This window comes from Streptomyces sp. NPDC001796 (assembly GCF_042892355.1).
Classification (GTDB): domain Bacteria; phylum Actinomycetota; class Actinomycetes; order Streptomycetales; family Streptomycetaceae; genus Streptomyces.
The window spans coordinates 56,833-114,503 of the sequence record NZ_JBIAUC010000002.1; the positions used below are offsets into that span (position 1 = coordinate 56,833).

Here is a 57,671-nt window from a genome sequence, read left to right on the forward strand (position 1 = left end):
CCTGGCCGTGAGCCACCGTGTTCCCCAGGGGAAACGCCCGACGAAACTTTCTGCCCGTGCCGTCGGCGCGCGCCCTCGTGGCCGACGCTGTCAGTGCTCGCAGGTAGATTCGTTCGAGGCCGGTGTACCGTCCGCACCCGGTGAGAATCGGCCGCTACCGACGATTGCAGGAGTGATTCGCGTGGATCGTGTCGCGCTGCGCGGCCTGAAGGCCTGCGGGCACCACGGCGTGTTCCCCAAGGAGCGCGAGGAGGGCCAGACCTTCATCGTCGATCTCGTCCTGGGCGTGGACACCCGGCCGGCCGCGAGCGCCGACGACCTGTCGAAGACGGTGCACTACGGCGTCGTGGCCGAGGAGGTCGTCGCCCTGGTCGAGGGGGAGCCCGTGAACCTCATCGAGACGCTCGCGGAGCGCATCGCCCTGTCCTGCCTCAAGCACGCCCCGGTCCAGGAGGTCGAGGTCTGCGTCCACAAGCCGGACGCCCCGATCACGGTCCCCTTCGACGACGTGACCGTCACCATCACCCGGAGCCGAGTATGACCGCCTTCTTCGCCGGGGGTCAGAGCGACCCGACCGTCCAGCCGGTGCCCGCCTCCGTCGTGGAGAAAGTGGACGCCGCCGACACCACGCTGCAGAACCCGAAACGGGCCGTGATCTCCATCGGCTCGAACCTGGGCAACCGCCTGGAGAACCTCCAGGGCGCGATAGACGCCCTGGAGGACACGCCGGGCGTCCGCGTCAAGGCGGTCTCGCCGGTGTACGAGACCGAGCCGTGGGGTGTGGCGCCGGGCAGCCAGCCGGCGTACTTCAACGCGGTGGTCGTCGTGAAGACCACCCTGCCCCCCTCCTCCCTGCTGGAGCGGGCGCACGCAGTGGAGGAGGCCTTCCACCGGGTGCGTGACGAGCGCTGGGGGGCCCGCACGCTGGATGTGGACATCGTCGCGTACGCCGACGTGGTCTCCGACGACCCGGTGCTCACGCTGCCCCACCCGCGCGCCCACGAGCGGGCCTTCGTCCTCGCGCCCTGGCACGACCTGGACCCCGAGGCCCAGTTGCCCGGCCGCGGCCCGGTGGCACACCTGCTCGCCGCCCTCACCCGCCACGGCGTCACGCCCCGTGGCGACCTGGAACTCCGGCTGCCCGAGTAGTCGTTAAGGTCTACCGGGCCGGGGCCTCCCGGATCACCGCCCCGCGCGATCGACGGCCGGGCCGACGAAGGGACATCGTGAGAGAGCTGCGCATCAGGACACTGGTGGCGGTGTTCGTGGTGGCCGGAGTGCTGTCCTGGGCGGGCGCCCGCCTGTGGGACGCCGTGGGCACGCTGCCCCGGGTCCCGCTGGCCGCGCCCGTCGTCCTCGCCCTGATCGCCGTGGTCCTGCTGGCCACGGCGCTCTCCCTGCGCTCCCGTCTCAAGGCCCAGCGGGAGCGCCAACAGGACGCGAAGGGCGTCGACCCGCTGATGGCGGCCCGCGCGGTCGTCTTCGGCCAGGCCAGCGCCCTGGTCGCGGCCCTGGTCGCCGGGATGTACGGAGGCACTGGCGTCTTCCTGCTGGGTTCCCTGGACCTGCCCTCCCGTCGCGACCAGGCCATCTACGCCGGCTTCTCGGTCGTCGCGGGCATCGCGGTCATAGCGGCCGCCCTGTTCCTTGAGCGGGTCTGCAAGCTCCCTGAGGACGACGACCACGACGGCAACACGGCACCCGTCTCCTGACGGGGCGGCGCTGAGGGCGCTGAGGGCGGTCAGCGCGCCAGTATCAGGCTCATCGCCTCGGCGCGCGTCGTGGCGTCCCGCAGCTGGCCGCGCACGGCCGACGTAGTCGTCTTGGCGCCCGGCTTGCGGATGCCGCGCACGGACATGCACATGTGCTCGGCCTCGATGACGACGATGGCGCCCCGCGCCTCGAGGATGCGCATGAGCGAGTCGGCGATCTGCGTGGTGAGTCGTTCCTGCACCTGCGGCCGACGTGCGAACACCTCGACGAGACGCGCCAGCTTCGACAGGCCGGTGATCTTTCCGCTCTCGGCCGGGATGTAGCCGATATGGGCGACACCGTGGAACGGCAGCAGGTGGTGCTCGCAGAGGGAGACGATCTCGATGTCCTTGACCAGGACCATCTCGTCGTGGCCCAGATCGAACGTCGTCGTCAGTACGTCCTCGGGCTCCTGCCTGAGCCCGGCCAGGAGCTCCCGGTAGGCCCGCGCCACCCTGCCCGGCGTCTCTCGCAGCCCCTCCCGGTCCGGGTCCTCCCCGACCGCGATGAGCAGTTCCCTCACGGCGTTCTCCGCACGCTTCTCGTCGAACTCGCCGATCGTGCTCTCGCCGTTCAGCGTCACCGGGTCGGTCATGTGGTGCCTCGTTCCTGCGCCTGTGACGCGCACGGGTCGCGCGTCTCATCTGCGGCCCCACCAAAACCGGCCGCGCCCCCCAGGCTAGAACCCTGGGGGGCGCGGCCGAAATTCCGGGACCGGTGGGACCCGTGTTCAGTTCTCGCGGCGGTCCTCCGGAGACGCCTCCGTGGAGACGGACTCCGCGGCGTTCGCGATCGCCGGGGTGGCGCCGTTCGACCCGTTCGTCAGTGCGAGCTCCTTGGGGGAGAGCACCGGCGGGCGGGTGGACGGCGTGCGGCGCGAGGAGCCGGTCCAGGCGGGCCGCGGCGGGCGCTTCACGATCGGGGCGAAGATCTCGGCGATCTCCTCCTTGCCCAGGGTCTCCTTCTCCAGCAGCTGGAGCACCAGGTTGTCGAGGACGTCGCGGTTCTCGACCAGGATCTCCCAGGCCTCGTTGTGCGCCGTCTCGATGAGCTTCTTGACTTCCTCGTCCACCAGCGCGGCGACCTCTTCCGAGTAGTCGCGCTGGTGAGACATCTCACGGCCGAGGAACGGCTCGCTGCCGTCGCTGCCGAACTTGATCGCACCGAGGCGCTCGGTCATGCCGTACTGCGTGACCATCGCGCGGGCCAGGTTGGTGGCCTTCTCGATGTCGTTCGCGGCACCGGTGGTCGGGTCGTGGAAGACGAGCTCCTCGGCCGCGCGGCCGCCCAGCATGTAGGCCAGCTGGTCCAGCATCTCGTTGCGGGTCGTGGAGTACTTGTCCTCGTCCGGGAGGACCATCGTGTAGCCGAGGGCGCGGCCGCGGGACAGGATCGTGATCTTGTGGACCGGATCGGAGTTCGGCGAGGCCGCCGCGACCAGGGCGTGGCCGCCCTCGTGGTACGCGGTGATCTTCTTCTCCTTGTCCGACATGATCCGGGTCCGCTTCTGCGGGCCCGCGACCACGCGGTCGATCGCCTCGTCCAGCATCCGGTTGTCGATCAGCTTCCTGTCGCTGCGGGCCGTGAGCAGGGCCGCCTCGTTCAGGACGTTGGCGAGGTCGGCGCCGGTCATGCCGGGGGTGCGGCGGGCGACGGCCGACAGGTCGACGTCCGGGGCGACCGGCTTGCCCTTCTGGTGGACCTTGAGGATCTCCAGACGGCCCTGCATGTCCGGGCGGTCGACCGCGATCTGACGGTCGAAGCGGCCGGGACGCAGGAGGGCCGGGTCGAGGATGTCGGGGCGGTTCGTGGCCGCGATGAGGATCACGCCGCCCTTGACGTCGAAGCCGTCCATCTCGACGAGCAGCTGGTTCAGGGTCTGCTCGCGCTCGTCGTGACCGCCGCCGAGGCCGGCGCCGCGGTGGCGGCCGACCGCGTCGATCTCGTCGACGAAGACGATCGCCGGGGCGTTCGCCTTGGCCTGCTCGAACAGGTCACGGACCCGGGAGGCACCGACACCGACGAACATCTCGACGAAGTCGGAACCCGAGATCGAGTAGAACGGGACACCCGCCTCACCGGCGACGGCACGCGCGAGCAGCGTCTTACCGGTACCGGGCGGGCCGTAGAGCAGGACGCCCTTCGGGATCTTCGCGCCGACCGCCTGGAACTTGGCCGGCTCCTGCAGGAACTCCTTGATCTCCTGGAGCTCCTCGACCGCCTCGTCCGCACCCGCGACGTCCGAGAACGTCGTCTTCGGGGTGTCCTTCGTGATGAGCTTCGCCTTCGACTTGCCGAAGTTCATCACCCGGGAGCCGCCGCCCTGCATCTGATTCATCAGGAACAGGAAGACGACCACGATCAGGACGAAGGGCAGCAGGGAGAGCAGGATGCCGACGAAGGGGTTCTGCTTGGACGGCGAGACCGTGTAGCCCTTCGGGATCTGCTTGTTCTGGTACTTGTCCTGCAGGGTGTTCGCCAGGGTCACGCCCTGGTCGCCGATGTAGCTCGCCTGGATCTTGGAGCTGCCGTCGACCTTGACGCCGTCCTTGAGCGAGACCTTGATGACCTGCTCGTCGCCGGTGGTCAGCTTGGCCGAGTCGACCCTGTTGTCGTTGATCGCCTGGACGACCTTGCCGGTGTCCACCGTTTTGTAGCCGCCTGAAGAGCCGACGACCTGCATCAACACGACCACGGCAAGGACGGCCAGCACGATCCACATGACCGGCCCACGGAAGTATCGCTTCACGTCCATCCATACGGAGCGGTGCCGCCCCGTCCCTCCTGCCATAGTGAGTTTGATAAAAACAGTTCTTCCGACGGTACCCCAGGATCGCCACCCTCAGCCGCAGGGGACTGCCGGCAATACCGCCCACGCATCTCCAACGGCGCGAAACCCGTTGTGGTTCCCGAACGTCTTACAAAGACCGCAATCCGGGGTCCGGCCGCCACGCGGGCGGCCGGAAGTGCCGGGGCCGCGGCGGGTTCAGCCGCCGTAGACGTGGGGCGCGAGAGTACCGACGAACGGGAGGTTGCGGTACTTCTCCGCGTAGTCCAGGCCGTAGCCCACGACGAATTCGTTCGGGATGTCGAATCCGACCCATTCGACGTCGATGGCGACCTTGGCGGCGTCCGGCTTGCGCAGCAGCGTGCACACCTTCAGCGACTCGGGCTCGCGGGAGCCGAGGTTGGAGATCAGCCAGGACAGGGTCAGCCCCGAGTCGATGATGTCCTCGACGATCAGGACGTGCTTGCCCTTGATGTCGGTGTCGAGGTCCTTGAGGATCCGCACGACGCCGGAGGACTGCGTTCCCGCGCCGTAGGAGGACACGGCCATCCAGTCCATCGTGACGGGGGTGGACAGCGCCCGGGCGAGGTCGGCCATGACCATGACCGCGCCCTTGAGAACGCCGACGATCAGCAGGTCCTTGCCCGCGTACTCCGCGTCGATCTTCGCGGCCAGCTCGGCCAGCTTCGCGTCGATCTCTTCCTTGGTGATGAGCACCTGCTTGAGGTCGGCACCCATGTCTTTCGCGTCCACCCGCATCACTTTCGGTCGTCCCGCCGCTTCGATTGCTGGCGCGCGTCCGGGGACGCCGTGCCGCCGTTGAGGGCCGACCGCGGCCGGTTCACCCGCGCGGCGGCAGCCGCACGGCGACTACAGCCCTCGCGGCGTGCCCGCGCTCTTCCTCGCGACAGCGGCGCGGCCCCTTGGCCCGCTCGCCTGGCTGACCGACCCCCCGAGGGGCGGCCGGGCGCCTCCCGCAGGGGGCGTGTTCTCAGCCTTGCCGAATCACCAGTCTGCCACCCTGCCGCTGGGCGACGACTTTGCCCGGGAGATTGATGGCCCCCTGGCCCCGCCAGCCGGTGATCAGCCGGTCGACCTCCTCGATGTGCCGGGCGAAGAGGGACCCGGCCGGGGCGCCCGCCTCGATGGCGGCGCGGCGCAGGATGCGGCGGCGGACGGCGGGGGGCAGCGCGTAGAGCTTGGCGCACTCCAGGAGCCCGGAGGCGTCGCGGACGGAGGCCTCGGCCTGGCTGGCCCAGGCGTCCAGGGCGTCGGCGTCGTCGCGGGAGAGCTGCGCCGTGCGGGCGAGGGCTTCGACGACGCCTTTGCCGAGCGCCTTCTCCAGGGCGGGCAGGCCCTCGTGGCGGAGCCGGGAGCGGGTGTAGGCGGGGTCGGTGTTGTGGGGGTCGTCCCAGACGGGCAGCGACTGGGTCATGCAGGCCTTGCGGGCGGTCTGCCGGTCGATGTGGAGGAAGGGGCGGCGATAGCGCCCTCCGGCCCCCGAGACCGCGGCCATCCCGGACAGGGAGCGGATGCCGGAACCGCGGGCGAGGCCCAGCAGGACGGTCTCGGCCTGGTCGTCGCGGGTGTGCCCGAGGAGGATCGCGGCCGCACCGAGGCGGTCTGCGGCGGCGTCCAGGGCGGCGTAGCGCGCGTCGCGGGCGGCGGCTTCGGGTCCTCCGTCACGGCCGACGGTGACGGCGACGGACTCGACGGGGTCCAGGCCCAGCTCGCGCAGGCGCAGGACGACCTCGGCGGCGCGCAGGTCGGAGCCGGGCTGCAGGCCGTGGTCGACGGTGATGCCGCCGGCGCAGATGCCGAGCTTGGGTGCTTCGAAGGCGAGGGCGGAGGCGAGCGCCACGGAGTCGGCGCCGCCCGAGCACGCCACGAGCACGAGCGGCGCGGACGGGCGCTCGTGGGGCCGGCGGCCGACGGTCACGTGCTCTCTCGGCCGCTCGGCGGTCTGCTCGGTCAGGATGTCGTGGAGGACGCGGCGGACCGCCAGGCGTATCGCCGCGACCGCGGGATGGGGACCCATGTCCGGTTCCCTTCATGAAGTTGTGTCGGGGGGTGAGCCCGAGACCGGTCACACAGAGTGTGTAGATGGTGACAGAAACGGGCCGTTCCCCGAGCATTGCACGCCAGTCCCAGGCTCACGGTCCCTCGGAAGGGTGATTGGCGGAGCGTTGACCTGCCGACGGCCGGATTACTTCACTCCGGATTCATGGCTCTCACTCCGGGTTCACGATTCCGCCCTGCGGTGCACCCGTGCGACCCAGTCCGCCGGTTTGGCGATCTCCGCCTTGGTCGGGAGGGTGTTGGGGGAGGTCCACACACGGTTGAAGCCGTCCATGCCGACCTGCTCGACGACCGCCCGCACGAACCGCTCGCCGTCGCGGTACTGCCTGAGCTTGGCGTCCAGGCCCAGCAGCTTGCGCAGGGCCAGGTCCAGGCGGGAGGCGCCCCTGGCACGGCGCTGCTGGAACTTCTCGCGGATCTCGGCGACGCTCGGGACGACCTCGGGTCCGACGCCGTCCATCACGAAGTCGGCGTGTCCCTCCAGGAGCGACATCACCGCGGTGAGCCGGCCGAGGATCTCCCGCTGGGCGGGGGTCTGCACGAGTTCCACGAGGGAGTGACCGTCGTCGCCCTCCTCACCCTCCGGGCGCCCCCCGGCGAGCGACTGCACGGCCTCCCTGATGCGCTCCAGGATGGTCATGGGATCGATCTCGGTCTCCCCCAGGAACGACTGGATCTCGCCCTCCAGGTGGTCGCGCAGCCAGGGCACCGCGGTGAACTGCGTGCGGTGCGTCTCCTCGTGCAGACAGACCCAAAGACGGAAGTCGTGCGGCTCCACGTCCAGCTCCCGCTCGACGTGGACGATGTTCGGCGCGACCAGCAGCAGGCGGCCACCGCCGTTCTCACCGGCGGGCAGCTCGCGGGTGGGCGGGGCGAAGGTCTCGTACTGGCCGAGCACCCGGCTGGACAGGAACGACAGCAGCATCCCCACTTCCACGCCGGTGACCTTGCCGCCGACGGCGCCGAGGACGGCACCGCCGGGAGTGCTGCCGCGGCGCTGCGACATCTTGTCGAGGAGGGGCTTGAGGATCTCCCGGAACCCGGCGACGTTCGCCCGGACCCAGCCGGGGCGGTCCACGACGAGTACCGGGGTGTCGTGCACACCCTCTTCACCCATACGAGTAAAGCCCCGGACATGTTCCTCCGAGGCCTTCGCGTGGCGGCGCAGCTCTGCGACGACGGCCCGGGCCTCGTCGCGGCTCACTTCGGGGCCCGGCCGCACGAGCCGGGTCGCGGTCGCCACCGCGAGATTCCAGTCGACCATCCCAGGAGATCCGGCACCACCGATGCTCGTCATGTGTCAACGGTACGTGAGCACTGCCGCTGGGGGCAGGGTCGAAAGAGCTCGGCCGGGGCTGAGCCCCGGTCGGGCTGTGCCCGGTGGTGTGGGCTTGGCCGCCCTCCCCCGAGGTCGTCAGCCGCAGCCGCAGGACGCCAGGGTCGCTGCCGTGTGGTCCAGGGCCGTTCTCGCAGTCGTCTGGTCCATCGAGCCTTCCGTCAGGAACGCGAACGCCAGGAGGTGGCCGTCCGCGTCGACGACCGTTCCGGCGAGCGTGTTGACGCCGGTCAGGGAGCCCGTCTTGGCGCGGACGAGGCCGACGCCGGAGTGTTCGGCGGCGTCCGCGTAGCGGTCGCTGAGGGTGCCCGTGAAACCGGCCACCGGCAGACCCGTGAGGACGGCGCGCAGCTCGGGGTGGGACGGGGAGGCGGCGGTCGCCAGCAGGGTCGTCAGCAGGTCCGCGGTGAGCTTGTCGTCGCGGTCGAGGCCGCTGCCGTCGTCGAACTGCGAGCCGCCGACCGGGAGGCCCAGCTTCTTCAACTGGGCGGAGATCGCCGCCGCGCCCCCCTCGAAGCTCGGGCGGCCGCCGGTGGCGAGGGCGGTCTGGCGGGCGAGGGCCTCGGCGATGTCGTTGTCGCTGTTGGTGAGCATCCGCTCGACGACGGCGGACAGAGGCGGTGACTGGACGGAGGCCAGCGCCTCGGCGCGCGCCGTGGCCTTCGCCGGAGCGGGCTGCGAGGCCCTGATGCCGCGGCCCTGGAGCAGTCGGGCGAACGTGCGGGCCGCGTCGGCCGCCGGGTCCGTGCCGCGCGGGGCCGGTCCGCTGGAGGTGTCGTCCGTACGGCCCTCGTCGGCCATCAGGGCGGTGACCGGGGCCAGGTTGTCGTTGACACCGATGGGGTGCAGGGCCGGGCCCGTGAACAGGGAGGTGTCGTACGAGAGGGTCACCGAGGTCAGGCGGCGCGTCTTCAGGGCGGCGGCGGTGTCGTCGGCCAGGGTGCGCAGACTCGCCCAGCCCCCGCCCTGCTCGCGGGCGGTCAGCGTCGGGTCGCCGCCGCCGATGAGGACCAGGTGGTCGCTGCCGGGCTCCAGCACCGCGCGCGTGGTGAAGCGGTGGTCGGCGCCCGCCGCGGAGAGCGCGGCGACGGCCGTGGCGATCTTCGTGGTCGAGGCGGGGGTCAGCGCGTCGTCCCCGCCCTTGGCGTACAGGCGCTTCCCGGTGGCCACGTCGACGACCGCGGCGCTGCGCCGGTTGCCGAGGGAGGGGTCGCGCAGGAGCGGATCGAGCACGGCGGCGAGGGGCTTGTCCTCGGGGGCGGACTTGGTGGTGGCTCCGCCGAGGGCGAGGAGCACGGAGGCGGCGCTCGGCGCGGGAGCGGGCGCGTCCGCCGCCGTACCGGCCCCGTGATCTGCGCCACCCCGGCGGTCCCACGCTGCGGCGAGCTCACGCTCGGCCGTACGCTGGCCGGAGGAGTCCCAGGGACCGGCGGCGGTCACGGCCCCGGCCGCGAGCGCGAGGCCCGCGGTGGCGGCGACGGCCGCCAGCTGCGGGGTCGTCAGCCTCCCGTAGGGCGGGCGTACGGCGCGCGCGATCCGCGCGGCGTGCGGTTTCGCCGCCCCGGTGATTCGCGTCACACCAGGTCGGGCGGTTTCGGTGATTCGCCGGGCGCGGGGTTCCACGGCCTGGGCCATGCGCGTGAGGTGCGGTTTCACGGCCTGCGCGACCCGTACCAAACGTGGTCCCGCGGCCCGCCAAGGCCCCAGCTCCGGCACGACCACCAGCCCCTTTCGCGACCACACTCCTGCGTGAGGGACACTTAACCACCAGAACTATGTGCTGATCATGGAGGAGCCACCGGTGGAGTTCGACGTCACGATCGAGATCCCGAAGGGTTCGCGGAACAAGTACGAGGTGGACCACGAGACCGGTCGTATCCGCCTCGACCGTCGACTCTTCACCTCGACCAGCTACCCGGCCGACTACGGCTTCGTGGAGAACACCCTGGGTGAGGACGGCGACCCGCTGGACGCTCTGGTCATCCTGGAGGAGCCGACCTTCCCCGGCTGCCTCATCAAGTGCCGGGCCATCGGCATGTTCCGGATGACGGACGAGGCGGGGGGCGACGACAAGGTGCTGTGCGTGCCGGCGTCCGACCCGCGCGTGGAGCACCTGCGGGACATCCACCACGTCTCCGAGTTCGACCGCCTGGAGATCCAGCACTTCTTCGAGGTCTACAAGGACCTGGAGCCCGGCAAGTCCGTCGAGGGCGCCGACTGGGTGGGCCGGGTGGACGCCGAGGCCGAGATCGAGCGCTCGTTCAAGCGTTTCAAGGAGCACGGCGGTCACTGACCCCCTCCCGACCTCCAGCGGGCCGCGTGACCCTTCCGGGTGACGCGGCCCGCTGGCGTAGGTGCGCATACTGGGGCGCACGGGAGGTACCCACGGGACACGCGCGCACGGAAGGGCAAGGCAGAAGCAGGTGGCGGAGCCGAACGGGGTGGACCGCAAGCCGCGGTCGGACGAGGCGAAGGGCGTGTTCGCGCCCGACGGACGAGGCGGGAACGAGTCCGCCACGACCGTGGCCTTCGCCGTCCCCGCGAGCGTGGGCGCGCCGGCGGTCGGCGGCGAGTCGTCCACGACGTCGGAGTTCGCGCTCCCCGAGGGCCTGGAGGTACCCGCGGTCGGCGCCGACTCCGAGACGACGTCGGAGTTCGCCCTCCCGGAGGGCCTCCAGGTCCCGCCGCCGCCCGCCGCCGAGCAGGAGGGATCCGCGTTCAGCCCGCCGAGCACCTACAGCGCCCGCAGCGCCCCGCCCGCCTTCACACCGCCCTCCGGGATACCCGCGGTGCGGCTCACCAAGGAGGCGCCCTGGCAGGACCGGATGCGCGCGATGCTGCGCATGCCGGTGACCGAGCGGCCCGCGCCGGAGCCCGTGCAGAAGATCGGCGAGTCGGGTCCCGCCGTGCCGCGCGTGCTCGACCTGACCCTGCGCATCGGCGAACTGCTGCTGGCGGGCGGCGAGGGCGCCGAGGACGTGGAGGCGGCGATGTTCGCGGTCTGCCGGTCCTACGGCCTCGACCGCTGCGAGCCGAACGTCACCTTCACCCTGCTGTCGATCTCCTACCAGCCGTCCCTGGTGGAGGACCCCGTGTCGGCCTCTCGGACGGTCCGCCGCCGGGGCACCGACTACACCCGCCTGCAGGCCGTGTTCCGGCTCGTGGACGACCTCACCGACCCGGAGACCTCGATCTCCCTGGAGGACGCCTACCGGCGGCTCGCCGAGATCCGCCGCAACCGGCATCCCTACCCGGGCTGGGCGCTGACCGGGGCGAGCGGGCTGCTCGCCGGTGCGGCCTCCGTGCTCGTCGGCGGTGATCTGATCGTGTTCGTCGCGGCCGCGCTGGGCGCGATGCTCGGCGACCGGCTCGCGTGGCTGTGCGCGGGCCGCGGACTGCCGGAGTTCTACCAGTTCCTGGTGGCCGCGATGCCGCCGGCCGCGATCGGTGTCGCGCTCACGCTGGCCCATGTTCCCGTGGCCGCCTCCGCGGTGATCACCGGTGGGCTGTTCGCGCTGCTGCCCGGGCGGGCCCTGGTGGCGGGTGTTCAGGACGGTCTGACCGGCTTCTACATCACCGCCGCGGCGCGCCTGCTGGAGGTCATGTACTTCTTCGTGGGCATCGTCGCCGGCGTCCTGGTGGTCCTCTACTTCGGGGTGAAGCTGGGCGCCGAACTCGACCCGAACGCGGCCCTGCACCTCGCCGATCGGCCGGTCGTGCAGATCGTGGCGTCGATGCTGCTGTCGCTGACCTTCGCCGTCCTGCTCCAGCAGGAACGGTCCACCGTGCTGTGGGTGACCCTCAACGGCGGCGTCGCGTGGAGCGTGTACGGCGCGCTGCACTACCCCGGCGGGCTGTCGCCGGTCGCCTCCACGGCTGTCGCGGCGGGGCTGGTGGGCCTGTTCGGGCAACTGCTGTCGCGCTACCGGTTCGCCTCCGCGCTGCCGTACACGACCGCGGCGATCGGGCCGCTGCTGCCGGGCTCCGCGACGTATTTCGGGCTGCTCTCGATCGCCCAGAACAACGTCGACAAGGGCCTGGTGTCGCTGGCCAACGCGGTGTCCCTGGCGATGGCCATCGCGATCGGGGTGAACCTGGGTTCGGAGATCTCCCGGCTGTTCCTGCGGTTCGGGTCCGCCGGGGGGCGCCGGGCCGCAAAGCGGACCCGAGGGTTCTGAGCACCGCCGGGTGCTGAGCGCCGGGGAACGCGCGCGGCCCTAGTAGCCCTGGTTGTACGGGTACTGCTGCTGCGGCTGCTGGTATTCCTGCGGCGCCTGCTGCCCGTACTGCTCGGGGTACTGCTCCGGGGCGTACTGCTGCTGCGGGTACTGCTGCTGCGGGTACTGCTGGTAGTCGTAGCCCGAGCCCTGCTGCTGGTACTGGTTCTCGTTCTGGTACTGGTTCTGGTTGCCGTACTGCTGCGGGTACTGGCGGTCCGGGGAGATGCGGCGCAGCTGGGTCGTCGCGTCGTCCATGACCGGGGTCTGGGGCTGGTTCTGCGCCTGTGCCTGGGGCTGGGGCGCGGTCTTCTTCGACTGGGAACGGGCCCGCAGGAACTCGATGACGATCGGGATCACCGAGACGAGGACGATCAGGATCAGGATCAGCTCGATGTTCTTGTGGACGAAGGCCACGTTGCCCAGCCAGGAGCCCAGCAGCGTGACGCCCGCGCCCCACAGGACGCCGCCGATGACGTTGAACACCAGGAACGAGCGGTACTTCATGCCGCTGACGCCGGCGATGATCGGCGTGAACGTGCGCACGATGGGCACGAAGCGGGCCAGCACCAGGGACTTCGGGCCGTGCTTCTCGAAGAACTCGTGCGCCTTGGTGACGTTCTCCTGCTTGAAGAGGCGGGAGTCGGGGCGCCTGAAGAGCGACGGGCCGACCTTCCTGCCGAACATGTAGCCCGCCTGGTCGCCCAGGATCGCGGCGAGGCAGATCAGGCCGATCGCCCCCCACAGCGGGAACTTCATCGTGCCCGCGGTGATCAGCAGGCCGCAGGTGAACAGCAGCGAGTCACCCGGCAGGAAGAAGCCGATGAGCAGGCCCGACTCGGCGAAGACCACCAGGAGCAGACCCCAGATGCCGAAGGTGTCGAGCAGGTGGTTCGGATCCAGCCAGCTCGGTCCGAGGGCAAGCGTCGTCACGGTTCCGGGCTCCTGAGGGGTGAGGGGACGTGCGTACGGCGTCCTGGGGCGGCCGACACGCAGGCACTGGCCGGACAAAGCTATCAACGCACGGTGTCCCCGGCAGGTTCCCCCGGTATCCCAGCAGTGCACTGTGCGGGAACTCGGTCACAGCTGTGCGGCCGCTCCCCCGCGGCCCTCACCCGTGGCGCTCACCCCTCGTGGCCCTCACCCTTCGTGGCGGGCGGCGTTCGCTACGATCGCGTCCCTGAGGTGTTCCGCGAGGCCCGGGCGCATGGAGTCGTAGTACGCCTTGAAGCGTTCGTCGGAGACGTACATCTCGGCGAAGCACCGGTGCATCTCGTACGGAACCTCGAAGTACCACCGGTTGATGTGCTGCCGGTGCTCCTCGGCCAGATCCATGGCGCGCTCGCCGGCCGGTGGTTCGCCGGCGGTCATCAGGGCGACGTAGCGCTTCTCCCAGGCGTCGACCTCGGCCTTGACGCGTTGCCAGTCCTCCTTGGTGTAGCGGGCGGCGCGGCGCTGCGACTCGGTCCACGCCTCGGTGCCGCCCCAGCGCGCCTCCGCCTCCTCCGCGTACTGCTCCGGGTCCTTGTCCCCGAAGACCTCGAACCTCTCCTCGGGTGTGAGGTTGATCCCCATCTTGCGTGCCTCCATGGCGTGCTCCACGGCCGCCGCCATCTTCCGCAGCTTCTCGATCCGGTCCGTCAGCAGCGCGTGCTGGCGCCGCAGGTGCTCCTGCGGGTCGGTGTCCGGGTCGTCGAGCAGGGCGGCGACCTCGTCGAGCGGGAAGCCGAGTTCTCGGTAGAACATGATCCGCTGCAGTCGGTCGAGGTCGGCGTCGCTGTAGCGCCGATGACCGGCGTACGTGCGCTCACTGGGTGTGAGCAGGCCGATCTCGTCGTAGTGGTGCAGCGTGCGCACGGTCACACCGGCGAAGCCGGCCACCTGGCCCACCGAGTAGCTCACTTCCGCTCCCTTCTGGGTACGTGCCTCAGCCTCGGCCCTCACGTCGCGTGAGGTGCAAGGGGATACGCCGCACGTGCACGGAACCATGATTCGTTGAACCAACGAGACCGGCGACAGGGAAACCGACGCATCACCGGCTCCGCCTACGCGATGGGAGACGCAACGCCATGCCGCTCCACACAGGTCCGGGCAAGCCCGACGAGCGCCCGAGGTCGATGAACCCCTTCTACGGGGAGGCCAATCCGGTCGTCGAGATGACCGAGGCACCGCCCAGGCACCGGTTGCCCGACGGCCCGATGCTGCCCACGACCGCCTACCAACTGGTCCACGACGAGCTGATGCTGGACGGCAACTCACGGCTGAACCTCGCCACCTTCGTCACCACCTGGATGGAGCCCCAGGCCGGCGTGCTCATGAACGAGTGCCGGGACAAGAACATGATCGACAAGGACGAGTACCCGCGCACCGCCGAGCTGGAGCGCCGCTGCGTGGCGATGCTCGCCCACCTGTGGAACGCGCCGGACCCGGAGGCCGCCGTCGGCTGTTCGACGACAGGGTCGAGCGAGGCGTGCATGCTCGCCGGAATGGCGCTGAAGCGGCGCTGGGCGCGGCGGAACGCGGACCGCTACCCGTCGCGGGAGGCCCGCCCGAACCTGGTGATGGGTGTGAACGTGCAGGTCTGCTGGGAGAAGTTCTGCAACTTCTGGGAGGTCGAGGCGCGCCAGGTGCCCATGGAGGGCGACCGGTTCCACATCGATCCGCAGGCCGCCGCCGACCTGTGCGACGAGAACACGATCGGAGTCGTCGGCATCCTCGGCTCCACCTTCGACGGATCCTACGAGCCGATCGCGGAGCTGTGCGCGGCCCTGGACGCACTCCAGGAGCGCACCGGCCTGGACATCCCCGTGCACGTGGACGGGGCCTCCGGGGCCATGATCGCGCCCTTCCTCGACGAGGACCTGGTGTGGGACTTCCGGCTGCCGAGGGTCGCGTCGATCAACACCTCCGGGCACAAGTACGGGCTGGTCTACCCCGGCGTGGGCTGGGCGCTGTGGCGGGACGAGGAGGCCCTGCCCGAGGAACTCGTCTTCCGCGTCAACTACCTGGGCGGCGACATGCCGACCTTCGCGCTGAACTTCTCCCGGCCCGGGGCCCAGGTGGCCGCGCAGTACTACACCTTCCTCCGGCTCGGCCGGGAAGGGTACCGGGCGGTCCAGCAGACCACGCGGAACGTGGCGCGGGGCCTCGCCGAGCGGGTGGAGTCGCTCGGCGACTTCCGGCTCCTCACCCTCGGCGACGAGCTGCCGGTGTTCGCCTTCACGACGGCACCGGACGTGGAGGCGTACGACGTCTTCGACGTCTCGCGGCGGCTTCGCGAGTACGGCTGGCTGGTGCCCGCGTACACCTTCCCCGCCAACCGGCAGGACCTGTCCGTCCTGCGCGTCGTGTGCCGCAACGGCTTCTCGACGGACCTGGCGGACCTGTTCCTCGAGGACCTGACCCGCCTGCTGCCCGAACTCAGGCGCCAGCCGCACCCGCTGACCCGCGACAAGGAGGCGGCCACGGGCTTCCACCACTGAGCCGCCGCTCGCCGACCCGGCTCACCCCGCCTGTGCCAGGGCCACCAGTTCGAACGCCGTCTTCCCGTCGAGGGACTCACGGAGGATGTCCGCGTGCCCCGCGTGCCGGGCCGTCTCACGGATCAGGTGGAGCATCACCCAGCGCATCGAGACCCGCTCGTCCGGCGGGAACCAGGGGTCGTTCGGCAGCGGGAAGGTGTCGTCGAGGCTCGGCACCGCGCGGAGGAACGCCTCGGTTCCGGCCGCCACCTCCTCCCAGTACGCGAGCTGCGAGGCGACCGTCTCGCCGTCGAGGAGCTGGAAACACTCGTGCCAGTTCGACTCGTCCCGCTTGACCGCGGGGGGCTCCCCCTTGGCCCGGGCGATCCAGCTCTGCTCGACCTCGGCGACATGCTTCAGCAGGCCGCCGAGGGACAGCTCACTGGCGCTCGGGCGGGTCCTGGCCTGCTCCTCGGTCAGTCCCAGCACCGCCCGGCGGATGCCGCCGCGCTGCTCTTCCAGGAACGACAGCAGCGCCCCTCGCTCGTCTCCCTGCGCCTCGGCTCGTACGTGCGTGACCATGGCTGCCGCCCTTCACCGGTCGGTTCTCCCTGACACCCACGACGCTACGGGCCCTTGCGGTCAGGTTCTGTCCGCAAGGGCCCGGCCACTTACGCGAAGACTAGAAGGGGAACGCGCTCCGCCCGTGCTGGATCGAGATCCACTTCAGTGTGGTGAAGGCGTCCAGGGTCGTCTCGCCGTTCAGGCGGCCGATTCCCGAGTTCTTCTCGCCACCGAACGGGACCAGTGGCTCGTCGTGGACCGTGCCGTCGTTCACGTGGAACATGCCCGTGTCGATCTGCTGGGCGAAGGCGACACCGCGCTCGACGTCGGCGGTGTGGACGGCGCCGCTGAGGCCGTACGGGGTGTCGTTGACCAGGCGGACGGCCTCCTCCTCGCCGTCGAAGGGGATGAGCAGCGCGACCGGGCCGAAGATCTCCTGCCGCAGGATGGGGGAGCCGGCGGGGACGTCCGTGAGGACGGTCGGCTCGACCAGGTTGTCCGTGGTCGCGCCGTGCACCAGCGCCGTGGCGCCCTCGGCGATCGCCTGCTGCACCACACCGGTGATCGCGTCCGCCTGCGAGGAGTTGATGACCGGGCCGATGACGGTCTCCGCGTCGCGCGGGTCGCCCGCCTTCAGCGACTTCACCTTGGCGACGAACTTCTCGGTGAACTCCGCCAGCAGCGAGCGGTCCACCAGGACGCGGTTGGCGGCCATGCAGACCTGGCCCTGGTGCACGTACCGGCTGAAGACGGCCGCGTCGACCGCGTAGTCGACGTCCGCGTCGTCCAGGACGACCAGCGCGCTGTTGCCGCCCAGTTCCAGGACCGAGCGCTTGAAGTGGGCGGCGCAGACGGTGGCGACATGGCGGCCGACCTTGTCCGAGCCGGTGAAGGAGATGACCTTCGGGATCGGGTGCTCGAGGAACGCGTCGCCTATCTCCGCTATGTCGGTGATCACCACGTTGAGCAGTCCGCCCGGGAGCCCCGCGTCCTCGAAGATCCTGGCGACCAGGGAGCCGCCGACGACCGGCGTGTCCTGGTGCGGCTTGAGGACGACGCCGTTGCCGAGCGCCAGCGCCGGCGCGACCGACTTGATCGCCAGCAGGAACGGGAAGTTGAAGGGGCTGATCACGCCGACGACGCCGACGGGCACGCGGTAGAGGCGGTTCTCCTTGCTGTCGACGGGCGAGGGGAGGATCTTGCCCTCGGGGCGCAGCACCAGCTGGATCGACTCGCGCAGGAACTCCTTGGCGAGATGCAGCTCGAAGGCGGCCTTCAGCCGAGTGCCGCCCAGCTCCGCGATGATCGCCTCGGTGATCTCGGCCTCGCGGTCCTCCAGGAGCCCGAGCGCCTTCTCGAACACCGCACGGCGGACGTAGGGGTTGGTGGCGGCCCACTCCTTCTGCGCAGCCGCGGCGGCCCGGTAGGCCTCGTCGACCTCGTCGACCGTGGCTATCGTGATCGACGCCAGCTTCTCGCCGTCGTACGGGTTGAAGTCGATGATGTCCCAGGAGCCGGTGCCCGGGCGCCACTCACCGCCGATGTACTGGCGAGCCAGATCGGTGAAGTAGGACGACGACATGTGATCCCTCAATCCCTTTGCAGCCGAAGCAGACACCCGTTTCCGCACCCGCGCTCAGGTCACGGCCTGATCGCGCGTCATCGTACTTGCGGCAGCTGGGAGTTGGAGGGCTCCTGGGGATACTCCCGGTAAGACTCTCAGGAAAGCTGGAGCAGCCCCCGCAGCAGATCGCGGCTTTCGTCCGGGCCGGGGCTGTCCTGCTGCAGCTCCTTGATCGCAGCCTCGTACTGGGTCACGTCCTCGCGTTTGTCCAGGTAGAGCGCGCTGGTGAGCTGTTCCATGTACACCACGTCGGACAGGTCGGACTCGGAGAAACTGAGAATCGTGAAGGAACCGCTCTCACCGGAGTGCCCGCCGAAGCTGAACGGCATGACCTGCAGCCGTACGTTGGGGCGCTCGGAGATGTCGATCAGGTGCTGCAGCTGGCCGCGCATCACCCGCCGGTCGCCATAAGGGCGGCGCAGGGCTGCCTCGTCGAGGACGACGTGGAACTGCGGGGCACTCTCCGAGACGAGGTACTTCTGCCGCTCCAGGCGCAGCGCCACCCGGCGGTCGATGTCCTCGGCGCTCGCGCCCTTCATGCCCCGGGAGACCACCGCGTGCGCGTACGCCTCCGTCTGCAGCAGGCCGTGCACGAACTGGACCTCGTAGGACCGGATCAGGTGCGCCGCACCCTCGAGGCCGACGTAGGTCGGGAACCAGTTGGGCAGGACGTCCGAGTAACTGTGCCACCACCCCGCGACATTGGCCTCCTTCGCGAGGGAGAGCAGGGACGTGCGTTCGGCTTCGTCGGTGATCCCGTACAACGTCAACAGGTCCTCGACATCCCGCGTCTTGAAGCTCACCCGTCCCAACTCCATGCGGCTGATCTTCGACTCGGAGGCGCGGATCGAGTAGCCGGCCTGCTCCCTGGTGATGCCGCGCGCCTCCCGCAGGCGCCTGAGGTGGGATCCCAGCAGAATGCGCCGCACCACCGAACCGCTCGAGTCCCCAGCGCTCACTTCGTCAGCCTCCCCAACGTCCTTCAGATCGCGCAGTCTGCCACTAAAACACTCCGAGCTGTACTCGTGCGGTTACAGAAATGGAAAGAAGACAAAGGTGAGGCGCAGGGAGAGACCGGAGAGGGCAAGCACAAGGGAAGAAAGTGACTGAAGAAATAAGGGAAAAGCGGTACGGGAGCGGCCAATTCCGGCGCGTGCACGTGCATCTGCCCTTGCATCTGCTTGGCTCATCCGAAACCATGGTTCCGCGCCACCGCTGCATCGCCACGACCGCGAACACCCGGGAGTGCCTCGCATGGGGACGAATGGATCGACCATGCTCGAGCCCTTACGGCAGGGACTTCCGCCGCTCGATCCCGCGGCCGTGTCCAGCGCCGCCTCCTGTGCCCTGCCCGCCCGCCTCGAAGCGGTGCGCGAGGCACGGCGGTTCACCCGGGCCACGCTCGGGCAGTGGGATGTGGGCGAGCGTTTCGACGACGTCTGCCTGGTGGTCTCCGAACTCGTGACCAACGCCCTGCGCCACGCCCTGCCGGCCTCCACCGTGTGCCCGGGCGAACAGGACGCACCGGTACGGCTGCACCTGATGCGCTGGACCACGCGCCTGGTGTGCGCCGTGCGCGACCCCAGTCACGACAGTCCGGTCGCGGGCGACTCGGAGGACTTCTCGGCCGAGTCGGGCCGCGGGCTGTTCCTCGTCGAATCGTTCGCCGACAGCTGGGGCTGGCACCCGCTGGCGGGCACGCTGAGCGGCAAGGTGGTCTGGGCGCTGTTCCGGCTGTCGCCGGCGCAGGTATGTCCTGACTGACGTCCCGCGGCACTTTCGGGTGCCGGAGTTCTACGCGTGTTACATGCCTGCGGCGCCCCAAATCGCCGCAGGCGTCCGCTTGTTGCACACGTGCGCGTTTCCACGCGCCACCGAACCAGCCCTGTTGCGACGGGAGACGTGCACGCTCCCGTGATCCACCGCGGGCACGCCGGTGTGGCGCGTCAGGCGATCAGATGGTCGAACTCGCCGTCCTTGATGCCCAGCAGCATCGCCTGGATCTCCGCGCGGGTGTAGACCAGCGCGGGCCCGTCGGGGAAGCGCGAGTTGCGCACCGCCACCTCTCCCCCGGGCAGCCGGGCGAACTCCACGCATGACCCTTGGGAGTTGCTGTGCCGGCTCTTCTGCCAGGCCACTCCCTCCAGCTCTGTCGCAGCCATGCCGTTGTACACGTCGTCCACGTCGCACACGTCGTGGTCCACAGGTCGCTCCCCGGGTGGTGCTGTGGCTGGTATGGCCATTGATGCAGCGGTCAACTTCCCCGGATCATAACCCCGTTCACATGCAGATGCAGGAGCAGATGCACGTGCACGCGGGGTGGTCCTGTGGTTACAGCTTTTACAGTTCCTTGACTACGCTGCGACTGCCGTCTGGCTACAGTCGGTCAAGCGTCTGCCCCAGAGCCCGCATCACATGCGAACTCCAGCCCCCGTGCATGATCTTCCGCGCCATCGTCTGTGCCGGGTCGTCCGGGTCGAACCCTTCGTGCACTAGGAAGAGACGCGTTCCACGGCCTTCCTGTTCCAATGTCCACGTGATGGTCCAGTCCGCGGGGTTGCCGGGGTCGGCGTCGGCCCAGCGGACGCGCAGCATCCGTTCCGGCTCGTAGGCGAGAACCCGCACCTCGACGGTGCCGGAGAAGCGCGCATTGGGCCGGGGCACCGAAGTCATCGTGTAGCGGTGACCGACCTCGAGCCGGAAGTTCTCGCTGCCGGGCATCTGCCACTGGACGAGCAGGGCGGGCTCGGTGAGGGCGCGCCAGACCTTGGCGGGCGGGTGCGGCAGGAACTGCTCGACACGGACGGTGGTGAGATCGTCGTCGTCTGCGGTGCTCATGGCTGGTCATCGTCGGGCATGCGGTCGAGCAGGTCGCCGAGACCCTTCAGCGCCTCGCGCCAGAACCGCTCGTACGGATGGAGCCAGTCCTGCACCTCGGCGAGCGGCGCGGCCTGAAGGCGGTAGATGCGCTGCCGGCCGGAGCGCTGCTCGGCGACGAGACCGGCCTCGCGCAGCACCTTCAGATGCTCCGACAGACTCGGTCGGCGCATGGCGAAGTGGTCGGCCAGGGCCTGGACCGGCTGCGGCCCCCTCTCCCGAAGCAGGCGCAGCACCTCGCGGCGCGTGGCGTTGGCGAGCGCGGCGAAGACGCGGTCCTCGGCGGCGGTGCCCGCCCCGGCCCCGGTCGTGGTCATGGCGGTGTTCCTATCCGTGAGCCTCCGTCAGCAGCATCAGACCGTTGCCGTCGGGGTCCCGGAAGGACGCCATCCGGCCCCAGGGGAGGTCGTCCGGCCCCTGCACGGCGACCCCCTCCTCGGCCAGCCGGGCGCAGTCGGCGTCGACATCGGTCGTGACCAACATGATCCCCCGGGCGCTGCCGGGCTCGAAATCACCCATTCCCGGCCCGGACAGCGTGAAGACGGTCTGGGCGCCCTCGGGGGCGACCTGGAGCCAGCGCCCCTGGGGCATGTCCAGGTCCGCGGTGACCTGGAACCCGAGGACGTCGGTGTAGAAGCGCAGGGCTCGGTCCTGGTCGGTGACGGGGAGGGTGACGAAGGAGGCGTGCGTGATGGTCATGGCCGCACAATAGGTAGGGAAGCTCCTACCCGTCAAACGTAGGAAGTCCCCTACCTATGGAGGGTCGCCGATGTCCTGGTAGCTTGCCAGCGGCCGTCCCCACGACGTCATCGGCACCCCTGGGAGACTTCAGTGACCACGGCGACCCATGTCACGCCTCGGCGGGCCCGCTTGGCGCTCGCGGCCGCGGGCTGTGCGGCGGCGCTCATGCTGACCGGCTGCAGCAGCGACTCCGGCGGCTCGGGCGGCGGCGCGTCGGCGGCACCCGGCGCGTCCTCGTCCTCGGCTTCCGCGGACGACGGCCGGAGCTCAGGCGGGAGCTCGGCCTCCTCGGCGGGCAAGGCCGGGGAGCTCGAGGGGAGCTGGCTGGCCACGACCGGTGGGAAGGCCGTGGCCCTGGTGATCAACGGCAGGCAGGCCGGGCTCTTCGCGACGGGCGGGACCGTGTGCAGCGGGACCGCGGGCGAGGAGGCGGGCATGCAGATGATCCACCTCAAGTGCACCGGCGGCAGCAGGAGCCGCAGCACCGGCATGGTCGACTCGGTCACCTCCAGCAGCATGAAGGTGACCTGGGAGGGCGGCGGCGGCACGGAGACGTACACCAAGGCGGAGGGCGGCAAGCTCCCGAGCGGGTTCCCGGCGGCGAGCCCGGGGTCGTGACGACCCGCCTTTCACCGCGGCACCGACCCGGGCCCGGAGGCGGGCGGCATACGGGGTGAATCGCGACAACCGTGGCTGGCGGCGCCCGCGTAAGGGGAGGGCGCGCAACGAGGGACCGCGCGCCTGCGTGATGATCCATGAGCACCATCACGAACCAGAGGAGCCCGATGCGCGCCCTTCCCGTCCGTCTCGCCGTCACCGCCCTCGTGGCGGCCCTGGCGCTGACCGCCTGTGACAGCAGCAACAGCGGCAGCGCCGACAAGAGCGGCGACAGCGGCAAGAGCAAGAACACCGCCGAGTGCACCCTCGGCATCAAGGTCGGTCCCGCCAACGCCGCCACCACCGCCGGCGACACCGGCGACGTCCCGGTCACCCTCACCAACGAAGGCAGCCGTCCGTGCGCCTTCGACGGCTTCCCGGCCATCGAGCTGACCGGCGGCGACACCGGCTGGAAGGTGCCCGACCAGGAGGGCGCGAACCCGGAGAAGGTGACGCTGCAGAAGGGCGACACGGCGACCTTCACGATCACCTACGTGCGCGGGAAGGCCGGCGGCACCGACAGCGCCGCGGCGAAGAACGTGAAGATCACCGTCCCGGGCGCCGGTGACGCGCACAGCTACCCGTGGTCGTACGGCGAGGTCGCGCTGAAGGGCGGGAAGGCCCCGGACGCCTCGGTGAGCCCGATCCAGGTCGCCGGCGACTGACGCGACGTTCAGGGGAGCCGGGGCCGCCCCGTGACCTGGGCACGGTCGGCGGCCGCGGCCCCCTGCTCCCATCCCGCCACGTCGCTGACGCCGCGCAGCCGGGTGGTGACCGTGTCGGGGAACATCTCTTCCACGCGGTCCGCGACGGCGACGTCCCGGGCCGCGAGCACCGGCAGCAACTCGCCGCCGCCGGTCACCTGTCCCTCGGCCTCCTCGGCGGCGGTGCGGAGCCGGTCGCCGATGCGGTGCGCGTACGCGGCCAGGAACGACTGCCGGAACGTCTTCGTACGCCTGCGGCCGCCCTTGCGCTGCGCCGCCTCCGCCTTGGTCATCGCGGTGGTGGCCTGCACCAGCAGCGAGGTGTAGAGGAGTTCGACGGCTTCCAGGTCGGGTTCGAATCCGACGACCGTGGAGAAGCCGAGCGCGTCGTGCCACACGGCCCGGCAGCGGTTCGCGGCGGCCACGGCGTCCAGGAGCACCGCCTTGGCCGTCTCGTACGGCGGATCGACGCCTATGCGGCAGGCACCGGGCGCGTCCCCGGTGTGCGTACGGGCCGCGAGCAGCGCCTCGTCGATGCTGTGCCGCGCCATCAGCTCCTGTGCCTTGGCGCTGAGCGCCTCTGCCTCCTCCGGGTATCCGGTCGCCTCCGCCTTGGCGAGCAGGGCGCGGATGCGGGTGAGCATGCGGGACTCCGGTCGCCTCGGGGCGGCGGAGGGCCGGGCCTCGTCGAGAGGTTCGAGGGCGGGCAGGCGCAGCAGCAGGCGGTACAGCTCCAGGACTGCGGTGGCGTGGGAGAAACGGTCCGGGCCGCGCTGCGGTTCGCCGTCGAGTTCCCTGAGTTCCTTCAACTGCGCGGCCCAGCGCGGCGTGGGGGCGGGCCGCCGGTCCGCATCGCCGAGGATCAGCTGCACGACTAGCCGTACGTGCGCCTCGTCCAGTGCGCGGCGCACGAAGCGGACGACGTCGGCGGGCTGCCAGCCGCGCCGCCAGGCCGTCGCGACGAACTCCTGTCCACGCCGCGCGAGTTCACCGTCGGCCGCGGGGTCGGCGGCGAGCAGTGAGGCCCCTGTGTCGAGGGCGGAGTCGGTGTCGTCGTAGAGGGCTGCCCGCAAGGCGCGGTCCACGGTGGTCGTCGTACTCACACGGTCGATCGTGACACGCGCCGGCACCCGGCGATTGTCAACTTCGGGTTGACAGTCCGGGACTGTCAACTTACGGTTGACACATGACGGTGAATCCCTACATCTCAGCGAACCTGCGTCTCGACGACCTGATCGACGCCATCAAGAAGGTCCACAGCGACGCCCTGGAGCAGCTCCAGGACGCCGTGATCGCCGGGGAGCACCTCGGCGACGTGGCCGACCACCTGATCGGCCACTTCGTGGACCAGGCCCGGCGTTCGGGCGCCTCCTGGACCGAGATCGGCAAGAGCATGGGCGTGACCCGGCAGGCGGCCCAGAAGCGCTTCGTGCCCAAGGAGTCCGCGGACCTCGACCCCGGCCAGGGCTTCAGCCGCTACACCCCGCGCGCGCGGAACGTGGTCATGGCCGCGCACAACGCGGCGAAGGACGCCGGCAACGCCGAGACCGTCCCGGCGCACCTGGTGCTGGGGCTCCTCAGCGAGCCGGAGGCGCTCGCCGCCAAGGCGATCACCGCGCAGGGCGTCTCCCTGGAGGCGGTGCGCGAGGCGGCCGCCGCCGCGCTCCCGGCCCCCGCCGAGGAGGTCCCGGAACTCGTCCCCTACGCCCCCGCCGCCAAGAAGGCCCTGGAGCTGACGTTCCGCGAGGCTCTTCGCCTCGGCCACAACTACATCGGCACCGAGCACATCCTCCTCGCCCTCCTCGAGCAGGAGAACGGCGAGGGCCCGCTCAGCGGTCTCGGCATCGACAAGGCGACGGCCGAGGAGAACATCAGGAAGGAACTGACCGAGATCACCGACGCCCTCAAGGGCCGCGAGAAGAAGGACCGATAAGGCGTTTCCGCAGGTCGACGCCCACTGTCAGACCCCCCTGCCACACTCGCAGCATGACCGGGCGCTGGGCTCTCGCTCCGGCCGGGGACGGTGGCGTGGAGGTCGCCGCCCTCGGCCCGGACGGGCTGCTCGCCGGGCCGGTGGTCAGGGAGGAGGACCTCGCAGAGGCCGTGCGCGCACGGCCCGAGGTCACCCGGTGGGTGTGGCGGTCCACCGCCGACGTCCAGCCGCGTCTGCTCGCCACGGGGGTGCGAGTCGACCGGTGCTACGACGTCGAGGCCGCCGAGGCCCTCCTCCTCGGCCACGAGGGACGCCTAGGCGAGCCTCGGTCGGCCGCCGCCGCGCTGGCCCGGCTGCGCGGCGGCCCCGTACCGCCCGATCCGCCTCCGCGCTCCGCCGAGCCCGGCGCGCAGTCCTCCCTGTTCGAGCCGAGCCCCGTCCACGTCCCCCTGAGGGACCTCGTCGAGGTCTACGCCGACCAGCAGCGGCGGCACGACACCGCCACGCACCCGGACCGCATGCGGCTGCTCACCGCCGCGGAGTCGGCCGGCATGCTGGTGGCCGCAGAGATGCACCACGCCGGTCTGCCGTGGAGCGCGGACGTCCACCGCGAGGTGCTGCACGAACTGCTGGGCGAGCGGTACGCGGGCGGGGGCGAGCCCCGGCGCCTGGCAAAGCTGGCCGACGAGGTGTCCGCCGCCTTCGGCCGCCGTGTCCGTCCCGACCTGCCCGCGGACGTCGTCAAGGCGTTCGCCCAGGCCGGGATCAAGGTCCGCTCCACCCGCCGCTGGGAGATCGAGTCCGTCGACCACCCCGCCGTGAAGCCGCTCCTCGAGTACAAGAAGCTGTACCGCATCTGGGTCGCCCACGGCTGGTCCTGGCTCCAGGACTGGGTGCGCGACGGCCGCTTCCGCCCCGAGTACCTGCCGGGCGGCACGGTCACCGGCCGCTGGGTCACCAACGGCGGCGGCGCCCTGCAGATCCCCAAGGTCATCCGGCGCGCCGTGGTCGCCGACCCCGGTTGGCGGCTGGTCGTGGCCGACGCCGCCCAGATGGAGCCGCGCGTCCTGGCCGCGATCTCCCGGGATCCGGCGTTCATGGAGGTCGCCGGCCGCGACGCCGACCTCTACCAGTCGGTGTCCGACCGGGCGTTCTCCGGCGACCGCGCCCAGGCGAAGCTCGCCGTGCTCGGCGCGATCTACGGCCAGACCTCCGGCGACGGCCTGAAGAACCTCGCCGCGCTGCGCCGCCGCTTCCCGAAGGCCGTCGCCTACGTCGACGACGCGGCCCGCGCCGGCCAGGAGGGCCGCCTGGTGCGCACCTGGCTGGGGCGTACGTCGCCGCCGGCGGCGGGAGCGTCCGACGACGCTGCGGAGGAAGCGGGCATTCCGCAGGAGGACACGGCAGCGGCCCCGCCCGACGAACCCCAGCAGTGGATGCCGGGGTACGCCTCCACGAACTCCCGCGCCCGGGGCCGCTTCGCACGCAATTTCGTGGTGCAGGGCAGCGCCGCCGACTGGGCGCTGCTGATGCTCGCCGCGCTCCGCCGCGCCTGCGCGGGCCTCGCCGCCGAGCTGGTCTTCTTCCAGCACGACGAGGTGATCGTGCACTGCCCGGCGAAGGAGGCGGAGACGGTGGCCGCCGCCATCCAGGAGGCGTCGGACCTGGCGATGCGGCTGGCGTTCGGCGAGACACCGGTGCGGATCCCGTTCACGACGGCGGTGGTGGAATGCTACGCGGACGCCAAGTGAGGGCGGCGCGCAGCCGAGGGCCCCGAGTGACGGCGCCCGTCCCGTCTCACCCCTCAGCCAGCAGTTCCCTCAGCTCCCCCGCCACCGGACTGTCCGTGCCCTCCAGAGCCGAAAGGGCCGCCTCCCACTGCCGGCGGGCCTCCTCGGCGTCGCCCTCGGCCCGGCGCAGCAGGCCCCGCTGGTGGCGGGCGAGCCCTTCGGTGTAGCGGTCGCCGCGCCGGGCGGCGAGGCACAGCAGCACATCGCACTCGCGCGCGGCCCGCCCGGGGTCCCCCCGTTCCCGCAGCGCCCGCACCAGGCCCAGCCGGGTCTGGGACTCGCCCTGCCAGTGGCCGTGCCCGCCGAGGATGCGCAGGCTCTCCTCGAAGTGGGGTACCGCGGCGTCCGGTTCGCCGAGCGCGAGATGGGCGAAGCCCATGTTGCAGTGCGCGGAGTGACGGACGATCACATGGCCGATCCGCTCGCCGATCTCCAGGCTGCGGCGGTGGTGGCCGATGGCGCCCCGCGGGTCAATGTGCTCGTACAGGTTGCCGAGGTTGCTGTAGGTGATGGCCTCCTGCATCGGGTCGTCGAGCACACGCGTGTACTCCAGGCACCGCCTGAGCGCCTCACCGGACTCCTCGTACCGCCCGAGGACCCCCAGCAGCAGCCCCCGGTTGTTCAGCCCACGGCACAGGCAGGACAGATCGCCGAGCCGCCGCCAGATCTCCAGCGCCTCGTCCAGCAGGGCGAGCGCGTCGTTGCCCCGGCCCTTCAGGAACTGCACCCCGGCCATGTCCAGCAACGCGTAGGCCTCCGCCGGCGCGTCCGCGAGGCCCCGCGCCCCGCGCAGGGCGGCGCGTACGAGCGCCTCCGACTCGGCGACGCGGCCCCGGCGCTGCAACGGGGAGGCGATCATGCGGACGAGCAGGGGCACATGGGCGGAGGTGTCCGCGTGACGCTCCACGAGGGCGACGATGTTCTCCAGTTCAAGGACGAGCCAGTCGGCGGCGGCCTCGGCGGAGCCGAAGGCGGGCACGGACGCCACGTCCGCCGTGTGCGTGCTGGGCTGTGAGGGGGTCGCCCGGAGCCGGTCCGTGCGCTCGGTGCCCGGCTCGACCAGCGCCTCCAGGGCACGCGTGGCCATCGCGGCGTACCAGCGCAGGGCGACCTCGGCGCCGCAGCGCTCCGGCTCGACGCCCTGTTCCCTCGCCACGGTCTCATGGGCGAAGTCCCGCACGAGGTCGTGCGGCGCGTACCGGCCGTAGGCGGTCTCCTCCAGCAGGGCGACGTCGACCAGGCGGTCGAGGGCGGCCTCGGCGCGGCGTTCGTCCGTGCCGAGGAGGCGGGCGAGGAGGGAAGCGCCGTAGCCGGGCAGGTCCAGGGCGCCGATCAGGGCGAGGGCGTGTGCCGCGTCCCGGTCGGCCTCGCGGTCCGAGGCGCGCAGCGCGTCGTGCGCGACGGCGAGCGACCTGCGCACGCTCAGGTCGTCGTACTCCAGATGGTGCAGCCGCCCCTCTGTGGCGGCGAGTTGACCGGCCAGCATGTCCGGGGTGAGGGCGCGGCGGGCGGCGAGCCGTGCCGCCACGATGCGCAGGGCCAGCGGGAGCCGCCCGGCGAGTTCGACGAGCGGGTGCCCGGCGTGCAGGCCGTCCCGGCCGGAGACCGCGCGCAGCAGGGTCGCGCTGTCCTCGTCGCTGAGCGGGGCGAGCGGGACCCGGTGCGCGCCGTCGAGCGCGGTGAGCGGGGAACGGCTGGTCACGATCACCGCGCAGCCCGGGCCGCCGGGCAGCAGCGGACGCACCTGGGCGGCGTGCGCCGCGTCGTCGAGCACCATCAGGGTGCGGGTCGGGGCGAGCAGCGAGCGGAGCAACGAGGCGGCTGCGTCGGGGTGTTCCGGGATGCGGTGCGACTCGGCGCCGAGGTCGCGCAGCAGCGCGGCGAGCGCCTGCCCGGGGAGGAGCGGGGTCATGCCGGGGGTGGCGCCGTGCAGATTGACGTAGAGCTGACCGTCGGGGAAACGTTCCCGCAGTCCATGCGCCACATGCAGGGCCAGCGCGCTCTTGCCGACCCCGGCCATACCGCTGACCACGGCGACGCCGGGCACGTCGCGTTCGGCGGCGAGGAACCGCAGCAGATCCTCGCGGACGGCCTCCCGGCCGGTGAAGTGCGCCGGGGCAGGCGGGAGCTGGGCGGGCCTGGGCGCTCTCGTACGGTCCCGGTGGGGGTCGGCGTAAGGATCGTCCGCCCGCGGAGCGTCCCCTGCGGTCCTGTCGCCGCTCGCGGCCCGACCCTCCCGGAGGATCTCCAGATGCGCCTCGCGCACCGCAGCGCCGGGCTCGACGCCGAGCTCCTCGATGAGACGGGCCCGCAGGTCGCGGTGGACGGCCAGGGCCTCCGCCGGGCGGCCGGTACGGCCCAGGGCCAGCATCAGCAGCCGGTGAAACCCCTCCCGCAGCGGATGCTCGGCGACCAGCGCGGCCAGCTCCGGCACGAGGTTCCCCAGCCGCGCCCCGCCGAGCTGCAGTTCCGCGTCGTACCGCCACTCCAGGACGAGCAGCCGCGCCTCCCTGAGCCGCTGCACCAGCGCATGCGCTCCGGTCTCGTGAGGCAGCCCGCTGAGCGGGGTGCCGCGCCACAGTGCGAGCGCGCCGGACGCCTCGCGCAGGACGCCCTGCCAGTCCCGGGCGGCGTGCGCGGCGCGGGTCGCGATCAGGTGCTCCTCGAAGACGCGCACGTCCAGTTCACCCTCGTCGACGCGCAGCAGATACCCGGGCGGCACGGCGCGCAGCCGCTCCGGGCCGTCGTCGCCGAGCAGGCGGCGGAGCCGGGTGACGTGGTTCTGCAGGGACGCCTGCGCGGAGGCCGGCGGCGCGCCGTCCCACAGCGCGTCCTTCAGTGCCTCGACCGAGACGACCCGGCCGGGCTCCAGCAGCAGCGCGACCAGCAGGGCGCGTACCTTGCCACTGCCGGTCGTGCGCACCTCGCCGCCGGCGCCGTACACGACGGGCGGACCCAGCAGTCCGAACCGCAGCCCGTCCCGCATCGCCGCCCCGTCGCCCTTCCTCCCCCCAGCTCTCGGCTTCGCTCGAACAGGGGGGACCCCGATGGCACGCTCGCCGTGCCTCGCCTCACCGCGCGGCACGACCGCCGCGTAACGCCAGATCGCGCGGCCCGACCGTCGCGTCCCGCCGTCGGATCGCGTCGACGAACGGCGCGTTTCCGTCGGACCGGCCCACAACTCCTCGTGGAACGGGCCAGCTCACGGCTTCCTCGCCAGCCGTTGGCCCCATGTTAGCGATCTGTTGGCGTGGCCTGATGTGATCCTTTCATCGGATCTGGCCCGACGGTGCGCGCGTTCACGCGTAGCTCGGGGGAGTGTCGCCGCCGTGGCCGGATCCGGGATCGCACGAGGACCCGGTCGGCAGAGGTGAACGACCGGGTCCTTCGTCGTCTCCGCGAGCGCGGGGGCCGCCTCCATGGGGTGCCCCTGCCCACCACCGCGCGGGCTACTCCTCGGGCGTCCCGCACCGGGCCTCCGGCAACCGGGGGTTCCGGCTCGTCCAGGGGGCCGGGGAGTCCGGCTCGTCCGAGGGTTCCGAATCGTGCGGGGCTCCGACGCATCCGGGGCTCTGGTTCGTCCGGGGGCTCCGGATCGTCCGGGGGTTCCGGCTCGTCCAGGGGGCCGGGGAGTCCGGCTCGTCCGAGGGTTCCGAATCGTGCGGGGCTCCGACGCATCCGGGGCTCTGGTTCGTCCGGGGGCTCCGGATCGTCCGGGGGTTCCGGCTCGTCCGAGGGTTCCGGCTCATCCAGGGTTCCAGTTCGTCCGAGGATTCCAGTTCGTCCGAGGTTCCGGATCGTCCCGGGACCCTCAGATGACCGGCGGCCGGCCGAGCCTGGTGAGCCGCCACACCGTGCGCCAGCGCATGGGCCGCCGTGCGCCGCCGGAGGTCCGCAGTCCCTCCACGAACCCGCCGAACCAGGCCTTCAGCCCGCCGACCGACCGGGTACGCAGGAGGGTCACGGCGATCCACACCCCGAGGTGGACCGGGATGAGGGGAAGCGGCAGCCGCCGCCGTACGAGCCAGACGCGGTTGCGGGCCGTGACGCGGTAGTAGACGGCGTGCCGTGCGGGTGAGGTCTTCGGGTGCTGGAGCAGCAACTCCGGCGCGTAGAGGATGGTCCACCCGGCGTCGGCAGCCCGCCAGGCCAGATCGGTCTCCTCGTGCGCGAAGAAGAACTCCGCGGGCCAGTCGCCGGTCTGGGCGAGCATGGCCATGGACAGCGCGTGCCCGCCGCCGAGGAAGCCGGTCACCTCCCCGCCGCGCATCGGGTCGGCGGCCCCGACCCTGGGCACGTGCCGCTGCTGGGTCTCGCCGTGCTCGTCGGCGATGCGGAAACCGACGATGCCGAGCCGGGGGTCGGCGGCGTACAGGTCCCGTACGCGACGCAGCACGTCGGCGTCCACGAGCAACCCGTCGTCGTCGAGCTCCACCACGACGTCGACGTCCCCGAACTCCCGCAACCGGGCGAGGCCCACGTTGCGGCCGCCGGGGCAGCCGAGGTTCTCGTCGGTCTCGATGCAGGTGACCTCGCCGGGAAGGTCCAGGCGCGCGGCGAACTCGGGCAGCGGACAGCCGTTGCCGATGATCACGATGCGGGAGGGTGCGAGGTCCTGCTTGGCGACGGACCTGAGGAGCGCGTCGACCTCGGCGGGCCGGTTGCCCATGGTCACGACGGCGACGGCGAGCCTGGGCCCCTGCTCCTGCTGCGGCTGCGCCTGCGACACGACACCCACCCCATCCCCACCGACGACTGACCACGCGATGCTAGCCGTTCACCAAGAGGACGCCCGGTGTCCGCCGGTTCCCCCCGCACCGGACGACTTTCCGGGGCGTACGGGGCGGGACGGGGCGCGCGCACACGCGGCGCCCCATCCCCGGGCCCGCATGTACGCTGGCCGCAACCGCGCGGCAGCGCAGCGCACCACAGCAGCACGAGCGAGAACACGAGAAAGGGGACGGAGGATCGGGGCCCGCCGCGGACCGTGACTCCCACCGCCCATGCCGTCCAACCCCCGGGCCGGGTCGCCCAAGGAGATCTCCAGCCCGAGCAACCCCCACGTCAAGGAACTCGCCGCCCTCCGCCGCCGGCGCAGCAGGCAGGCCGCCGGAGTGACCCTCGTGGAGGGGTACGAGGAACTGGACCTCGCGCTGCGGGCCGGTGTGCGCCCCCGCGAGCTGTACTTCTGCCCCGCGCTGACCGGCGGGTCCGACCCGCGGAACGTGGTCGCGCGTGCGGCCGAGCGCGGCGCCGACCTGTACAGCCTCAGCAGACAGGCGTTCGACAAGGCGGCGTACCGCGAGGGCCCGGACGGCTGGCTCGCCGTCGTCCCGGACATCGAGACCGACCTCTCCCGCATCCAGGTCGACGACCGGTCCCTCTTCCTGGTCTGCGAGAGCGTCGAGAAGCCCGGCAACCTGGGCTCGATGCTGCGCACCGCGGACGCGGCCGGAGTCACTGCGGTCATCTCCGCCAACCCGGTGACCGACTGGGGCAACCCCAACGTGATCCGGGCCAGCAAGGGCACGGTGTTCGCCGTCCCGATCGCCTCGGCCGACTCCGAACAGGTCATGCGCTGGCTGGCCGACCACGAGGTGAACGTCGTCGCCACCACCCCCGACACCGATGTCCTGATGGCGGACGTCGACATGACCGGGCCCACGGCGATCCTCGTCGGCAGCGAGAAGTACGGCCTGTCGGACCGGTGGCTTGGGGGCAGCCACACGAAGGCCAAGATCCCGATGTTCGGCCAGGTGGACTCGCTCAACGTCGGGGTGTCGGCAGCGCTGTTCACCTACGAGGCCGTACGGCAGCGGATGGCCTCGGGCCGACGCTGAGGCGGGGCGGCGAACGTCCCTACGGTGAAGGGGAGTTCCGCCGAGCCCGCCGAGCCCCGCGCGTGGTCGCCGCCCTGCTGTGCGCCCGTGCCCCCGCATCCGGACACGCCGATGCGCTGACAGCCGCAACTCCCCTTCACAGCACGAGCGTTCGCGATCCGCTTCCTCACGGGAGTGGCAACCGGTGTCCCAGGCGGAAACTTTATACATCCGTGGCCTGTGAAACTGGTGAAGATCAGTGAGTCGGAAGTAGTATCAGCCGCTTGTCTTCAAGCACTTCTCCAGCATCTTCACTCATCAGGAGACCTGAGTGTCCTCTGCCCACAGAGGCGGGAATCACCGCCGCCGGGGCCGGATAGCCGTACGCGCCGCTGCCGCCACGCTGTTCCTCGGCGGCGCCGGTGCGTTCCTCATGGCGCCTGCCAACGCGGCGCCCCTGCCGACGGACATCGGCGTCCAGGGCCACGACAGCGTCGGCAAGTCGCAGCTCAAGGCCCGCGTGCAGGGCGCGATCACCGCGCCGGCCGCCAACACCCCCGCCAGCCTGCGCCCCGCCGCGAGCGTGGGCACTGCGTCCGGCACCACCACCAGCCCGAAGCCCCAGCCGTCGGCTTCCGGCACCGCCAGCCCGCAGATCATCGGCGGCACGACCACCAGCATCTCCACGGCCCCGTGGATGGTGCAGCTGTGGTACTACGACGACAAGGGCACCAGCGACACCAGTGACGACGTCGGCTTCTTCTGCGGTGGCACCGTCGTGTCGCCCACGAAGATCCTCACCGCCGCGCACTGCGTCTCGGGCTACGACTGGCACAACAACGGCGCCATCATCTACGGCACCGCCCAGCTGCCGACCACCGACCCGTCGACCAACACCACCGACTACCACGGCGGAACGGTGGCGGGCGTCTGGCGGCAGTGGAACGATTCTTCGTTCCGGATCACCGCGAACGGCACCGCCGTCAACGACGTCGCCGTGCTGACGCTGCCCGACCCGATCAGCGCCCAGCCGCTGCCCATCACCACATCCGACGACACCACGTCGTACAAGGCGGGCACCCAGGCGCAGATCTACGGCTGGGGGCGCACCAGCTCCACCAGCCAGGACATCTCGCAGACCCTGCGCAAGGCCACCGTGCCGGTGAACGGCGACTCGACCTGCTCGAGTTTCTACGGCAGCGACTTCGTCGCGGGTGCCATGACGTGCGTCGGCAATCCGGCCACCGGCTCCGACACCGGCACCGTCGCCACCTGCAACGGCGACTCCGGCGGCCCGCTGGTCGTGAACGGACGCGTCGTCGGCGTCGTGTCGTGGGGCGTGCAGGACTGCGTGGCCAACGGCTCGTACAGCGTCTTCACCAAGCTGAGCTCGTACGTCGGGGCGACCGAACCGCGCATCGACGACACCGACCTGAGCGGTGACGGTCGCGCGGACATGTTCGCGATCGCCTCCAACGGCCAGGGCTACGAGTACGACTCGCGCGGCAAGTCCTTCGCGCCGCGGATCTCGCTCGGCGACTGGAGCGGGGTCAACCTGGTGCGCCAGGCCGACCTCGACCGCGACGGCTACGCCGACCTGCTGGTGCGCACCACCGACGGCACCCTGTACTGGCAGCACCTCAACCTGTCCACCGGCGACACCGACGTCACCAAGCTCGGTGCCGGCTGGAACAGCATGAAGGTCCTGCTCGTGCCCGGCGACCTCACCGGCGACGGCCAGCAGGACATGTTGGCCATCGACTCCAGCGGCAACTTCTGGCGCTACCCGGGCACCGGCCACGGCAACTTCGGCTCGCGCGTCAAGATCGGCACCGGCTGGGGCGCGTACGGCAGCAACGTCTTCGGCAAGGGCGACTTCACCGGCGACGGCAAGCTCGACCTGCTCGCCCAGGACTCCTCCGGGAACCTGTGGCTGTACAAGGGCACCGGCAACCCGTCGACCCCGCTGGCGCCCCGCGTGAAGATCGGCTGGGGCTTCCACTACAACGCGTACGTGATGAACGGGGACATGACCGGCAACGGTCACTCCGACCTGATCGCCCGCGACAGCAGCAACAACCTGTGGCTGTACGAAGGCACCGGCGACGTCTCGCACCCGCTGGCCTCCCGCATCAAGGTCGGATTCGGCTACGGCGGCTACCGGCTGAGCTGACCGGTACCGGCGGGAGATCGATCCCGCACCCGGACACCGGGTGAGAACGGGCCCGTGCGCGTCCTGAGAAGGGCGTACGCGGGCCCGTACCTCGTTGAAGATCTCCGTCACCTCGTCGATGAAGGTCTGGAGCGCCTGTCGCAGCACGCTGGGGTGTTCAAGGTGGATGCCATGCCCGGCCCCTGGGATGCTCATGGCCACGGTCTCGGGCCTCTGCTGGAGCATGCCCTCGATTTCCTGCGGGAGGATGATGCCCCGCTGGCCCCAGATGGCCAGCGTCGGGCAGGTGATGCCCGCCCATTCGTCCCAGAAGGAACGCCGAGCGTTCTCGGCAAGTGAAGCGATCATCACCTCGCGGTCGAAGCGCGGCCACCATCCGTCGTCCCTGCGCTCCAGTCCGGCTGCCCAGCCTGCGCCGACCGGGCCGCCGCCGAAGAAATCAGTGGCGGCCGGGAGTGAGGGGAACGGCCGAGTGCGGCCGTGTAGTCGGCGGCCGTCATCCGCCAGGGGTGGGCGCCGTGGCGGGCTACGGCGCCCGCGGTGATGCGCGGGCCGGCCCAGTCGAAGTCGGCGCGCCAGTGCAGCCGGGCTCCCGCGCGTACGGCGTCGTCGAGCAGTTTGTGGCAGGCGGCGGACGGGACGCCCTCGGTGCAGACCAGGGCGGCGCCGGTGTCCTGCAGTTCGCCGGCCGCGGCACGCAGGACGGCGGGGTTCTCGCAGACGAAGATGGTGCGGGCGGCGGCACGCTCCGCGAGCAGCGCGCGGTAACGGTCCGGGGGCAAGGCGCAGTCGTTCGGCGGTGTCGTCCCACTCCAGTCGGGGGCGTCGACGCCGCGGGCGCGGGCCGCGCGCCACATCCGGGGAACGAGATCGGGCACGAGCGGGGCGGTTGGCCATCCGTTCGCACATCCACAACAGCCGTCCGGCCCCACGGCCGGGCCCCAGTGGGGGCCCCAGTGCGGGCCCCAGTGCGGGCCACCGGATGCACTGGGCCAGGTCACCGGCGACGACGGCCGCCCACGGGTGGACCGTGCCGATCGGGCCCTGCTCGCCGAGCCAGGCCAGGTAGCGCTGGGCCTCCTCGGCCAGGCGGCGACGGCACCGACACGACCAGTAACGCCGCCCGGGGCGTGCCGGTGTACGGCAACGACACAGGCGAGCCGTGCCACGCCTCCGCCTTCGCGGCCTCCGAGTACACCCAGGACTGGCGGTGGAACCTCGACTTCATTCGTCGACCCGCACAAACATCACCAGTTACGCCTACAAGACCGAGACCAACTACTACGGCCGAGGCTCCGCACACACCCTCACCCCGTACATACGTGGCGGCTACCCCGCGCCGCAAAGTTGCTGTTGCCGTAGTAGAGGGAGGAGTTGGGGCCTTCGGCGTAGGCGGCAGCGAGCGCGGTGGTGAAGCCCGCGACATTCTCGGTGGGGGCGCTGTCCTGGAAGGTCACCAGCCAGCGGGGCATCGCAAAGGGGTCCGAGTACGCCGTCATCTTCCACAGCGCGTCGTCCTCGCCTTCGGGCAGGTACCCGAGGCGGACGGTCTGGTCCGGCGTGGTGGCGCAGACGTTGCCCATTATGTGGAATCAGGTTTGTCAAGGTTCACCCCCCTGTTTACCGGCGTCAAGTATGGACCTCTTGGCCTCGCGCAGCCACGCCCACCAGGGAATTTGGCCTGCCGGTGACGCGCCGCCCTCGGTAGCAGGGCCGGGGCGTTCACCCGGCATGCTGCAGGCCACCGCCGTAACTGAAGCAGGCCCTACCAATGACCGGAAAATGGCCGGCGCTCGGCGGTCAGCTCGCCACTTTTCGCGTACCTCATGAAGACGGCATACCGCAGGGATCAACAGCCGTCAGTCCTCACGACGCCACGCTTTCAAGGTCGGTAAGCCTAGGCCGTTCACCCGGATGGACGTTGGGCGGCTGGCACGACAGGACAGGCGCAGACAACACTGAAATACTTTCTGTCAAGACCTTACTGATGGTGAGCGCCGCACTTACCGCCTACCCGAGTCGGTACCTCCGATATCGGATCCGTGGACACGCCCCCGTCCATGGGCCGCGCGCAGGAGCGAACCAATTATGAGCGAGAAGATCGCCGGTATCGATATACCCGATACGCGATTGGCGGCCGAGGCCACGGAACTGGTCCGCGAAGCGGTGCCGCCGCTGCTCTTCGACCACTCTCGCAGGGTCTACCTGTTCGGGATGTTGCAGGGGCTGCGACGCGGCCTGAAGCCTGACCCGGAACTGCTCTATGTCGGAGCGATGTTCCACGACCTGGGTCTGACGCAGACATACCGGACCGCTCATCAGCGATTCGAGATCGACGGTGCGGACGCGGCGCGTCGGTTCCTTACCGAGCACGAGGTCGGTGCTGACGAGGTGCGCCGGGTATGGACGGCGATCGCCCTGCACACAACCCCCGGTGTCCCGGAGTTCATGGAGCCCGAGATCGCGTTGGTCACCGCGGGTGTGGAGACTGACGTACTCGGGATCGGCCGTGACGACCTGGATCCCGCGGCGCTCGAAGCCGTCACCGACGCACACCCGCGCCCCGACTTCAAGCGCCGGATTCTGGAGGCCTTCACCGATGGCTTCAAGGACCGGCCCGACACAACCTTCGGCACCGTGAACGCCGACGTGCTGGCCCACTTCGTGCCCGGCTTCCAGCGCATCGACTTCGTCGAGGTCATCCGAAACAACTCCTGGCCGGAGTAGCCGGCGGAAATTACTGCATGTTTCGGCCGACCCGTGTACGCCAGAGGACTCCACCGGGAGCAGAGGATGAAGAGATGAGCAAGGAACCACCAGTCACGACCACGGATTCCGGTTGCCCCGTCGCCAGCGACGAGTTCTCACTCACGGTCGCAACCAACGGCCCCGTCCTGCTGCAGGATTCGTACCTGATCGAAAAGCTGGCCCACTTCGTCCGCGAGCGTGTCCCCGATCGCGTCTATCACGTCAAGGGCGGCGGCGCCTTCGGCTATTTCGAGGTGACTGCCGATGTCACCGAGTGGAGCAAAGCCGCCTTCCTCAACACGGTCGGCAAGCGCACGCCGGTGCTGATCCGCCTCTCGTCGGTGGCCGGCGAAGAGGGCTACCCGGACTCGGACCGCGACGTGCGCGGCTGGGCCCTGAAGTTCTACACCGAGGAAGGCAACTACGACCTCGTCGGCAACAACACGCCAGTCTTCTTCGTGCGCGACCCCATGAAGTTCCCCGACTTCATCCACTCGCAGGAGCGCATGCCCGACAGCGGCCTGCGCAGCAACAACATGCAGTGGGACTTCTGGACGCTCTCACCGGAGTCGGCCCACCAGGTGACGATCCTGATGAGCGACCGCGGCACACCGCGCACCTGGCGCCACATGAACGGCTACGGCAGCGACACGTACATGTGGGAGAACGCCGCGGGCAAGAAGTTCTGGGTCAAGTACCACTTCAAGACCGAGCAGGGCATCGAGAACTTCACCGACGCCGAGGCCAGGGCCATGCGCGCCGAGGACCTCGACTGCCACCGACGCGACCTGCGGGAGGCGATCGCCCGTGAGGACTACCCGTCCTGGCGCCTCGAGATGCAGATCATGCCCTACGAGGACGCGGCCGACTACCGCTTCAACCCCTTTGACGTGACCAAGGTCTGGCCGCACGAGGACTACCCGCCGATCACCGTCGGGCGCTTGGTGCTCAACCGCAACCCCGAGAACTTCTTCGCCCAGATCGTGCAGGCCTCGTTCGACGTGGCGAACTTCGTCCCGGGCATCGGGCCCAGCCCGGACCGGATGGTGCTGGGGCGGTTGTTCGCCTACGGCGACTCGAGCCGCTATCGCACCGGCCCGAACTATGAGCAGCTTCCGGTCAACCAGCCGCTCAACGAGGTGCACAACTACAACAAGGACGGCCCGATGCGCTACCACCACGGTGGCGACCAGCCGGTCTACGCGCCGAACAGCTACGGCGGGCCCAAGGCCGATCCGCAGCGCTACCGCGATCCGAGCTGGTTTGTAGAGGCCGGCGAGATCATGCGCACGGCCTACGAGGCGCACAGGGACGACAACGACTTCATCCAGCCCGGCACGCTCTACCGCCAGGTGATGACGCCGACCGACCGGGACCATCTGGTCGACAACATCGTCTGGCAGCTGAGCCAGGGAGTGGAGCGCTTCATCCAGGAACGTGCGGTCAACGACTACTGGACGAAAGTGGATGCCGACCTCGGCGCGCGCGTCGCCCAAGGCTTGGGCCTGGGGACTTCGCAGCCCGGTACAGGCCGCTGAGCGCCTCCTCGCCTTCGACCTACGCGTTGCGATGCGCAGACCACCGGCGCACGACATACGCCGATTCCAAGGTCAACGAAAACAAGAAACCCCAGGTCAGAGCCCTCGACCTGGGGTTTACCATGGAGCCGCCTTCGGGATTCGAACCCGAGACCTACGCATTACGAGTGCGTTGCTCTGGCCATCTGAGCTAAGGCGGCGCGCTGCCCGCACTATGGTGCGATCAGCAACGTCGGTAAGTCTACACAGTTTCGGAGGGTGCTCTGACCACCCCCCGGAGGGGGAGCCCCCAGGGGGTGGCGCGGTGTCTACGAGCAGCGCTTTCCCTTCGCCGGTGGCGTGCCGCGGAGCAGATACGCGTCGATCGTCGAGTCCACACACCTGCTACCGCGGCCGTATGCGGTGTGGCCGTCACCGTCGTACGTGAGGAGCCTGCCGGAGGAGAGCTGGGAGGCGAGGGAGCGCGCCCAGCGGTAGGGGGTGGCCGGGTCGCGGGTCGTGCCCACCACCACGATCGGCGCCGCACCCTCCGCCTGGATGCGGTGCGGCCGTCCCGTCGCGCGCACCGGCCAGTACGCGCAGCCCAGCGATGCCCAGGCCAGTCCCCGCCCGAACACCGGGGATGCCTTCTCGAACGCCGGGAGCGCCTTCTCCACGTCCTCCGGGCCCGAGAACGCGGGCGGCAGGTCGAGGCAGTTCACGGCCGCGTTCGCGGACATCAGGTTCGCGTATCTGCCGCCCGTGTCCCGCTCGTAGTAGCCGTCCGACAGCATGAGCAGACCGGCGCCGTCGCGGTGCTTCATCGCCGAGGTCAGCGCCTGGCGCAGCCGCGGCCAGGCCGCCTCGTCGTACATCGCGGCGATCACTCCGGTCGTCGCCAGGGCCTCGCCGAGCCTGCGGCCGTCCGCGTCGCCCGTCGGGATGGGTGACGCGTCGAGCTTCTTGAAGAAGGCCTTCAGCCTGTCGCCGACCTTCGCCGGCGAGGCGCCCGGGCCGCCCAGCGGGCAGTCCGGTCGCCGGACGCAGTCCTTGGCGAAGGACTGGAACGCCGTCTCGAACCCCGCCGTCTGCTCCACGTTGAGCCTGCGCGCGGACAGGGCCGGGTCCATCGCGCCGTCCAGCACCATCCGGCCCACCCGCTCCGGGAACAGTCCCGCGTACGTCGCCCCGAGGAACGTCCCGTACGACGCTCCCACGTAGTTCAGCCTCCGGTCGCCGAGCACACCGCGCAGGATGTCCATGTCCCGGGCCACCTCGACCGTGGAGACATGGCGCAACAGGGCCGCCGAGTGCCGCCCGCAGCCCTCCGCGAACCGCTTGAAGGCATCCACCAGGCGGCGCGTCTCCGCAGGGCCGTCGGGGGTGATGTCGGTCTGTGCGTACGCGTCCATCCGGGGGCCGTCGAGGCATTCGATCGGCTCGCTGTGGGCCACGCCGCGCGGGTCTACGGCGACCATGTCGTAACGGGAGCGGATCTCTGCCGGGTAGCCGACGCCCGCGTACTGCTCCAGATAGCCGACGGCCGAGCCGCCCGGCCCGCCCGGGTTCACGAGCAGCGACCCGAGGGGCCTGCCCTGGCCGGTGGCCCTCTTGCGGGCCACGGCGAGCCGTACGTCACCCGCGCCCGGCTTGGCGTAGTCGCGCGGGGCCTTCATGGTGGCGCACTGAAAGCCTGGGACGCCGCAGGTGCGCCAGGTCAGCTTCTGTGTGTAGTACCTGGCAAGCGCCGACGGAGGGGACTGGGGCAGCGCGGCCAGGGCCGTCTGTGCGGTCGTCGAACCGCCGGTGGAGCAGGAGGAGACGAGCAGCGCGGTGGCGGCGAGCAGCGTGCCGCCCGTCCGCATCGCGGGAAGGGAACGACGGGAGCTTCGGGGACGGCGGAGGGGGTGCAGAAGGCGGGACGGCCCGGGAATGCGCCTGGTGTGCATCTCGTGAGCGTAACCGTGCGCGACGGATTGATGCCGTTCAGCGACGCAGGCACCTCGTATGAGTGACAGGGTCAAGTACGCGGTCGATCGCCCGCCCGCCTGCCCACGGAAGAGCGGCGACCTTCGCTCCTCATCCCGCTCTGAGCGCCATCGTCATCGCCTCCACCGCCAGCAGCGGCGCCACATTGCGGTCCAGGGCGTCCCGGCACGCGGCGATCGCCTCGATACGGCGGAGGGTGGCCTCGGGTGCGCTGCCGCGGGCCAGCCGCTCCAGGGCGTCCTCCGCGTCCGTGTTGGCGAGGGCGACGCGGGAGCCCAGCTGGAGGGCGAGGACGTCGCGGTAGAAGCCCGTGAGCTCGGTGAGGGCCTGGTCCAGGCTGTCGCGCTGGGTGCGCGTCCTGCGGCGCTTCTGCTTGTCCTCCAGCTCCTTCATGACGCCCGCGGTGCCGCGCGGCATCCGGCCGCCCTGCGCCGCGCCGAGCGCCGCCTTGAGCTCCTCGGTCTCCTTGGCGTCGATCTCCTCGGCGAGCTGCTTGGAGTCGTCCGTGGCCGCGTCGACCAGCTCCTGGGCGGCTCTGAGGCAGCCGCCGATGTCATCGAGCCGCAGAGGGAGCTTCAGGACGGCGGCCCGGCGGGCGCGGGCCCGCTCGTCCGTGGCCAGCCTGCGGGCACGGTCGACGTGGCCCTGGGTCGCGCGGGCGGCGGCAGCGGCGATCTCCGGCTCGATGCCGTCCCGCCGCACGAGCATGTCCGCGACCGCCTCCACGGAGGGCGTGCGCAGGTTCAGGTGGCGGCAGCGGGAGCGGATCGTCGGCAGGACGTCCTCCAGGGACGGCGCGCACAACAGCCAGACCGTGCGGGGGGCGGGCTCCTCCACCGCCTTCAGGACCGCGTTGGCCGACTTCTCGTTCAGCCGCTCGGCGTCCTCGACGAGGATCACCTGCCAGCGGCCGTTCGCCGGCGACGTGAACGACTTGCGGACCGTGTCGCGCATGTCGTCGGCGAGGATCTGGGTGCCGACTGCGGCGACCGTGGTGACGTCCGCGTGGGTGCCGAGCAGGGCGGTGTGGCAGCCGTCGCAGAAGCCGCAGCCGGGCGCTCCCCCGAGCGCGCGGTCGGGGCTCACGCACTGCAGCGCCGCGGCGAAGGCCCGCGCCGTCTGCGTACGTCCCGCGCCGGGCGGACCCGTGAACAGCCAGGCGTGCGTCATCTTGGACGCCTCGGGCGGCGGGGTGTCGGCGGCGGTCGCCGTGACCAGGGCGTCGGCGTCCCGGGCAGCCGCGTCGAGCTGCTCGCACACCTTCTCCTGGCCCACCAGGTCGTCCCACACGCTCACGGGGACACCGCCCTTCCGTCGTACTGCGCCCTACCGCGATCCATTGTGCGGGTCACCACTGACAACGGCGGCGGGCACCGGCAGCCGGGGCAGACCCAGCTCAGCGGCGCCTGCCGCGCCCCCGCCCGTCCCGGCCGTCGTCCCAGTCCTCGTCCTGACGGGGGCCGAGCAGTTCGTCAGCCAGGGTCGGGAGGTCGTCCAGGGGCGTTTCCTCCGCCCAGTCCGGGCGCGGGCGACGAGGGCGGCCGTCGGCGTCCAGCTGCGGCAGCTCGCGCGTGCGGTCCTCGGCGCCGTCCGGTCGAGGAGCCGGGCTCTCGTCGCGGAAGAAGCCCGGCGGCACCCTGTCCGCCGGATCACCGGCGCCCGTGTCCCGGACGGGCGGCAGGACGGCCGTCTCGTCGGCGGATCCCGGCACCACGGGAGGCAGCACCGCCGTCTCGTCGGCCGCTCCGTGCGGCTCGGGCGGCGCCGGCAGCTCCGCCGTGGTCTCGGCGTCGGTGTCACGCGCCCGTACCGGCGGCAGGACCGCGGTCTCGTCCACCGGCCCGCCGGACGCGTTCGTCGGCGTCACCAGCGGCGTGGGGACCGTCGTCTCGTTGTCCGGCGAAGCACCGGCACCCCGTGCGGGCGCGTCGGATCCGGCGGATCCCGTGGCGGACGGGGCCGATGCCGATGCCGCCGCGGCCGACGCCGCCGCCTCCGCCGCGGCCCTGCGCGCCTCCTCGGCCCGCAGCAGCGCCTCCTCGGCCTTCCGCTGCTTCTCCAGCCGGCGCTCCTCGGCCTCCGCCCGCAGCCGGGCCTCCTCCTCGGCCTCCCGGCGCCGTCGCTCCTCCTCGGCCCTGCGCCGCGCCTCCTCCTCGGCCCGGGCCTTCTCCTCGGCCAGCAGCCGCGCCTTCTCCTCCTCGGCGCGCCGACGGGCTTCCTCGGCCCGCAGCCGGGCCTCCTCCGCCTGCCGCTCCGCCTCGCGGCGCTGCGCCTCCTCCAGCTCGCGCCGCTTGCGCTCCTCCTCCTCGGCGCGCAGCTTGGCGAGCTGCTCCTGGCGCTCGCGCTCCAGCCGCTCCTCCTCGGCCTTGCGCGCCGCCTCTTCCTCGGCCTTGCGCCGGGCCTCCTCCTCGGCCTTGCGGCGCGCCTCCTCCTGCGCCTTCAGCTCGGCCTCGGACAGCGGGAGCATCTGGTCGAGCCGGGCCCGGATCACGGTCGTGACCGCCTCTGGCTCCTGTCCTGCGTCGACGACCAGGTAGCGCGCGGGGTCGGCGGCGGCCAGCGTGAGGAAACCGGACCGCACACGCGCGTGGAACTCGGCCGGCTCCGACTCCAGCCGGTCCGGCGCCTCGGTGAACCGCTCCCGCGCGGTCTCCGGCGCGACGTCCAGCAGGACCGTGAGGTGCGGCACAAGGCCGTCGGTCGCCCAGCGGTTGATGCGGGCGATCTCGGTCGGGGACAGGTCACGGCCCGCGCCCTGGTAGGCCACGGACGAGTCGATGTAGCGGTCCGAGATCACGACGGCGCCCCGCTCCAGGGCCGGACGTACGACCGTGTCCACGTGTTCCGCGCGGTCCGCCGCGTACAGCAGGGCCTCCGCGCGGTGCGACAGGCCGGCGCTGGAGACGTCCAGCAGTATCGACCGCAGCCGCTTGCCGACCGGAGTGGCGCCCGGCTCCCGGGTCAGCACCACCTCGTGGCCCTTGCCGCGGATCCACTCGGCGAGCGCCTCGGCCTGAGTGGACTTCCCGGCGCCGTCGCCGCCCTCCAGGGCGATGAAGAACCCGTTCGCCGCGGGGGCGTGCTGCGGATCGTCGCCGCCGCGCAGGGCGTCGAGCAGGTCCTGCCGCAGCGGCACACCGGAGCGGTCGTCGACCTTGGCGAGCACCAGCGCGGCCACGGGCAGCAGCAGCGCGCCGACCAGCATCAGCGTGAAGGCGGCGCCGCCGTGTGCGAACACGAACCTGCCGTTCTCCATCCGGTGCGGCCCGATGGCCCCGGCCACCAGCGGCGCCGCGAGCGCGCAGAGCGCGACGCACACCCGGACGACCGCGTGCAGATGCTCGGTCGTCCGCGCCCGGCGGTGCTCCTCGGCCTCCTGGTCGAGCAGCGTGTGCCCGGTGTTCGCGGCCACACCCGCGCCGATGCCCGCGAGCAGCGCGATCAGCAGCACGCTGGCGACGTCCGGGTCGAGACCGGCGGCGAGCAGCGCTATCCCGGTGAAGGCGATCGCCAGTGCGAGCAGCCGACGCCGCGAAAGCGCGGGCAGCACGCGGGGCGCCGTACGGATGCCGACGACCGTGCCGCCGGTCAGCGCGAGGAGCAGCAGGCCGTACAGCACCGGGCCGCCGCCCAGGTCCTTGGCCTGCAGCACGCAGACGGCGACGGCGGCCGCGACCGCCCCGGCGACGGCGGCGCAGGCGAGCACCAGAAGCGGGAGTGCGCCCGTGCGGCCCTTCGCGACGCCCGCGTCCGTCCGGGGACGGCGCAGGCCCTCCAGCGGTGACCGCGCGCGGGGGGTGCGGGTGCCGGGCAGCTCCAGCGAGGTGGCCACCGAAAGGGAGGCGGCGAACAGGCCGGCCGCCACGTACGACGCGAGGGCCGCCTGGTGCTGGCCGAACCAGGCGATGCCCGTGCCCAGGAGGTTGTTCACCAGCGCCACCACGACGAGTCCGGCGGCGGCCAGCGGCACCGCCACGAATCCCGTCCGCAGCGACAGACGGCGCAGGGCGTCCATGTGGTCCGGCAGCGGACGCACCGTCGCGCCCTCGAGGGGCGGCGCGGGCAGCAGGGCGGGCGCCGCACTCTCGTGGCACACCGTCCAGAAGCGCTCGGCCACGCCGGTGACGAAGGCGGTGACCAGCAGGAGCGCGAGCGCGTGGCCCGGGGTCCAGTCGATCCACAGGGGGGCGACGATCAGCAGGGCGGCCCTCAGACCGTCCGCGCCGACCATGGTCCAGCGGCGGTCGAGCGGCCCCTCCTGGGACGTCAGCGCGCCGAGCGGGCCGAGGAGCACGGCCCCGAAGAGCAGGGTGGAAAGAATCCGTGCGCCGAAGACGGTCGCGATCGCGAACGCCACACCCCGGTAGCCGCCGCCGAACGATCCTTCGTCGACGGCCGCCTGGAGGACGAGCAGGACCAGGACGAGCACGGCGAGCGCGTCACCGATGCCGCCCACGAGCTGTGCGCTCCACAGCCGCTTCAGCTGCGGCTGGCGCAGCAGGGCGCGGACGGCGCGCTCGCGGGAATCTGCGACCAGGGCGTCGTCGGGGGCTGCTTGGGGGGCCGTTGGCTGCTCGGCTCGCGTCATGCATTCAGACTATCGGGAGCCACCGACAGCCCGATGCGGCCACTCGCCATGTACACACGGCCCGACACCGAACCGATGCCGGACCGTGTGTTTGGCGAAGGGGATGTGAGGAACCGGTGCCCCCTGCGGGCTCGGTCCTCGTCCGCGTCAGTCCTCCGCGGTGCCCTTCGACGCCGCCGTCCTGGCGGCAGCGGTCTTCTTCGCCGTCGTCTTCTTCGCCGTCGTCTTCTTCGCCGTCGTCTTCGCGGCGGTCTTCTTGGCGGCCGTCTTCTTCGCCGCGGTCGCCGTCGTCTTCTTGGCGGGTGCCTTCTTGGCGGCGGCCTTCTTCGCCGTCTTCTTCGCGGGCGCCTTGGCGCGCTTCTCCGCGAGCAGCTCGAAGCCGCGCTCCGGCGTGATCGCCTCCACGCTGTCGCCGGAGCGCAGGGTCGCGTTGGTCTCGCCGTCGGTGACGTACGGCCCGAAGCGGCCGTCCTTGACGACGACCGGCTTCCCGCTCACCGGGTCCTCGCCCAGCTCCTTCAGCGGCGGCTTGGCGGCCGCCCGGCCACGCTGCTTGGGCTGGGCGTAGATCGCCTGGGCCTCCTCCAGCGTGATCGTGAAGATCTGGTCCTCGGACTGCAGCGAGCGCGAGTCCGTGCCCTTCTTCAGGTACGGGCCGTAGCGACCGTTCTGCGCGGTGATCTCCTGCCCGTCGGCGTCGGTGCCCACGACGCGCGGCAGCGACATCAGCCGCAGTGCGTCGTCGAGGGTCACCGTGTCCAGCGACATCGACTTGAACAGCGACGCCGTGCGCGGCTTGACCGCGTTCTTGCCGGTCTTCGGGGTGCCCTCGGGGAGGATCTCCGTGACGTACGGGCCGTAGCGGCCGTCCTTGGCGACGATCGGGCGACCCGTCTCCGGGTCCGTGCCCAGCGGACGCTCGCCGCTCGGCTTGGCCAGCAGCTCCTCCGCCAGCTCGACGGTGAGCTCGTCGGGCGCGAGGTCGGCCGGGATGTCGGCGCGCTGGTGCTGCTCGGTGTCCTTCTCGCCGCGCTCGATGTACGGGCCGTAGCGGCCGACCCGCAGCACGATGTCGTTGCCGACGGGGAACGACGACACCTCGCGCGCGTCGATCGCGCCCAGGTCGGTCACCAGCTCCTTGAGGCCGCCGAGGTGGTCCCCATCGCCGTTCCCGGCGTCGGCCGCGGTGCCGTTGGCGCCCGCGGGGAAGCCGCTGTCGGATGCCGTCTCGCCGAAGTAGAACCGCTTCAGCCACGGCACGGCCTGCGCCTCGCCCCGGGCGATGCGGTCGAGGTCGTCCTCCATCTTGGCGGTGAAGTCGTAGTCGACGAGCCGCCCGAAGTGCTTCTCCAGGAGGTTGACCACGGCGAAGGACAGGAAGGACGGCACGAGGGCCGTGCCCTTCTTGAACACGTAGCCGCGGTCCAGGATCGTGCCGATGATCGACGCGTACGTCGACGGACGGCCGATCTCCCGCTCTTCGAGCTCCTTGACCAGGCTGGCCTCGGTGTAGCGCGCCGGGGCCTTGGTCGCGTGGCCGTCGGCGGTGATCTCCTCGGCGCTCAGCGCGTCGCCCTCGGCGACCTGCGGCAGCCGGCGCTCGCGGTCGTCGAGCTCGGCGTTCGGGTCGTCGGCGCCCTCGACGTACGCCTTCAGGAAGCCGTGGAAGGTGATCGTCTTGCCGGACGCGCTGAACTCGGCGTCCCGGCCGTCGGCGGCGGTGCCGCCGATCCTGACTGTGACCGAGTTTCCGGTCGCGTCCTTCATCTGGGAGGCGACGGTCCGCTTCCAGATCAGCTCGTAGAGCTTGAACTGGTCGCCGGTCAGACCGGTCTCCGCCGGGGTGCGGAAACGATCACCCGAGGGCCGGATCGCCTCGTGCGCCTCCTGCGCGTTCTTGACCTTGGCGGCGTAGGTGCGCGGCGCGTCGGGCAGGTATTCGGCGCCGTACAGGTGCGTGACCTGGGCGCGGGCGGCGGCGATCGCCGTGTCCGACAGCGTCGTGGAGTCCGTACGCATGTACGTGATGTAGCCGTTCTCGTACAGCTTCTGCGCGATCTGCATGGTGGCCTTCGCGCCGAAGCCGAGCTTGCGGCTCGCCTCCTGCTGCAGCGTCGTCGTACGGAACGGGGCGTACGGCGAGCGGCGGTACGGCTTGGACTCGACGGACCTGACCGAGAAGCGGGTGTCCGCCAGTGCGGCGGCGAGGGCGCGGGCGTTCGCCTCGTCGAGGTGCAGGACCTGGCCGCTCTTGAGCTGTCCCAGGGAGTCGAAGTCACGCCCCTGCGCGACCCTCCTGCCGTCGACGCTCTGCAGACGGGCGACCAGCGACGACGGGTCCGAGGGGTCACCGGCGCGGCCGGTGGCGAAGGTGCCCGTCAGGTCCCAGTACTCGGCGGAACGGAACGCGATGCGCTCGCGTTCCCGCTCCACCACGAGACGGGTGGCGACCGACTGGACACGGCCGGCCGACAGGCGCGGCATGACCTTCTTCCACAGGACCGGCGAGACCTCGTAGCCGTAGAGCCGGTCGAGGATGCGGCGGGTCTCCTGGGCGTCGACGAGCTTCTGGTTCAGCTCGCGCGGGTTGCGCACGGCCTGCTGGATCGCGTCCTTGGTGATCTCGTGGAAGACCATCCGCTTGACCGGGACCTTGGGCTTCAGCACCTCCTGGAGGTGCCAGGCGATGGCCTCGCCCTCGCGGTCCTCATCGGTGGCCAGGAAGAGCTCGTCGGATTCGCGCAGCAGATCCTTGAGCTTCTTGACCTGCGCCTTCTTGTCGGCGTTGACGACGTAGATCGGCTGGAAGTCGTGTTCGACGTCCACGCCGAGGCGGCGGACCTCGCCGGTGTACTTCTCCGGCACCTCCGCGGCGCCGTTCGGAAGGTCGCGGATGTGCCCGACGCTCGCCTCGACGGTGTAGCCCGGGCCGAGATAGCCCTTGATCGTCTTCGCCTTGGCAGGCGACTCGACGATGACGAGTCGGCGGCCGCCCTGTGCGGTCTCGCTGGTCGGGGACAACTTCGCTCTTCTCTCCGGTCGACGCTGGGGGCCTCCCCAGGCCTTGGTCCCGGGGTGAGGTCGCTTTCTGGCTCGCTGGTGACGCTGCGGAGTGTGACGGTACATCCCGCCCCCGTGTCAAACGGGAAAAGCCCACAACGGCCACTCGAACGGTAACCCGACTACCGGCATTCCTGCCGCCCGGACTGTCCAGCGGCTTTTTCCGGCCGGTCCGGCGGGTGATCTCCCCATTACTCCCGCCCCGGTCGCCCGGGGACCGGGAACGGTCACGTCAGAGGCGGAGGAGGCACCACGTACCGGCTGCGAGCGCGGCCACGGCGGCGAGGCTCGCGAGCGTGGCGGATGCGATACGGCTCACACCGTCCGCCACGGGCTCACCACGGTACAACCTGGTCGCGGTCCAGGTCAGCAGACCGCCGCCGAACAGGACGAACACCGTCCCTGTGATGATCGCCGGCCCGCTCTCCATGTCGTTTCCCTCCCGCCCGTCCGGCCCGGCTTCCCTCCGCCCGACCCGCCCCGGCGAGGGGAGGCTGGCACGCCGGGAAAGCCTGCGCGCGAACGTGGGGTGAACGCGTGGCGGGCGGCGGACAATTCACCCCGCACACCCTGTGCGCTCCGGCGCGACGGAGTGCAGGCCCGGGGGCTGGCGGCCAGCGGTCGGCGGCCGACAGTCGGCTGCCGCCGACCGGAACGAACTCGGCGCGAACTCGTTGGTGCGGCGCTTCGCGCCGACCTGGTGGGCCCACCGCAGCCCGACCAGCCCCACCAGCCCCACAGCCCCGATCAGCCCACCGCCCAGCTGCCCCCGCCAGCCCCAGCGCCGCCATCGGCCCGATGGCCCATGGCCTCAGGCCCCACTGGTCCGCGCAGCTCTCGTCAGCGCGCGGGTTCCAGGAACCCTTGTTCGACCAGCAACCGGATCTGTGCGGGCGTTCGGTCACGCAGCAGCACAGGGTCCTCGCCGACCAGCTGGGCGATGGCGTCCAGGATCCGTCCCGCGCTCAGCGTGCCGTCGCAGACGCCCGCGAAGCCCGCGCCGACCGTGTCCACCTTGGTGGCGCGGCGCATCCCCCGGTTCTGGCGCAGCACCACATGCTCCGGGTCCTCGGCGCCCGGCAGGCCGACCTGCTCCTGGACGACTTCGGCGGCGAGCTTGAAGTGCCCGGCGAGCAGGGCGGCGTCGTCGTGCGCCCGCAGGTAGTCGACGCGGTCGAAGTGGGCACGCACCGTGTCTCCGAGCGGCTGTTCGACCGGATGCGGCCACTCCTCGATCGTGATCGAGGGATCGGCCGCGTCGGTCCTGCGCAGGGCGATCCAGCCGAACCCGACGGCGCGCACCTTGCGCGCCTCGAACTCGTCCAGCCACGCGTCGTACCGCGCCTGGTACTCGGCCGCATCGCCGCGGTGGTCCCCGGCGTCCCTCAGCCACAGCTCGGCGTACTGCGTGACGTCCTGCACCTCGCGCTGCACGATCCACGCGTCGCAGCCGCGCGGCACCCACGACCTGAGCCTGTCCTGCCAGTCCTCCCCTTCCACGTGCTGCCAGTTGGCGAGGAACTGCGCGAACCCGCCCACGTTCAGCCGCTCCCCCGACCCGTGCACGAGCGTGCGGCACAGATCGTCCCCGCCCATCCCGCCGTCGCGGTAGGTGAGCCGGGCGCCGGGAGAGATCACGAAGGGCGGGTTGGAGACGATCAGGTCGAACGTCTCGTCTTCCCGGACCGGCTCGAAGAGCGAACCCTGGCGCAGATCGGCGGCCGGCGCGCCGGACAGCGCCAGGGTGAGCGCGGCGATGTGCAGGGCGCGCGCGTTGACGTCGGTCGCGGTCACGCGCGTGGCGTGCTGGGCGGCGTGCAGCGCCTGGATCCCGGAGCCGGTGCCGAGGTCGAGGGCAGAGCCGACGGGGGTCCGTACGGTGATGCCGGCGAGGGTGGTGGAGGCGCCGCCGACCCCGAGGACGACGCTTTCGTCCCGGCTGCCGATGCCCCCCGCACCGCCGACGGCACACCCGAGGTCGGAGACGATGAACCAGTCCTCGCCGTCCGGTCCGCCGTACGGCCGCACGTCCACGGTCGCGGCGACCTCGTCCCCGCCGGTGCGCACCAGCCAGCCGGCCTCCAGGCAGACGTCGAGGGGCAGGACGTCGGCCACGCGCGCGTGGAGCACGGGTTGTTGCAGCAGGAACAGCCGTACGAGTGTCTCCAGCGGCGTGTCCCCGCGCGTAGCCCGGAGTGCGGGGACGGTCTCGCTCCGCGCGAGCGCGGCGTACGCGGGCGCTCCGAGCAGGTCGAGCAGCCCGTCGGCGGTGAAAGAAGCGCCGAGGAGGGCGTCCCGCAGCTGTGCGGCGACATCGGTGCGGTCCAGGGAGGGCAGGGTGCGACTGGGGGTACTCACGCCCCCATTGTGGCGTGCGGGCGGACTCAGCCCGCGGTCGCCGAGGCCGTAGCGGCCGCCTTCTTACAGCTCGCCTGCTCGGCGATCGCCTTCTTGACGTCGCCCTGCTCGAGGTTCTTCAGCGCCGTGGTCCCGCTCTGGTTCTGCTTCTCCAGCTCGGTCATCTGCGCCGCGATGTCGTGCAGCCCGGACGCGAACTTGCCCTGGTCCTTCGTGTTGAGCGCGTCCACCTTCTTCTTCAGGTCGGCGTAGGACGCGGAGAGGTTGTTCAGGGTCTTCACAGCCTCCTGCTGCCGCTGCGCACCGCCGTCGACGCCGGGGGGCGCTCCGGCGTTGTTCAGGGCGGTCGCGAGCGCCTTGTACCCGTCGGACATGTCCTGGAAGGCCTGGGAGTCGGTCTTCTGGATGGTCTCCGGCGGGTTCGTGGTGTCCGAGGCCGCCTTCGTGATCGCGTCGTTGGCGGCCTTGATCTTCGCGTTCTGCGCCGGCACCGCGTCGCAGACCTGCTTGGCCCAGGAGGCCAGCTTGTCGTCGGTCTGGCTCTTGCCTCCGCTGGTGCAGGCCGACAGCGCCAGTACCAGTACCGCACCGCCGGACACTGTGGCCGCGAGCTTCTTATTCACCGGATTGGTCCCTTCCATGGCTCTCTCGGCCCGGAAGATACACGCCAATCGGGCGACGCCCGCAGGCCGAATATCACCTTTGGTAGTTATTACAGCCTTTTGCGCCAAGCGAGAGAAGGCTCACGAGAAGGCCCCGCACACGGACAAGGGCGGGCGCACGGCCTCTCGAGGAGCGCCGTACGACCGCCCGTGTGCCCGTATCTGACCAGGCGTGAGAGCGGGGTGCCGTACCGCCGGGCTACGACACCACCGCCGGATCAGCGGGCTTGGGCACCTCCTCGGCGTTGTCTTCGTCACCCACGGCGATCCCGCGCCGCTTGGAGACGTACACCGCGAGCACGATCACGACGAGCGCGACCACCGCGACGGCGATCCGCACGCCGAGGTTCCTGTCGCTGCCGTAGGAGAACTTGACGACCGCGGGCGCGATCAGCAGCGACACCAGGTTCATCACCTTGAGCAGCGGGTTGATCGCGGGGCCCGCGGTGTCCTTGAACGGGTCGCCGACCGTGTCGCCGATCACCGTCGCGGCGTGGGCCTCGCTGCCCTTGCCGCCGTGGTGGCCGTCCTCGACGAGTTTCTTGGCGTTGTCCCAGGCGCCTCCGGAGTTGGCGAGGAAGACCGCCATCAGCGTGCCGGTGCCGATCGCGCCCGCGAGGTAGGCGCCGAGCGCTCCGACGCCGAGCGTGAACCCGAGGGCGATGGGCGCCATGACGGCGAGCAGACCGGGCGTCGCCAGCTCCCTGAGGGCGTCCTTGGTGCAGATGTCGACGACCTTGCCGTACTCGGGTTTCTCCGTGTAGTTCATGATCCCGGGCCGCTCGCGGAACTGCCTCCGCACCTCGTAGACCACCGCACCGGCCGCCCGCGACACCGCGTTGATCGCCAGCCCCGAGAAGAGGAAGACGACCGCCGCGCCGACGATGAGGCCGACCAGGTTGTTGGGCTGCGAGATGTCCATGACGAGGCTCATCGGCCCGCCGTCGCCGACCTTCTCGCCCACGTCCTGGGCGGCCGTGGTGATCGCGTCGCGGTACGAGCCGAAGAGCGCCGAGGCCGCGAGAACGGCGGTGGCGATGGCGATGCCCTTGGTGATCGCCTTGGTGGTGTTGCCCACGGCGTCCAGGTCGGTGAGCACCTGCGCGCCCGAGCCCCGGACGTCGCCGGACATCTCGGCGATGCCCTGTGCGTTGTCGGAGACCGGACCGAAGGTGTCCATGGCGACGATCACGCCCACCGTGGTGAGCAGGCCCGTGCCGGCCAGCGCCACCGCGAACAGCGCGAGCATGATCGACGTACCGCCGAGCAGGAACGCCCCGTAGACACCGAGACCGATCAGCAGCGCGGTGTAGACGGCGGATTCCAGACCGACGGAGATACCGGCGAGGACCACGGTGGCGGGACCGGTCAGCGAGGTCTTGCCGATGTCTCGTACGGGACGGCGGCTGGTCTCGGTGAAGTAGCCGGTCAGCTGCTGGATCAGGGCGGCGAGCAGGATGCCGATGGCGACCGCGACGAGCGCGAGGATCCGCGGATCGCCGCTCTTGGCGCGGATCGCCGCGTCGGTGACGCCCTTGAGGGCGGCGTACGACGACGGCAGATAGGCGAAGACGGCCGCCGCGACGAGCCCCAGCGAGATCACCGCGGAGATGAAGAAGCCCCGGTTGATCGCGGACATGCCGCTGCGGTCGGCCCGGCGCGGGGCCACCGCGAAGATGCCGATCATCGCGGTGACGACCCCGATCGCGGGCACGATCAGCGGGAACGCCAGCCCCGAGTCGCCGAACGCGGCCTTTCCCAGGATCAGCGCGGCGACGAGCGTGACGGCGTACGACTCGAAGAGGTCGGCAGCCATCCCCGCGCAGTCGCCGACGTTGTCGCCCACGTTGTCGGCGATGGTCGCGGCATTGCGCGGATCGTCCTCCGGAATGCCCTGCTCGACCTTTCCGACCAGGTCGGCGCCGACGTCGGCGGCCTTGGTGAAGATGCCGCCGCCGACACGCATGAACATGGCGATCAGCGCCGCGCCCAGACCGAAGCCCTCGAGGACTTTCGGGGCGTTCGCCGCGTAGACGAGCACCACACAGGAGGCGCCCAGCAGACCGAGCCCCACCGTGAACATGCCGACGACACCGCCTGTGCGGAAAGCGATCTTCATCGCCCGGTGCGAGACGGCGGTGAGGTCCTTTTCCGGCTCACCCTCCGCCGGGGTCGCCTCGCGCGCCGCTGCGGCGACGCGCACATTGCTGCGCACGGCGAGCCACATACCGATATAGCCGGTGGCCGCCGAGAACGCCGCACCGATCAGGAAGAACACCGACCGTCCGGCGCGCTGATTCCAGTCGTCCGCGGGCAGCAGCATGAGCAGGAAGAACACGACTACGGCGAATACGCCGAGCGTGCGCAACTGCCGGGCCAGATAGGCGTTCGCGCCTTCCTGGACCGCGGCCGCGATCTTCTTCATGCTGTCGGTGCCCTCGCCGGCCGCGAGCACCTCGCGCACCAGAATCCCGGCCACGACGAGGGCTGCCACCGCGACGGCCGCGATGACCACCACGATCATGCGGTTGTCGTGGGTCAGGACCGCGGCCGCGAGGGCTGAGGGATGGTCAAACTGTTGAGGGGTAGAAAGCCCCGCCATTCGTCCTCCTTGACGCTTGGGCTGAGCTCAAGATGTGGACGGATTGTAGGTACCGGAACCTGATCAAAACAGTGCGCGGTAAACCGATTGAGACGTCACTTGCTCTTCAGGAAAAGATCGCACATCAGCCATAGAACCCGAAAGTGGTAACGCCCTAAAACCATTGACGAGATGGGCTCTTGATCAAATTATCGCGCTATTGATCGTGAAGGTATTCACGTGAAGCGGTTCACGAATTACGATACGACTTTACAAAAAGAAGGGCCCTGCACAGGCAGGACCCTTCGGGAGAAGTCTTCGGGGCTTGGGCAGAAACGTGCCGTCAGGCCGGGAACGGGGCGGTGCCGGGCGGCGTGGTCGGCCAGCTCATTCTGATCAGCCCGCCGCTCTCCCCGGTGGTGACCTCCACGTCGTCGACGAGGCCACTGATGACCGCGAGACCCATCTCGTCCTCCTCGGCCTCCGCCTCGACCGCGTCGGCACCCGCCGGCTCGTCCCCGGGCACGATGTGCGGCGCCTCGTCGCCGACCTCGATGGAGAACTGTTTCTCCTCCTCGTTCAGCAGCACTCGCACCGGCGCCGAGATGCCGTTGCTCTGGTGCAGTCCGACGGCCCGGGAGCAGGCCTCCCCGACGGCGAGCCTGACCTCGTCGAGTGCGGCCTCCTCCACTCCGGCCCGGCGCGCCACCGCCGCCGCCACGAGCCGGGCGGTCCTGACGTGTTCGGGCAGCGCGCTGAAGCGGAGTTCAACGGTGGCCATGCATCCCCCTCAGAACTTCGGGCGTGCGGTCGGGGGGCCGGGCCGTACTGGCCCGCACCCCCCGCTCTTGCTTCTGCCGTCCGGGCACCACGGCCCGGAAGCGGGGTCAGTCGGTGGCCGACACCGCTTCCTCGACCGAGGTGTGGATCGGGAACACCTTGGTGAGGCCGGTGATGCGGAAGATCTTGAGAATGCGCTCCTGGTTGCACACCAGGCGCAGGGAGCCCTCATGGGCTCGAACACGCTTCAAGCCGCCCACCAGCACGCCGAGCCCGGTGGAGTCGAGGAAGTCCACGCCCTCCATGTCGACGACGAGGTGGAAATTCCCGTCGTTCACCAGCTCGACCAGCTGCTCGCGCAGCTTGGGCGCGGTATATACGTCGATTTCGCCACCGACCTCGACGACCGTACGATCGCCGACGGTACGGGTCGACAGGGACAGGTCCACGGATCCTCCAGCACCTTGCTATCGAGCGGTCGCCCTAGGGCACCTCGGCTTCAGCCCCCGGGACGGTTCGCCAGCCGCGATGGCATTCAATCACTTACCGGCAGGCGTGTACGACGCCTTGGACCCATTGTCCGTCACGCCAGTGACACACTCGGTGCCGATGGCCAAGAATCACCGATCCGATCGACCCACGACGGGCCCCGTGTCCCGCCTCTCGCCGGGCACGGTGCTGGACCGGCTCGCCTCGGGTCCCAGCCGGGCTGCGCGCATCACTCATACGGAGCACTTGCCCCCGCGAGAGGGTCGCCATGCCGTCTGGCCGGACCGGATCCGTGCCGAGGTCGTCGCCGCCGTGCACCGCGCGGGCATCGAGCACCCCTGGGCCCACCAGGCGCTCGCCGCCGAGCACGCCCTGGACGGCGACTCGGTGGTCGTCGCCACGGGCACGGCGTCGGGCAAGTCGCTCGCCTACCTGGTCCCGGTGCTGTCGCGGCTGCTGGACGGGTCCGAGGCTCCGAACGGCCGGGGCGCGACCGCCCTGTACCTCGCCCCCACCAAGGCCCTCGCGGCGGATCAGTGCCGATCGGTGAAGGAACTTTCACACCCTCTCGGCACGGCGATCCGCGCGGCGGTCTACGACGGCGACACGCCGCCCGAGGAACGGGAATGGGTACGCCAGTACGCCAACTACGTCCTCACCAACCCTGACATGCTGCATCGCGGCATATTGCCCTCCCATCCGCGCTGGTCCTCCTTCCTGCGCGCCCTGAAGTACGTCGTCATCGACGAGTGCCACACCTACCGCGGCGTCTTCGGCTCCCATGTCGCCCAGGTCCTGCGCCGACTGCGCCGCCTGTGCGCCCGCTACGGCGCCTCACCCGTCTTCCTGCTGGCCTCCGCGACCGCCGCCGAGCCCTCGGTGGCCGCCCGCCGCCTCACCGGCCTGCCGGTCGTCGAGGTCGCGGACGACGCCTCCCCGCGCGGTGAGCTGGTCTTCGCCCTCTGGGAGCCGCCGCTCACCGAGCTGCACGGAGAGCGGGGCGCGCCCGTCCGTCGCACGGCCACCGCCGAGACCGCCGACCTGCTGACCGACCTGACCGTGCAGGGCGTGCGCTCGGTCGCCTTCGTCCGCTCCCGCCGCGGCGCCGAGCTGATCTCGGTGATCGCCCAGGAACGTCTGGCTGAGGTCGACCGCTCCCTGGCCCGTCGCGTGGCCGCCTACCGCGGCGGCTATCTTCCTGAGGAGCGCCGCGCGCTGGAGCGGGCCCTCCACTCCGGCGAACTCCTCGGCCTCGCCGCGACGACCGCCCTGGAGCTGGGCGTGGACGTGTCCGGGCTGGACGCCGTGCTGATTGCCGGATACCCGGGGACACGCGCGTCGCTGTGGCAGCAGGCCGGGCGCGCGGGCCGTGCCGGTCAGGGCGCCCTGGCGGTGCTGGTCGCCCGTGACGACCCTCTGGACACCTTCCTCGTCCACCACCCCGAGGCCCTCTTCGACCAGCCGGTGGAGTCCACGGTCCTCGACCCGGACAACCCCTACGTCCTCGCGCCGCACCTGTGCGCGGCGGCGGCCGAGCTGCCGCTGACGGAGGACGACCTGGAGCTGTTCGGTCCCGCGTGCGTGGACGTGCTGCCGCAGCTGGAGGCCGCGAAACTGCTGCGCCGCCGCACTAAGACCTGGCACTGGACGCGCCGGGAGCGTGCCGCCGACCTCACGGACATCCGCGGTGCGGGCGGGCGCCCGGTCCAGATCGTCGAGGCCGGCACCGGTCGGCTGCTCGGCACGGTCGACGCGGGCGCCGCCCACACCACGGTCCACGAGGGCGCGGTCCATCTGCACCAGGGCCGTACGTACCTGGTGCGGTCGCTCGACCTGGAGGACTCCGTCGCCCTGGTCGAGGAGGCCAACCCGCCGTACACGACGGTCGCCCGGGACACGACCTCCGTCTCCGTCCTGGAGACGGACGTCCAAGTACCGTGGGGCGAGGGCCGGTTGTGCTACGGGTCCGTGGAGGTCACCAACCAGGTCGTCTCCTTTCTGCGTCGACGTCTGATCACCGGCGAGGTGCTGGGCGAGACGAAACTCGACCTCCCTCCTCGCACGCTGCGCACCCGCGCCGTGTGGTGGACGGTCACCGAGGACCAACTGGACCAGGCCCGGATCGGCCCGGAGATCCTCGGCGGCGCGCTGCACGCGGCCGAACACGCCTCGATCGGCATGCTTCCGCTCTTCGCCACCTGCGACCGCTGGGACATCGGAGGCGTCTCCGTGCCGCTGCACCCGGACACGCTCCTGCCCACGGTCTTCGTGTACGACGGCCACCCGGGCGGCGCGGGCTTCGCGGAGCGCGCCTTCCACACGGCCCGCGCCTGGCTGTCCGCCACCCGTCAGGCCATCGCGTCCTGCGAGTGCGAGGCGGGCTG

At 70.9% G+C, this 57,671-nt stretch carries 46 protein-coding genes and 1 tRNA gene (1 of these 47 running past the window's edge); 16 read left to right on the forward strand and 31 right to left on the reverse strand.

The window, feature by feature from the left end:
* Positions 1–181: 181 nt before the first annotated feature.
* The 3 genes from folB to ACFYZE_RS03780 all read left to right on the forward strand — a co-directional run bounded on the left by folB (position 182) and on the right by ACFYZE_RS03780 (position 1,712).
* On the forward strand, positions 182–541 hold the full coding sequence (gene folB / locus ACFYZE_RS03770; RefSeq protein ID WP_388988083.1) for a dihydroneopterin aldolase: 360 nt from the start codon (positions 182–184) through the stop codon (positions 539–541).
* Positions 538–1,149, forward strand: a complete 612-nt coding sequence (gene folK, locus ACFYZE_RS03775; RefSeq protein WP_388988086.1) for a 2-amino-4-hydroxy-6-hydroxymethyldihydropteridine diphosphokinase — start codon at positions 538–540, stop codon at positions 1,147–1,149. Before folB ends, folK begins: the two co-directional genes overlap by 4 nt.
* Positions 1,150–1,226: 77 nt before the next feature.
* Positions 1,227–1,712 carry a DUF3180 domain-containing protein gene (locus ACFYZE_RS03780; protein WP_388988088.1) on the forward strand — a complete coding sequence of 162 codons (486 nt, stop codon included), beginning with the start codon at positions 1,227–1,229 and terminating at the stop codon, positions 1,710–1,712.
* Positions 1,713–1,741: 29 nt separating this feature from the next.
* Here the strand turns inward: ACFYZE_RS03780 and folE are convergent, their stop codons facing one another.
* The 6 genes from folE to dacB form a co-directional block, all read right to left on the reverse strand.
* The gene (folE, locus tag ACFYZE_RS03785; protein ID WP_388988090.1) at positions 1,742–2,347 is read right to left on the reverse strand and encodes a GTP cyclohydrolase I FolE; all 606 of its coding nucleotides are present in this window, start codon (positions 2,345–2,347) and stop codon (positions 1,742–1,744) included.
* 135 nt (positions 2,348–2,482) lie between these two features.
* A complete protein-coding gene (gene ftsH, locus ACFYZE_RS03790) occupies positions 2,483–4,507 on the reverse strand; it encodes an ATP-dependent zinc metalloprotease FtsH (RefSeq protein WP_388988093.1) in 2,025 nt (674 codons plus the stop codon).
* 231 nt (positions 4,508–4,738) lie between these two features.
* Positions 4,739–5,299, reverse strand: a complete 561-nt coding sequence (hpt, locus tag ACFYZE_RS03795) for a hypoxanthine phosphoribosyltransferase (protein ID WP_103840506.1) — start codon at positions 5,297–5,299, stop codon at positions 4,739–4,741.
* A gap of 232 nt (positions 5,300–5,531) precedes the next feature.
* Positions 5,532–6,578, reverse strand: a complete 1,047-nt coding sequence (gene tilS, locus ACFYZE_RS03800; protein WP_388988097.1) for a tRNA lysidine(34) synthetase TilS — start codon at positions 6,576–6,578, stop codon at positions 5,532–5,534.
* A gap of 204 nt (positions 6,579–6,782) precedes the next feature.
* Entirely contained in the window at positions 6,783–7,916 is a 1,134-nt protein-coding gene (locus ACFYZE_RS03805; RefSeq protein WP_388988100.1) for a zinc-dependent metalloprotease, read from the reverse strand.
* Positions 7,917–8,033: 117 nt separating this feature from the next.
* Positions 8,034–9,677, reverse strand: a complete 1,644-nt coding sequence (gene dacB, locus ACFYZE_RS03810) for a D-alanyl-D-alanine carboxypeptidase/D-alanyl-D-alanine-endopeptidase (RefSeq protein ID WP_388988103.1) — start codon at positions 9,675–9,677, stop codon at positions 8,034–8,036.
* 79 nt (positions 9,678–9,756) lie between these two features.
* Between dacB and ACFYZE_RS03815 the strand changes: the two genes are divergently transcribed.
* Together ACFYZE_RS03815 and ACFYZE_RS03820 are read left to right on the forward strand one after the other, a co-directional pair.
* Complete coding sequence (locus ACFYZE_RS03815) at positions 9,757–10,248, forward strand: inorganic diphosphatase (RefSeq protein ID WP_388988106.1); 492 nt, start codon at positions 9,757–9,759, stop codon at positions 10,246–10,248.
* A gap of 130 nt (positions 10,249–10,378) precedes the next feature.
* The gene (locus ACFYZE_RS03820; RefSeq protein WP_388988109.1) at positions 10,379–12,133 is read left to right on the forward strand and encodes a threonine/serine exporter family protein; all 1,755 of its coding nucleotides are present in this window, start codon (positions 10,379–10,381) and stop codon (positions 12,131–12,133) included.
* A 39-nt stretch (positions 12,134–12,172) separates the two neighbouring features.
* Here the strand turns inward: ACFYZE_RS03820 and ACFYZE_RS03825 are convergent, their stop codons facing one another.
* Positions 12,173–13,105: a DedA family protein gene (locus ACFYZE_RS03825; protein WP_388988112.1), complete on the reverse strand. Its 933-nt coding sequence runs from the start codon at positions 13,103–13,105 to the stop codon at positions 12,173–12,175.
* Between the two features lie 207 nt (positions 13,106–13,312).
* Entirely contained in the window at positions 13,313–14,074 is a 762-nt protein-coding gene (locus tag ACFYZE_RS03830; RefSeq protein ID WP_388988115.1) for a MerR family transcriptional regulator, read from the reverse strand.
* A gap of 167 nt (positions 14,075–14,241) precedes the next feature.
* Here ACFYZE_RS03830 and ACFYZE_RS03835 point away from each other — a divergent pair, with 167 nt between their 5' ends.
* Entirely contained in the window at positions 14,242–15,654 is a 1,413-nt protein-coding gene (locus ACFYZE_RS03835; RefSeq protein WP_388988118.1) for a glutamate decarboxylase, read from the forward strand.
* A 21-nt stretch (positions 15,655–15,675) separates the two neighbouring features.
* Here the strand turns inward: ACFYZE_RS03835 and ACFYZE_RS03840 are convergent, their stop codons facing one another.
* From ACFYZE_RS03840 to ACFYZE_RS03850, 3 genes are all read right to left on the reverse strand, one after another.
* Entirely contained in the window at positions 15,676–16,215 is a 540-nt protein-coding gene (locus tag ACFYZE_RS03840; protein WP_388988121.1) for a DinB family protein, read from the reverse strand.
* Positions 16,216–16,315: 100 nt separating this feature from the next.
* The gene (locus ACFYZE_RS03845; protein ID WP_388988123.1) at positions 16,316–17,779 is read right to left on the reverse strand and encodes an aldehyde dehydrogenase family protein; all 1,464 of its coding nucleotides are present in this window, start codon (positions 17,777–17,779) and stop codon (positions 16,316–16,318) included.
* A gap of 137 nt (positions 17,780–17,916) precedes the next feature.
* Complete coding sequence (locus ACFYZE_RS03850; protein WP_388989510.1) at positions 17,917–18,753, reverse strand: helix-turn-helix domain-containing protein; 837 nt, start codon at positions 18,751–18,753, stop codon at positions 17,917–17,919.
* Positions 18,754–19,075: 322 nt separating this feature from the next.
* Between ACFYZE_RS03850 and ACFYZE_RS03855 the strand changes: the two genes are divergently transcribed.
* Positions 19,076–19,585: an ATP-binding protein gene (locus ACFYZE_RS03855; RefSeq protein WP_388988126.1), complete on the forward strand. Its 510-nt coding sequence runs from the start codon at positions 19,076–19,078 to the stop codon at positions 19,583–19,585.
* Positions 19,586–19,767: 182 nt separating this feature from the next.
* Here the strand turns inward: ACFYZE_RS03855 and ACFYZE_RS03860 are convergent, their stop codons facing one another.
* The 4 genes from ACFYZE_RS03860 to ACFYZE_RS03875 form a co-directional block, all read right to left on the reverse strand.
* Complete coding sequence (locus tag ACFYZE_RS03860; protein WP_200422377.1) at positions 19,768–20,025, reverse strand: DUF397 domain-containing protein; 258 nt, start codon at positions 20,023–20,025, stop codon at positions 19,768–19,770.
* Positions 20,026–20,197: 172 nt separating this feature from the next.
* A complete protein-coding gene (locus ACFYZE_RS03865) occupies positions 20,198–20,659 on the reverse strand; it encodes an SRPBCC domain-containing protein (RefSeq protein WP_388988129.1) in 462 nt (153 codons plus the stop codon).
* Positions 20,656–21,015, reverse strand: coding sequence for an ArsR/SmtB family transcription factor (locus tag ACFYZE_RS03870; protein ID WP_388988131.1), 360 nt, complete (start codon positions 21,013–21,015; stop codon positions 20,656–20,658). The genes ACFYZE_RS03865 and ACFYZE_RS03870 overlap by 4 nt, the downstream gene beginning before the upstream one ends.
* Positions 21,016–21,025: 10 nt before the next feature.
* On the reverse strand, positions 21,026–21,397 hold the full coding sequence (locus tag ACFYZE_RS03875) for a VOC family protein (protein ID WP_388988134.1): 372 nt from the start codon (positions 21,395–21,397) through the stop codon (positions 21,026–21,028).
* A 132-nt stretch (positions 21,398–21,529) separates the two neighbouring features.
* On the opposite strand from ACFYZE_RS03875, the gene ACFYZE_RS03880 reads away from it, so the two are divergent.
* Positions 21,530–22,057: a hypothetical protein gene (locus tag ACFYZE_RS03880; protein ID WP_388988137.1), complete on the forward strand. Its 528-nt coding sequence runs from the start codon at positions 21,530–21,532 to the stop codon at positions 22,055–22,057.
* A 137-nt stretch (positions 22,058–22,194) separates the two neighbouring features.
* Positions 22,195–22,761 (forward strand): DUF4232 domain-containing protein, encoded by a 567-nt coding sequence (locus tag ACFYZE_RS03885; protein WP_388988140.1) that lies wholly within the window; start codon positions 22,195–22,197, stop codon positions 22,759–22,761.
* Positions 22,762–22,769: 8 nt separating this feature from the next.
* On the opposite strand, the gene ACFYZE_RS03890 is transcribed toward ACFYZE_RS03885, so the two are convergent.
* Positions 22,770–23,903 carry a DUF2786 domain-containing protein gene (locus ACFYZE_RS03890; protein ID WP_388988143.1) on the reverse strand — a complete coding sequence of 378 codons (1,134 nt, stop codon included), beginning with the start codon at positions 23,901–23,903 and terminating at the stop codon, positions 22,770–22,772.
* An 83-nt stretch (positions 23,904–23,986) separates the two neighbouring features.
* On the opposite strand from ACFYZE_RS03890, the gene ACFYZE_RS03895 reads away from it, so the two are divergent.
* Positions 23,987–24,733 (forward strand): Clp protease N-terminal domain-containing protein, encoded by a 747-nt coding sequence (locus tag ACFYZE_RS03895; RefSeq protein ID WP_388988146.1) that lies wholly within the window; start codon positions 23,987–23,989, stop codon positions 24,731–24,733.
* Positions 24,734–24,786: 53 nt separating this feature from the next.
* The gene (locus ACFYZE_RS03900) at positions 24,787–26,484 is read left to right on the forward strand and encodes a bifunctional 3'-5' exonuclease/DNA polymerase (protein WP_388988149.1); all 1,698 of its coding nucleotides are present in this window, start codon (positions 24,787–24,789) and stop codon (positions 26,482–26,484) included.
* A 46-nt stretch (positions 26,485–26,530) separates the two neighbouring features.
* Here the strand turns inward: ACFYZE_RS03900 and ACFYZE_RS03905 are convergent, their stop codons facing one another.
* Together ACFYZE_RS03905 and ACFYZE_RS03910 are read right to left on the reverse strand one after the other, a co-directional pair.
* Positions 26,531–29,509: a BTAD domain-containing putative transcriptional regulator gene (locus ACFYZE_RS03905; protein WP_388988152.1), complete on the reverse strand. Its 2,979-nt coding sequence runs from the start codon at positions 29,507–29,509 to the stop codon at positions 26,531–26,533.
* A gap of 825 nt (positions 29,510–30,334) precedes the next feature.
* Positions 30,335–31,252 carry a glycosyltransferase family 2 protein gene (locus ACFYZE_RS03910; protein ID WP_388988155.1) on the reverse strand — a complete coding sequence of 306 codons (918 nt, stop codon included), beginning with the start codon at positions 31,250–31,252 and terminating at the stop codon, positions 30,335–30,337.
* A gap of 274 nt (positions 31,253–31,526) precedes the next feature.
* Here ACFYZE_RS03910 and ACFYZE_RS03915 point away from each other — a divergent pair, with 274 nt between their 5' ends.
* On the forward strand, positions 31,527–32,363 hold the full coding sequence (locus tag ACFYZE_RS03915; protein ID WP_388988158.1) for an RNA methyltransferase: 837 nt from the start codon (positions 31,527–31,529) through the stop codon (positions 32,361–32,363).
* A 310-nt stretch (positions 32,364–32,673) separates the two neighbouring features.
* The gene (locus ACFYZE_RS03920; protein WP_388988161.1) at positions 32,674–34,515 is read left to right on the forward strand and encodes a trypsin-like serine protease; all 1,842 of its coding nucleotides are present in this window, start codon (positions 32,674–32,676) and stop codon (positions 34,513–34,515) included.
* Positions 34,516–34,862: 347 nt separating this feature from the next.
* Here the strand turns inward: ACFYZE_RS03920 and ACFYZE_RS03925 are convergent, their stop codons facing one another.
* Positions 34,863–35,393 (reverse strand): DUF2399 domain-containing protein, encoded by a 531-nt coding sequence (locus ACFYZE_RS03925; protein WP_388988164.1) that lies wholly within the window; start codon positions 35,391–35,393, stop codon positions 34,863–34,865.
* Between the two features lie 429 nt (positions 35,394–35,822).
* Positions 35,823–36,098 (reverse strand): DUF317 domain-containing protein, encoded by a 276-nt coding sequence (locus ACFYZE_RS03930; RefSeq protein ID WP_388988167.1) that lies wholly within the window; start codon positions 36,096–36,098, stop codon positions 35,823–35,825.
* A 505-nt stretch (positions 36,099–36,603) separates the two neighbouring features.
* Here ACFYZE_RS03930 and ACFYZE_RS03935 point away from each other — a divergent pair.
* On the forward strand, positions 36,604–37,242 hold the full coding sequence (locus ACFYZE_RS03935) for an HD domain-containing protein (protein WP_388988170.1): 639 nt from the start codon (positions 36,604–36,606) through the stop codon (positions 37,240–37,242).
* Positions 37,243–37,316: 74 nt separating this feature from the next.
* Positions 37,317–38,801, forward strand: coding sequence for a catalase (locus ACFYZE_RS03940; protein WP_388988173.1), 1,485 nt, complete (start codon positions 37,317–37,319; stop codon positions 38,799–38,801).
* A gap of 123 nt (positions 38,802–38,924) precedes the next feature.
* Here the strand turns inward: ACFYZE_RS03940 and ACFYZE_RS03945 are convergent.
* The 11 genes from ACFYZE_RS03945 to bldG all read right to left on the reverse strand — a co-directional run bounded on the left by ACFYZE_RS03945 (position 38,925) and on the right by bldG (position 55,247).
* Positions 38,925–39,001 (reverse strand) — tRNA-Thr (locus ACFYZE_RS03945).
* Between the two features lie 108 nt (positions 39,002–39,109).
* Positions 39,110–40,729, reverse strand: coding sequence for an alpha/beta hydrolase (locus ACFYZE_RS03950; protein ID WP_388988176.1), 1,620 nt, complete (start codon positions 40,727–40,729; stop codon positions 39,110–39,112).
* A 130-nt stretch (positions 40,730–40,859) separates the two neighbouring features.
* Positions 40,860–42,065, reverse strand: coding sequence for a DNA polymerase III subunit delta' (locus ACFYZE_RS03955; protein ID WP_388988179.1), 1,206 nt, complete (start codon positions 42,063–42,065; stop codon positions 40,860–40,862).
* Positions 42,066–42,165: 100 nt separating this feature from the next.
* Positions 42,166–45,357, reverse strand: coding sequence for a dTMP kinase (tmk, locus tag ACFYZE_RS03960; protein ID WP_388988182.1), 3,192 nt, complete (start codon positions 45,355–45,357; stop codon positions 42,166–42,168).
* Positions 45,358–45,504: 147 nt separating this feature from the next.
* On the reverse strand, positions 45,505–48,378 hold the full coding sequence (gene topA, locus ACFYZE_RS03965) for a type I DNA topoisomerase (protein ID WP_388988185.1): 2,874 nt from the start codon (positions 48,376–48,378) through the stop codon (positions 45,505–45,507).
* A 271-nt stretch (positions 48,379–48,649) separates the two neighbouring features.
* Positions 48,650–48,847 carry a hypothetical protein gene (locus ACFYZE_RS03970; protein ID WP_388988187.1) on the reverse strand — a complete coding sequence of 66 codons (198 nt, stop codon included), beginning with the start codon at positions 48,845–48,847 and terminating at the stop codon, positions 48,650–48,652.
* A gap of 410 nt (positions 48,848–49,257) precedes the next feature.
* Complete coding sequence (locus ACFYZE_RS03975) at positions 49,258–50,775, reverse strand: methyltransferase (protein WP_388988189.1); 1,518 nt, start codon at positions 50,773–50,775, stop codon at positions 49,258–49,260.
* A 26-nt stretch (positions 50,776–50,801) separates the two neighbouring features.
* Entirely contained in the window at positions 50,802–51,416 is a 615-nt protein-coding gene (locus ACFYZE_RS03980) for a small secreted protein (protein WP_388988191.1), read from the reverse strand.
* Positions 51,417–51,636: 220 nt separating this feature from the next.
* Positions 51,637–54,039 carry a sodium-translocating pyrophosphatase gene (locus ACFYZE_RS03985; protein WP_388988193.1) on the reverse strand — a complete coding sequence of 801 codons (2,403 nt, stop codon included), beginning with the start codon at positions 54,037–54,039 and terminating at the stop codon, positions 51,637–51,639.
* Positions 54,040–54,361: 322 nt separating this feature from the next.
* Positions 54,362–54,799: an ATP-binding protein gene (locus ACFYZE_RS03990; RefSeq protein ID WP_388988194.1), complete on the reverse strand. Its 438-nt coding sequence runs from the start codon at positions 54,797–54,799 to the stop codon at positions 54,362–54,364.
* Positions 54,800–54,905: 106 nt separating this feature from the next.
* Positions 54,906–55,247: an anti-sigma factor antagonist BldG gene (gene bldG / locus ACFYZE_RS03995; protein ID WP_103840429.1), complete on the reverse strand. Its 342-nt coding sequence runs from the start codon at positions 55,245–55,247 to the stop codon at positions 54,906–54,908.
* Between the two features lie 79 nt (positions 55,248–55,326).
* Between bldG and ACFYZE_RS04000 the strand changes: the two genes are divergently transcribed.
* On the forward strand, positions 55,327–57,671 hold the 5' portion of the coding sequence (locus ACFYZE_RS04000) for a DEAD/DEAH box helicase (RefSeq protein ID WP_388988198.1). The gene runs 166 nt beyond the window's last position; only the first 2,345 of its 2,511 coding nucleotides appear in the window; the start codon lies at positions 55,327–55,329; its stop codon lies off the right edge, out of view.

What these genes read in the sequence shown, in the direction of transcription:
- folK (WP_388988086.1), top strand. Translation starts at nt 538, where the DNA reads ATGACCGCCTTCTTCGCCGGGGGTCAGAGCGACCCGACCGTCCAGCCG.
- folE (WP_388988090.1), bottom strand. Translation starts at nt 2,347, where the DNA reads ATGACCGACCCGGTGACGCTGAACGGCGAGAGCACGATCGGCGAGTTC.
- ftsH (WP_388988093.1), bottom strand. Translation starts at nt 4,507, where the DNA reads ATGGACGTGAAGCGATACTTCCGTGGGCCGGTCATGTGGATCGTGCTG.
- hpt (WP_103840506.1), bottom strand. Translation starts at nt 5,299, where the DNA reads ATGCGGGTGGACGCGAAAGACATGGGTGCCGACCTCAAGCAGGTGCTC.
- tilS (WP_388988097.1), bottom strand. Translation starts at nt 6,578, where the DNA reads ATGGGTCCCCATCCCGCGGTCGCGGCGATACGCCTGGCGGTCCGCCGC.
- ACFYZE_RS03805 (WP_388988100.1), bottom strand. Translation starts at nt 7,916, where the DNA reads ATGACGAGCATCGGTGGTGCCGGATCTCCTGGGATGGTCGACTGGAAT.
- ACFYZE_RS03835 (WP_388988118.1), top strand. Translation starts at nt 14,242, where the DNA reads ATGCCGCTCCACACAGGTCCGGGCAAGCCCGACGAGCGCCCGAGGTCG.
- ACFYZE_RS03840 (WP_388988121.1), bottom strand. Translation starts at nt 16,215, where the DNA reads ATGGTCACGCACGTACGAGCCGAGGCGCAGGGAGACGAGCGAGGGGCG.
- ACFYZE_RS03845 (WP_388988123.1), bottom strand. Translation starts at nt 17,779, where the DNA reads ATGTCGTCGTCCTACTTCACCGATCTGGCTCGCCAGTACATCGGCGGT.
- ACFYZE_RS03855 (WP_388988126.1), top strand. Translation starts at nt 19,076, where the DNA reads ATGGGGACGAATGGATCGACCATGCTCGAGCCCTTACGGCAGGGACTT.
- ACFYZE_RS03865 (WP_388988129.1), bottom strand. Translation starts at nt 20,659, where the DNA reads ATGAGCACCGCAGACGACGACGATCTCACCACCGTCCGTGTCGAGCAG.
- ACFYZE_RS03870 (WP_388988131.1), bottom strand. Translation starts at nt 21,015, where the DNA reads ATGACCACGACCGGGGCCGGGGCGGGCACCGCCGCCGAGGACCGCGTC.
- ACFYZE_RS03875 (WP_388988134.1), bottom strand. Translation starts at nt 21,397, where the DNA reads ATGACCATCACGCACGCCTCCTTCGTCACCCTCCCCGTCACCGACCAG.
- ACFYZE_RS03885 (WP_388988140.1), top strand. Translation starts at nt 22,195, where the DNA reads ATGAGCACCATCACGAACCAGAGGAGCCCGATGCGCGCCCTTCCCGTC.
- ACFYZE_RS03895 (WP_388988146.1), top strand. Translation starts at nt 23,987, where the DNA reads ATGACGGTGAATCCCTACATCTCAGCGAACCTGCGTCTCGACGACCTG.
- ACFYZE_RS03900 (WP_388988149.1), top strand. Translation starts at nt 24,787, where the DNA reads ATGACCGGGCGCTGGGCTCTCGCTCCGGCCGGGGACGGTGGCGTGGAG.
- ACFYZE_RS03905 (WP_388988152.1), bottom strand. Translation starts at nt 29,509, where the DNA reads ATGCGGGACGGGCTGCGGTTCGGACTGCTGGGTCCGCCCGTCGTGTAC.
- ACFYZE_RS03915 (WP_388988158.1), top strand. Translation starts at nt 31,527, where the DNA reads ATGCCGTCCAACCCCCGGGCCGGGTCGCCCAAGGAGATCTCCAGCCCG.
- ACFYZE_RS03930 (WP_388988167.1), bottom strand. Translation starts at nt 36,098, where the DNA reads ATGGGCAACGTCTGCGCCACCACGCCGGACCAGACCGTCCGCCTCGGG.
- ACFYZE_RS03935 (WP_388988170.1), top strand. Translation starts at nt 36,604, where the DNA reads ATGAGCGAGAAGATCGCCGGTATCGATATACCCGATACGCGATTGGCG.
- ACFYZE_RS03940 (WP_388988173.1), top strand. Translation starts at nt 37,317, where the DNA reads ATGAGCAAGGAACCACCAGTCACGACCACGGATTCCGGTTGCCCCGTC.
- ACFYZE_RS03950 (WP_388988176.1), bottom strand. Translation starts at nt 40,729, where the DNA reads ATGCACACCAGGCGCATTCCCGGGCCGTCCCGCCTTCTGCACCCCCTC.
- tmk (WP_388988182.1), bottom strand. Translation starts at nt 45,357, where the DNA reads ATGACGCGAGCCGAGCAGCCAACGGCCCCCCAAGCAGCCCCCGACGAC.
- ACFYZE_RS03970 (WP_388988187.1), bottom strand. Translation starts at nt 48,847, where the DNA reads ATGGAGAGCGGGCCGGCGATCATCACAGGGACGGTGTTCGTCCTGTTC.
- ACFYZE_RS03980 (WP_388988191.1), bottom strand. Translation starts at nt 51,416, where the DNA reads ATGGAAGGGACCAATCCGGTGAATAAGAAGCTCGCGGCCACAGTGTCC.
- ACFYZE_RS03985 (WP_388988193.1), bottom strand. Translation starts at nt 54,039, where the DNA reads ATGGCGGGGCTTTCTACCCCTCAACAGTTTGACCATCCCTCAGCCCTC.
- ACFYZE_RS03990 (WP_388988194.1), bottom strand. Translation starts at nt 54,799, where the DNA reads ATGGCCACCGTTGAACTCCGCTTCAGCGCGCTGCCCGAACACGTCAGG.